52 protein-coding genes and 1 tRNA gene (1 of these 53 only partly in view) are annotated in these 56181 nt (G+C 73.8%); 36 read left to right on the top strand and 17 right to left on the bottom strand.

Going from position 1 to position 56181, the window contains the following annotated elements:
• The 5 genes from ACFYZY_RS12165 to mscL form a co-directional block, all read left to right on the top strand.
• Positions 1-489, top strand: partial view of a potassium/proton antiporter gene (locus ACFYZY_RS12165; RefSeq protein ID WP_388692575.1) — the 3' end only. It extends 1242 nt beyond the left edge of the window; the window shows 489 of its 1731 coding nt (coding positions 1243-1731); its start codon lies off the left edge, out of view; it ends in the stop codon at positions 487-489.
• 359 nt (positions 490-848) lie between these two features.
• Complete coding sequence (locus tag ACFYZY_RS12160; protein WP_388692877.1) at positions 849-2075, top strand: MFS transporter; 1227 nt, start codon at positions 849-851, stop codon at positions 2073-2075.
• 68 nt (positions 2076-2143) lie between these two features.
• A complete protein-coding gene (locus ACFYZY_RS12155; RefSeq protein WP_388692573.1) occupies positions 2144-2467 on the top strand; it encodes an FmdB family zinc ribbon protein in 324 nt (107 codons plus the stop codon).
• 679 nt (positions 2468-3146) lie between these two features.
• Complete coding sequence (locus tag ACFYZY_RS12150; RefSeq protein ID WP_388692572.1) at positions 3147-3419, top strand: hypothetical protein; 273 nt, start codon at positions 3147-3149, stop codon at positions 3417-3419.
• Positions 3420-3536: 117 nt separating this feature from the next.
• Entirely contained in the window at positions 3537-4076 is a 540-nt protein-coding gene (gene mscL, locus ACFYZY_RS12145) for a large conductance mechanosensitive channel protein MscL (RefSeq protein WP_388692875.1), read from the top strand.
• A gap of 19 nt (positions 4077-4095) precedes the next feature.
• Here mscL and ACFYZY_RS12140 read toward each other — a convergent pair whose 3' ends face one another.
• Positions 4096-4317 carry a hypothetical protein gene (locus ACFYZY_RS12140; protein WP_388692571.1) on the bottom strand — a complete coding sequence of 74 codons (222 nt, stop codon included), beginning with the start codon at positions 4315-4317 and terminating at the stop codon, positions 4096-4098.
• A 152-nt stretch (positions 4318-4469) separates the two neighbouring features.
• Positions 4470-4898 (bottom strand): hypothetical protein, encoded by a 429-nt coding sequence (locus ACFYZY_RS12135; protein WP_388692873.1) that lies wholly within the window; start codon positions 4896-4898, stop codon positions 4470-4472.
• Between the two features lie 12 nt (positions 4899-4910).
• Here ACFYZY_RS12135 and ACFYZY_RS12130 point away from each other — a divergent pair, with 12 nt between their 5' ends.
• The 3 genes from ACFYZY_RS12130 to ACFYZY_RS12120 all read left to right on the top strand — a co-directional run bounded on the left by ACFYZY_RS12130 (position 4911) and on the right by ACFYZY_RS12120 (position 8110).
• The gene (locus ACFYZY_RS12130; RefSeq protein ID WP_388692569.1) at positions 4911-6086 is read left to right on the top strand and encodes a low temperature requirement protein A; all 1176 of its coding nucleotides are present in this window, start codon (positions 4911-4913) and stop codon (positions 6084-6086) included.
• 33 nt (positions 6087-6119) lie between these two features.
• Complete coding sequence (locus ACFYZY_RS12125) at positions 6120-7196, top strand: P1 family peptidase (protein ID WP_388692568.1); 1077 nt, start codon at positions 6120-6122, stop codon at positions 7194-7196.
• 137 nt (positions 7197-7333) lie between these two features.
• A complete protein-coding gene (locus ACFYZY_RS12120; RefSeq protein WP_388692566.1) occupies positions 7334-8110 on the top strand; it encodes a DUF6227 family protein in 777 nt (258 codons plus the stop codon).
• A gap of 88 nt (positions 8111-8198) precedes the next feature.
• Here the strand turns inward: ACFYZY_RS12120 and ACFYZY_RS12115 are convergent, their stop codons facing one another.
• Positions 8199-9815, bottom strand: a complete 1617-nt coding sequence (locus ACFYZY_RS12115) for an MFS transporter (RefSeq protein WP_388692564.1) — start codon at positions 9813-9815, stop codon at positions 8199-8201.
• Positions 9816-9878: 63 nt separating this feature from the next.
• On the opposite strand from ACFYZY_RS12115, the gene ACFYZY_RS12110 reads away from it, so the two are divergent.
• Entirely contained in the window at positions 9879-10838 is a 960-nt protein-coding gene (locus tag ACFYZY_RS12110) for a helix-turn-helix transcriptional regulator (RefSeq protein WP_388692562.1), read from the top strand.
• An 83-nt stretch (positions 10839-10921) separates the two neighbouring features.
• On the opposite strand, the gene ACFYZY_RS12105 is transcribed toward ACFYZY_RS12110, so the two are convergent.
• Positions 10922-11923: an RNA polymerase sigma factor RpoD/SigA gene (locus ACFYZY_RS12105; protein ID WP_388692560.1), complete on the bottom strand. Its 1002-nt coding sequence runs from the start codon at positions 11921-11923 to the stop codon at positions 10922-10924.
• Positions 11924-12360: 437 nt separating this feature from the next.
• On the opposite strand from ACFYZY_RS12105, the gene ACFYZY_RS12100 reads away from it, so the two are divergent.
• Positions 12361-13440 carry a questin oxidase family protein gene (locus ACFYZY_RS12100; protein WP_388692558.1) on the top strand — a complete coding sequence of 360 codons (1080 nt, stop codon included), beginning with the start codon at positions 12361-12363 and terminating at the stop codon, positions 13438-13440.
• Between the two features lie 6 nt (positions 13441-13446).
• Here the strand turns inward: ACFYZY_RS12100 and ACFYZY_RS12095 are convergent, their stop codons facing one another.
• The gene (locus tag ACFYZY_RS12095; RefSeq protein ID WP_388692556.1) at positions 13447-14235 is read right to left on the bottom strand and encodes a dioxygenase; all 789 of its coding nucleotides are present in this window, start codon (positions 14233-14235) and stop codon (positions 13447-13449) included.
• Positions 14236-14442: 207 nt separating this feature from the next.
• Here ACFYZY_RS12095 and ACFYZY_RS12090 point away from each other — a divergent pair, with 207 nt between their 5' ends.
• Positions 14443-14940: a MarR family winged helix-turn-helix transcriptional regulator gene (locus ACFYZY_RS12090; protein ID WP_388692554.1), complete on the top strand. Its 498-nt coding sequence runs from the start codon at positions 14443-14445 to the stop codon at positions 14938-14940.
• A gap of 123 nt (positions 14941-15063) precedes the next feature.
• Here the strand turns inward: ACFYZY_RS12090 and ACFYZY_RS12085 are convergent, their stop codons facing one another.
• Positions 15064-16602 carry an MFS transporter gene (locus ACFYZY_RS12085; protein ID WP_388692552.1) on the bottom strand — a complete coding sequence of 513 codons (1539 nt, stop codon included), beginning with the start codon at positions 16600-16602 and terminating at the stop codon, positions 15064-15066.
• 275 nt (positions 16603-16877) lie between these two features.
• Positions 16878-17558: a TetR/AcrR family transcriptional regulator gene (locus tag ACFYZY_RS12080; RefSeq protein ID WP_388692550.1), complete on the bottom strand. Its 681-nt coding sequence runs from the start codon at positions 17556-17558 to the stop codon at positions 16878-16880.
• A 259-nt stretch (positions 17559-17817) separates the two neighbouring features.
• Between ACFYZY_RS12080 and ACFYZY_RS12075 the strand changes: the two genes are divergently transcribed.
• On the top strand, positions 17818-19089 hold the full coding sequence (locus ACFYZY_RS12075; RefSeq protein ID WP_388692548.1) for a M6 family metalloprotease domain-containing protein: 1272 nt from the start codon (positions 17818-17820) through the stop codon (positions 19087-19089).
• A 94-nt stretch (positions 19090-19183) separates the two neighbouring features.
• Here ACFYZY_RS12075 and ACFYZY_RS12070 read toward each other — a convergent pair whose 3' ends face one another.
• Positions 19184-20215 (bottom strand): zinc-binding alcohol dehydrogenase family protein, encoded by a 1032-nt coding sequence (locus ACFYZY_RS12070; protein ID WP_388692546.1) that lies wholly within the window; start codon positions 20213-20215, stop codon positions 19184-19186.
• Positions 20212-20853 carry an MBL fold metallo-hydrolase gene (locus ACFYZY_RS12065; protein WP_388692544.1) on the bottom strand — a complete coding sequence of 214 codons (642 nt, stop codon included), beginning with the start codon at positions 20851-20853 and terminating at the stop codon, positions 20212-20214. Before ACFYZY_RS12065 ends, ACFYZY_RS12070 begins: the two co-directional genes overlap by 4 nt.
• A 160-nt stretch (positions 20854-21013) precedes the next feature.
• On the opposite strand from ACFYZY_RS12065, the gene ACFYZY_RS12060 reads away from it, so the two are divergent.
• The 10 genes from ACFYZY_RS12060 to ACFYZY_RS12015 all read left to right on the top strand — a co-directional run bounded on the left by ACFYZY_RS12060 (position 21014) and on the right by ACFYZY_RS12015 (position 30908).
• Positions 21014-21943, top strand: coding sequence for an NADP-dependent oxidoreductase (locus ACFYZY_RS12060; RefSeq protein WP_388692542.1), 930 nt, complete (start codon positions 21014-21016; stop codon positions 21941-21943).
• 320 nt (positions 21944-22263) lie between these two features.
• The gene (locus ACFYZY_RS12055) at positions 22264-23292 is read left to right on the top strand and encodes a ScbA/BarX family gamma-butyrolactone biosynthesis protein (protein WP_388692540.1); all 1029 of its coding nucleotides are present in this window, start codon (positions 22264-22266) and stop codon (positions 23290-23292) included.
• A 6-nt stretch (positions 23293-23298) separates the two neighbouring features.
• Positions 23299-24354 carry a ketoacyl-ACP synthase III family protein gene (locus tag ACFYZY_RS12050; RefSeq protein ID WP_388692538.1) on the top strand — a complete coding sequence of 352 codons (1056 nt, stop codon included), beginning with the start codon at positions 23299-23301 and terminating at the stop codon, positions 24352-24354.
• A 104-nt stretch (positions 24355-24458) separates the two neighbouring features.
• On the top strand, positions 24459-24698 hold the full coding sequence (locus tag ACFYZY_RS12045; protein ID WP_388692536.1) for an acyl carrier protein: 240 nt from the start codon (positions 24459-24461) through the stop codon (positions 24696-24698).
• Positions 24698-25957, top strand: coding sequence for a beta-ketoacyl-[acyl-carrier-protein] synthase family protein (locus ACFYZY_RS12040; RefSeq protein WP_388692534.1), 1260 nt, complete (start codon positions 24698-24700; stop codon positions 25955-25957). The genes ACFYZY_RS12045 and ACFYZY_RS12040 overlap by 1 nt, the downstream gene beginning before the upstream one ends.
• The gene (locus tag ACFYZY_RS12035; protein WP_388692533.1) at positions 25954-26697 is read left to right on the top strand and encodes an SDR family oxidoreductase; all 744 of its coding nucleotides are present in this window, start codon (positions 25954-25956) and stop codon (positions 26695-26697) included. The genes ACFYZY_RS12040 and ACFYZY_RS12035 overlap by 4 nt, the downstream gene beginning before the upstream one ends.
• A gap of 54 nt (positions 26698-26751) precedes the next feature.
• Positions 26752-27738: a 3-oxoacyl-ACP synthase III family protein gene (locus ACFYZY_RS12030; protein WP_388692531.1), complete on the top strand. Its 987-nt coding sequence runs from the start codon at positions 26752-26754 to the stop codon at positions 27736-27738.
• 94 nt (positions 27739-27832) lie between these two features.
• Complete coding sequence (locus ACFYZY_RS12025) at positions 27833-28591, top strand: SDR family NAD(P)-dependent oxidoreductase (protein WP_388692529.1); 759 nt, start codon at positions 27833-27835, stop codon at positions 28589-28591.
• Positions 28579-30174 carry an FAD-dependent monooxygenase gene (locus ACFYZY_RS12020; RefSeq protein ID WP_388692527.1) on the top strand — a complete coding sequence of 532 codons (1596 nt, stop codon included), beginning with the start codon at positions 28579-28581 and terminating at the stop codon, positions 30172-30174. The genes ACFYZY_RS12025 and ACFYZY_RS12020 overlap by 13 nt, the downstream gene beginning before the upstream one ends.
• Positions 30171-30908 (top strand): HAD family hydrolase, encoded by a 738-nt coding sequence (locus tag ACFYZY_RS12015; protein WP_388692525.1) that lies wholly within the window; start codon positions 30171-30173, stop codon positions 30906-30908. Before ACFYZY_RS12020 ends, ACFYZY_RS12015 begins: the two co-directional genes overlap by 4 nt.
• A 66-nt stretch (positions 30909-30974) precedes the next feature.
• Here the strand turns inward: ACFYZY_RS12015 and ACFYZY_RS12010 are convergent, their stop codons facing one another.
• The gene (locus tag ACFYZY_RS12010) at positions 30975-31931 is read right to left on the bottom strand and encodes an aldo/keto reductase (RefSeq protein ID WP_388692523.1); all 957 of its coding nucleotides are present in this window, start codon (positions 31929-31931) and stop codon (positions 30975-30977) included.
• A 147-nt stretch (positions 31932-32078) separates the two neighbouring features.
• Between ACFYZY_RS12010 and ACFYZY_RS12005 the strand changes: the two genes are divergently transcribed.
• From ACFYZY_RS12005 to ACFYZY_RS11990, 4 genes are all read left to right on the top strand, one after another.
• Entirely contained in the window at positions 32079-33695 is a 1617-nt protein-coding gene (locus ACFYZY_RS12005; RefSeq protein WP_388692521.1) for an MFS transporter, read from the top strand.
• A gap of 10 nt (positions 33696-33705) precedes the next feature.
• Positions 33706-34137 carry a hotdog fold thioesterase gene (locus ACFYZY_RS12000; protein WP_388692519.1) on the top strand — a complete coding sequence of 144 codons (432 nt, stop codon included), beginning with the start codon at positions 33706-33708 and terminating at the stop codon, positions 34135-34137.
• 92 nt (positions 34138-34229) lie between these two features.
• Positions 34230-34679 carry a MarR family winged helix-turn-helix transcriptional regulator gene (locus ACFYZY_RS11995; RefSeq protein ID WP_388692517.1) on the top strand — a complete coding sequence of 150 codons (450 nt, stop codon included), beginning with the start codon at positions 34230-34232 and terminating at the stop codon, positions 34677-34679.
• Positions 34680-34978: 299 nt separating this feature from the next.
• Positions 34979-35836: a BTAD domain-containing putative transcriptional regulator gene (locus tag ACFYZY_RS11990; protein ID WP_388692516.1), complete on the top strand. Its 858-nt coding sequence runs from the start codon at positions 34979-34981 to the stop codon at positions 35834-35836.
• A gap of 139 nt (positions 35837-35975) precedes the next feature.
• Here ACFYZY_RS11990 and ACFYZY_RS11985 read toward each other — a convergent pair whose 3' ends face one another.
• The 3 genes from ACFYZY_RS11985 to ACFYZY_RS11975 form a co-directional block, all read right to left on the bottom strand.
• The gene (locus tag ACFYZY_RS11985) at positions 35976-37031 is read right to left on the bottom strand and encodes a 3-oxoacyl-[acyl-carrier-protein] synthase III C-terminal domain-containing protein (RefSeq protein WP_388692514.1); all 1056 of its coding nucleotides are present in this window, start codon (positions 37029-37031) and stop codon (positions 35976-35978) included.
• On the bottom strand, positions 37031-37546 hold the full coding sequence (locus ACFYZY_RS11980) for a cupin domain-containing protein (protein WP_388692512.1): 516 nt from the start codon (positions 37544-37546) through the stop codon (positions 37031-37033). Before ACFYZY_RS11980 ends, ACFYZY_RS11985 begins: the two co-directional genes overlap by 1 nt.
• Positions 37547-37673: 127 nt before the next feature.
• Positions 37674-38549 carry a helix-turn-helix transcriptional regulator gene (locus ACFYZY_RS11975; RefSeq protein WP_388692510.1) on the bottom strand — a complete coding sequence of 292 codons (876 nt, stop codon included), beginning with the start codon at positions 38547-38549 and terminating at the stop codon, positions 37674-37676.
• 57 nt (positions 38550-38606) lie between these two features.
• Here ACFYZY_RS11975 and ACFYZY_RS11970 point away from each other — a divergent pair, with 57 nt between their 5' ends.
• The 3 genes from ACFYZY_RS11970 (at position 38607) to ACFYZY_RS11960 (ending at position 41407) form a co-directional block, all read left to right on the top strand.
• Positions 38607-40073 carry an MFS transporter gene (locus ACFYZY_RS11970; protein WP_388692508.1) on the top strand — a complete coding sequence of 489 codons (1467 nt, stop codon included), beginning with the start codon at positions 38607-38609 and terminating at the stop codon, positions 40071-40073.
• A gap of 42 nt (positions 40074-40115) precedes the next feature.
• Entirely contained in the window at positions 40116-41150 is a 1035-nt protein-coding gene (locus ACFYZY_RS11965; protein ID WP_388692506.1) for an aldo/keto reductase, read from the top strand.
• 184 nt (positions 41151-41334) lie between these two features.
• Positions 41335-41407, top strand: a tRNA-Arg gene (locus ACFYZY_RS11960).
• Between the two features lie 117 nt (positions 41408-41524).
• Here ACFYZY_RS11960 and ACFYZY_RS11955 read toward each other — a convergent pair.
• Together ACFYZY_RS11955 and ACFYZY_RS11950 are read right to left on the bottom strand one after the other, a co-directional pair.
• Positions 41525-43540 carry an MFS transporter gene (locus ACFYZY_RS11955; protein WP_388692504.1) on the bottom strand — a complete coding sequence of 672 codons (2016 nt, stop codon included), beginning with the start codon at positions 43538-43540 and terminating at the stop codon, positions 41525-41527.
• Between the two features lie 122 nt (positions 43541-43662).
• A complete protein-coding gene (locus ACFYZY_RS11950) occupies positions 43663-46065 on the bottom strand; it encodes a serine hydrolase (protein WP_388692502.1) in 2403 nt (800 codons plus the stop codon).
• Positions 46066-46491: 426 nt separating this feature from the next.
• Here ACFYZY_RS11950 and ACFYZY_RS11945 point away from each other — a divergent pair, with 426 nt between their 5' ends.
• The 3 genes from ACFYZY_RS11945 (at position 46492) to ACFYZY_RS11935 (ending at position 48757) form a co-directional block, all read left to right on the top strand.
• Positions 46492-47190 (top strand): GPP34 family phosphoprotein, encoded by a 699-nt coding sequence (locus ACFYZY_RS11945; RefSeq protein ID WP_388692500.1) that lies wholly within the window; start codon positions 46492-46494, stop codon positions 47188-47190.
• A gap of 314 nt (positions 47191-47504) precedes the next feature.
• Positions 47505-48365, top strand: coding sequence for a helix-turn-helix domain-containing protein (locus ACFYZY_RS11940; protein WP_388692498.1), 861 nt, complete (start codon positions 47505-47507; stop codon positions 48363-48365).
• Positions 48366-48556: 191 nt separating this feature from the next.
• Positions 48557-48757 carry a DUF397 domain-containing protein gene (locus ACFYZY_RS11935; RefSeq protein ID WP_388692496.1) on the top strand — a complete coding sequence of 67 codons (201 nt, stop codon included), beginning with the start codon at positions 48557-48559 and terminating at the stop codon, positions 48755-48757.
• A 192-nt stretch (positions 48758-48949) separates the two neighbouring features.
• Here the strand turns inward: ACFYZY_RS11935 and ACFYZY_RS11930 are convergent, their stop codons facing one another.
• Complete coding sequence (locus ACFYZY_RS11930) at positions 48950-50104, bottom strand: ADP-ribosylglycohydrolase family protein (RefSeq protein WP_388692495.1); 1155 nt, start codon at positions 50102-50104, stop codon at positions 48950-48952.
• A 259-nt stretch (positions 50105-50363) separates the two neighbouring features.
• Here ACFYZY_RS11930 and ACFYZY_RS11925 point away from each other — a divergent pair, with 259 nt between their 5' ends.
• Entirely contained in the window at positions 50364-51389 is a 1026-nt protein-coding gene (locus tag ACFYZY_RS11925) for a helix-turn-helix domain-containing protein (protein ID WP_388692493.1), read from the top strand.
• Positions 51390-51494: 105 nt separating this feature from the next.
• Here the strand turns inward: ACFYZY_RS11925 and ACFYZY_RS11920 are convergent, their stop codons facing one another.
• Positions 51495-54080, bottom strand: coding sequence for a bifunctional FO biosynthesis protein CofGH (locus tag ACFYZY_RS11920; protein ID WP_388692492.1), 2586 nt, complete (start codon positions 54078-54080; stop codon positions 51495-51497).
• 161 nt (positions 54081-54241) lie between these two features.
• On the opposite strand from ACFYZY_RS11920, the gene ACFYZY_RS11915 reads away from it, so the two are divergent.
• From ACFYZY_RS11915 to ACFYZY_RS11905, 3 genes are all read left to right on the top strand, one after another.
• Entirely contained in the window at positions 54242-54985 is a 744-nt protein-coding gene (locus ACFYZY_RS11915; protein WP_388692490.1) for a GNAT family N-acetyltransferase, read from the top strand.
• A gap of 212 nt (positions 54986-55197) precedes the next feature.
• Positions 55198-55668: a carboxymuconolactone decarboxylase family protein gene (locus ACFYZY_RS11910; RefSeq protein ID WP_388692488.1), complete on the top strand. Its 471-nt coding sequence runs from the start codon at positions 55198-55200 to the stop codon at positions 55666-55668.
• A gap of 113 nt (positions 55669-55781) precedes the next feature.
• On the top strand, positions 55782-55994 hold the full coding sequence (locus tag ACFYZY_RS11905; protein ID WP_388692486.1) for a hypothetical protein: 213 nt from the start codon (positions 55782-55784) through the stop codon (positions 55992-55994).
• Positions 55995-56181 lie beyond the last annotated feature (187 nt).

Raw genomic sequence — 56181 nt, 5'->3', positions numbered from 1 at the left:
TCCGCCCCCCTGGAGCGGCTGCGCGGCCACCTGCTCTCCGTCGCCGTCCCGGAGGGCTCCCGGATGCACGGCGTGGAGGTCGCGGAACTGCGCCTCCCGGCCGGAGCGGCGGTCACCCTCGTCGTACGGGACGGCAAGAGCTTCGTGCCGGGACCCGCGACCGTCCTGCGGCACGGCGACGAGCTCCTGGTCGTGGCCACCGATCCGGTACGGGACGCCGCGGAGCGGCGCCTGCGGGCGGTCGGCCAGGGCGGCAAGCTCGCGGGCTGGCTGGGGACGGGCGGCTCGACGGCGCTCGGCCCGGCTCCGGCCACGGCCCTGCGGTTCCACCTGCCGGGACGGTCCGAAGGGACGGAGGAACCGGACGGAGCGGAGAAGGAACAGCGGGCCGGGCACGCCGGGCACGCCGGGCGGTCCGGTCGCGACGGGCGATCCGAGCACGCCGGGCGGTCCGGTCGCGACCGGCGGCAGAAGGGGACGGCCGGCTGATGCCAGGCGTCCGTCCGGGGACGGGGGCGCTTTCCCAGACGGGAGGGCGCTCCTCCCTGTATCATGAAGGCACACCTGATCGAACCAACTCTGCCTGACGCAGAGCTGGCGCGACCGTATGGCGGCCGTGGCGCCCCCTCCACCGTGGGGCCGGCCCGGTATCTACCGCAGTTCCGCGCATGAGGACAGCTCTCGGCGACACCCGCACCACCCGTGCACGGGACGCGCTACCAGGCGGCGGAAAGGCAAGGACCGTGGCGTCCACGGTCGACACGGACAAGGCCGGCAAGGGCCGCGTCCCCACGGACGGGGCCGACACCGGCCGGGTCCGCACGGACGGGCGGCCCGGTTACGGGCAGCTGCTGCGCACCCCCGGCGCGCTGTCCTTCCTGCTGCCCGGCTTCGCCGCCCGGCAGCCCTTCGCGATGCTGACCATCGGCATCGTGCTGCTCGTCCAGCACACCACCGGCTCCTTCGGCAGCGCCGGCGCGGTGGCCGCCGCCACCGGCGTCTCCATGGCGCTCTTCGCGCCGCAGAGCGGCAAGCTCGCCGACCGCTTCGGCCAGCGCGCCGTCCTGATCCCCGGCGTCCTCGTCCACACCGCCTCCGTCTCCGTGCTCGTGGCCCTCGCCCTGGCGGGCGCCCCGCTCTGGGCACTGTTCCTGGCCGCCGTGCCCTCCGGCGCCTCGGTGCCCCAGGTCGGCCCGATGGTCCGGGCCCGCTGGGCGGCCAAACTGGACGGCACCCCACTGATGCCGACGGCCGCGGCCTTCGAGTCCGTGACGGACGAGTTCACCTTCGTCGTCGGCCCCGTCCTCACCACCGCCCTGTGCACCGGCGTCCACCCGGCCGCCGGGCTGATCGCCGAGGCGTCCCTGACCCTGGTCGGCGGCCTGTTCTTCGCGGCGCAGCGGGCCACCCAGCCCGCGTTCGGCGCGGCGGGCGCCCACGCCTCCGAGCCCCGCCGCCCGGCGCTCTCCGTGCCCGGCGTCCGCGTCCTGATCGTCGCCTTCCTCGGCATCGGCTCCGTCTTCGGCGGCATGCAGGTCTCCCTCACCGCCTTCAGCGAGGAGATCGGCAACCCGGGCGCCAACGGCCTGCTGTACGGGGTCTTCGCCGCCGGCAACATGCTCGCGGGCATCGCCATGGGCGCCGTCGCCTGGAAGACCGGCCCCCGCCGCCGCCTGATCCTGGGCTACACCGGCCTCACCGCCGCGGCCTCCCTGCTGTGGTCCGTGCACTCGGTGCTGCTCCTCGGCGCCCTGGGCCTGGTCGTGGGCCTGTGCATCGCCCCCGCCCTGATCACCGGCTACACCATCGTCGAGACGCTGATCCCGGCCTCCGCCCGCACCGAGGCGTTCACCTGGCTCACCGGCGCCGTCGCGCTGGGGCAGGCCGCGGCCGTCACGGTCGCCGGGCGTCTCGCCGACGCCCAGGGCGCCAGTGCCGGATTCCTGGTGCCGCTGGGCGGCACGGCACTGGCCCTGATCACGCTGGTCGCGCTGCGGTCGCGGCTGAAGCCGCGCGAGCCGGGCCGGGTCACCGCACGTGGTGTCGGTCACCGCGAGCCGGTGTCGGTGGACTGAACCCACGGAATGCGTCACTATGGATCGTCGTTAGCACTCGATGAGTGTGAGTGCCAGGAGGAAGTCACGTGCCGACCTACCAGTACCAGTGCACCGAGTGCGGCGAAGGCCTCGAGGCGGTGCAGAAGTTCACCGATGACGCGCTGACCGAGTGCCCCAGCTGCCAGGGCCGCCTGAAGAAGGTGTTCTCGGCCGTCGGCATCGTCTTCAAGGGTTCCGGCTTCTACCGGAACGACAGCCGCGGCTCGTCGTCCAGCAGCTCGCCGGCCCCGTCGAAGCCGTCGACCGCCGCGTCCTCGTCCGCTTCGTCGTCGGACGCGAAGCCGGCCGCCTCGTCGTCCTCTTCCTCCTCCTCGACGTCCTCGTCGAGCACCGGAAGCTCAGCCGCCTGATCCGGCCGCGGACGCCGTCCGCACGTTCTTCACCGAGGGCCCCGTCGCATGCGACGGGGCCCTCGGTGTGTACGGGTGTGCCGGTGGGGGTGCGCCGTGCGGGGCTGCTCGCGCGGTTTTCGCTCGTGCGGGTGAGGGAGTTTTCCACAGGCGCTCGGTGATCCCCAGGCCGGAGCGGGGTGGGGTGGGGACGGGGAGAGTGGAAGCCGCTTCCGTTGCCGACCAGGACAGGCGGTGTCCCGCGATGACCACGAACGATCCGACCCTTTTCCCCGGCGCTCCTGCCGTTTCCGGCACTCTCGGCGCGCTCGGGGGTTCCAGCGCCCTCAGGGGTTCCAGCGCTTTCGGTGGTTCCGGTGCCTCCGCCGTTGCCGGCACCTCCGGCACCCCCGCCGTCCCCTCCGTCTCCGGTGCCTCCGTGCCGGCGCCGTGTGTGGTGCCGGCCTTCGAGCCGTTGCGGGTCCGGGGCGCGCGGCACCGGTTGCGCCGGGCACTCCGGAGGGGGCGGCGGGAGTCGGTGGTGCTGCTGGCGCTGATGGCGACGGCGCTGGCCGTGGCGGGGTCGGGGCTGCCGGGGCCACCGGGGACGGGTTCGCCGGAAACGGGGTCCGGACCGGGGCGGTCCTCCGGGGCGAGGACCCCGGCCGCCGCGCGCGCCCGGCCGGCGGCCGCTCCCCCGGTGTCCGCCCCGGTACGAATCGCCGACGCCGCGACCGTACGACTGCTGAGGCCCGGTGACCGGGTCGACGTGATCGCCGCGCCCCACGCGCAGTGGGGCGAGGAGGGCGAGGCACGGGTGATCGCGACGGACGCCCGGGTGGCCGAGGTGCCGCTCCCGGACGAGTCCCGCCCGGACGGAGGGGCGCTCGTGGTCCTGTCCGTGCCCCGGGCGACGGCGGCGGCCCTCGCGGGCGCCGGCGTCACGTCCCGGCTGGCGGTGACGGTGTGCTGATTCGCACGCACACCCTGGCGGGTAACCGTCTCGTGTGTACCGATTGGACGCTCCCGTGCCCCACACGGCCTAATGACTGCGCACGCAGCACACGTGACGAAAACGGAAGGCACCTCGGTGGCCGAGAAGAAGGAAAGTTTGCTGGGAGGCTTCAAGGCCTTTCTGATGCGCGGCAACGTGATCGACCTGGCGGTGGCGGTCGTCGTCGGTGCCGCCTTCACGAACATCGTGAACTCCGTGGTCAAGGGCGTCATCAACCCGGTCGTGGGTGCCTTCGGCACGAAGGACCTGGAGAGCTACTCGTCCTGCCTCAAGAGTCCCTGCAAGATGGTCGACGGCGAGATGCAGGGCATCCAGATCCAGTGGGGTCTCGTCCTCAGCGCGGTGCTGAGCTTCCTGATCACCGCGGCCGTCGTCTACTTCCTGATGGTCCTGCCGATGGCGAAGATCCTCGCGAAGCGCGCCGCGCACGACAAGGCGAAGGAAGGCGTCCAGGAGACCATGGAGATCAGCGAGCTGGAGGTCCTCAAGGAGATCCGCGACCACCTGGTCGCCCAGGGCGGTCCCCCGTCGGGTCCGGGAGCGGGGACGGGCCGCGGTCCCGGCTCCGGTGGTGGCACGGGTCCGGGGGGAACGGGGGCGCACTCCACCTTCTGACCGGCGCGGTACGCCGGGTTCAGAGGTGGTGCGGCGGCTTCTCGTCGAGGAAGCGCGCGAGGTCGGCGGCGCTGTCACCGCCGGCCGGAGGCCGCTCGCCCCACCCGCGGTCCGTGTCGTCCGCGGACTGCCGGTCCAGCGGATCGTCGAAGACGATGACCGGCTTCGGCCTGTCCTCGGAACGGGAAGGCGTACCGGATCGCTCCGTGTCTCGCGGGCCGTGGGCGGGGGCGGTGCTCATCCCTCCAGGGTACGCCCGCTCTCCGTACCCGTCCCGTCCCGGACCGTCCCGGACCGCTCCGTCCCGCCCCGTACCGTGTCGTCCTGTCCGGCCCGGGGGTCCTTCGCTCGGCGGTCCTTCGCTCAGCGGCACATCTCTCAGCGGCGCTTCCCTCAGCGGTCCTTCGGATCGAGCAGCCAGAGGCCGAGCACCACCAGGAAGGACAGGACGAGGAAGCCCGCACTCCACCAGGCGGTGCCGGTGTCGCCCGACATCCACTCGCCCGCCACGATCCTCAGGCCCCAGAGCCGACCGACGACGACCGAGGGCGCGAGCACGAGACGGGCGGTCGGTTTCGAGGAGCGCTCGGGCTCCCGCTCCCCTCCCGCGCCCGGCCCCGGCCCGGGGTGCCGGATCCGGGAATCGCCGTAGTCGCTGGTGGGCCGGATCCGCGGACAGCGCTCGCGCAGGGGGCGGTTCAGCCGGGGCCGGACACTGCCCGGGGTGTACGGGGGCCGGGGCGGCTCCCCGGACCGCCGGGGACGGCGCCCCGGAAAGCACCGGACCCGCCCTCCGGTGTGCCTCGGCCCGTCCGTTCTGATGTGCTGGGACCCATGACAGCACCCTTCCGTCCGCTCGCCGCCCGCTCCCGCGAGGAGTCGCACCGGGCTTCCACGCCCCTGGAACTCCTCTTCGACCTGTGCTTCGTCGTCGCCGTCGCCCAGGCGGGCGCCGAGCTGGTGCACGCGGTGGCCGGGGGGCACGCCGGCGAGGGCATCGCCGACTACGCCATGATCTTCTTCGCCATCTGGTGGGCCTGGATGAACTTCTCCTGGTTCGCCTCCGCCTACGACAACGACGACGTGCTCTACCGGGTCGTCACCCTCGTCCAGATCGCCGGCGTGCTCGTCCTCGCCGCCGGCGTCTCGCGCGCCTTCGAGGAACACGACTTCCTCGTCGTCTACCTCGGCTACGTCGTGATGCGCCTCGCCATGGTCTCGCAGTGGCTGCGCGCCGCCCACCACGCCACCGACCCGGCCGAGCGGACGATGTGCCACCGGTACGCGGGCGGGGTCCTCGCCGTCCAGGTCGGCTGGCTCGCGCTGGTCCTCGCGCCCGAACCCGCACGCCCGTGGGTCTTCCTGGTCATGGCGCTCGCCGAGATGGCCGTGCCCGTGTACGCGGAGAGGGCCGTCCCCAGCACCTGGCATCCCCGTCACATCGCCGAGCGGTACGGCCTGTTCACCATCATCGTGCTCGGCGAGACCATCGCCGCCGCGACCGTCGCCGTGAAGTCCGGCGTCGTCGAGAACGACGCCCTGGACGAACTGCTGCCGATCGCCGTCGGCGGCCTGCTGCTCGTCTTCGCCGCCTGGTGGATCTACTTCGTCGTACCCGCCCACGACCGGCTGACCTCCAGCCGCCAGGGCTTCCTGTGGGGCTACGGCCACTACGTGATCTTCGCGTCGGCCGCAGCGGTCGGGGCGGGCCTGGAGATCGCCGTCGAACAGGCCGTGGGCGAGGCCCCCCTTTCGACGCTCGCCGCCTCCGCCGCGGTGACGATCCCGGCGGCCCTCTTCCTGCTGTCGGTGTGGCTGTTGCACGCCCGCTACTTCAAGGTCGGCATCGCCCAGCAGTCGGTCCTGCCGGTCGCGGCGTTCGCGATCCTGATGTGTTCGTTCGCGGGCCGCTGGGCCGTCCTCGCGGCCGGTCTGGTCGCGGCGGCGGCCGTCGCGACCGGGGTCGCCCTGACCGCCCGGAACCCGGCGACCCGTTCCACGGAAGCCTGACCGCGGCGCCGGGCCCCGTGGTAGGCAAGGGGCATGACACTCCCCGGGCGGGCGGACGGCCAGGACGCGATCACCGATGTGGACGGGCTGCGCGTGGGGCACGCGCGCGTGGCCGGGCCCGGGGCGCTGAGCGGGACCACGGTGGTCCTCGCGCCGGAGGGCGGGGCGGTCGCCGCCGTGGACGTGCGGGGCGGCGGGCCGGGCACGCGGGAGACGGACGCCCTGGACCCCCGGAACGTGGTCCGGCGGATCGACGCGGTCGTCCTGACCGGCGGCAGCGCGTACGGCCTGGACTCCGCCTCCGGGGTGACGGCCTGGCTGGCGGAGCGGCACCGGGGCGTCCGGGTGGGGCCCGACCCGTCCCACGTGGTGCCGGTGGTGCCCGCCGCGTGCCTCTTCGACCTGGGCCGGGGCGGCGACTTCGCGGCCCGGCCCGGTGCGGCGACGGGCCGGGCGGCGGCGGAGGCGGCCGACGCGAGCGGCGACCGCGCGCCCGTGGCGACGGGCGCGGTCGGCGCGGGCACCGGGGCCGTCGTCGGCGGCCTGCGGGGCGGCGTCGGGACGGCGAGCACGGTCCTGGCGTCCGGCGTCACGGTCGGCGCGCTGGTCGTGGTGAACGCGGTCGGTTCGGCCGTGGACCCGTCCACGGGCGTCCCGTACGGGAGTTACTTCGAGGACGGGCGGCCCGTCTTCCCGGACCCGGAGGTGCACGAGGCGGCGCGACGGCGCCTCGCGGAGGCCCGGACGACGTCCGCCCCGCCCCCGCTGAACACCACGCTCGCCGTGGTCGCGACGGACGCCCCGCTGACCCGCGCGCAGGCGCGGAAGGTCGCGGGCACGGCGCACGACGGCATCGCGCGCGCCGTCCGGCCGGCGCACCTGATGAACGACGGGGACACGGTCTTCGCCCTCGCCACCGGAGCCCGGGAACCGGCGGGCGAGCCGGACCCGCTCGCCCTGAACGAGATCCTGGCGGCGGGCGCGGACCTGGTGACCCGGGCGATCGTCCGCGCGCTGCTCGCGGCCCCCGCCGGACCGCGCGGTCCCGGTGGGGACTTCCCCTCGTACCGGGAGCTGTACGGGCCCGGGGCGGACCCGCGTTCCCTTTAGGCCCGGGGGAGTTGGGGCCGGAGGCGGGAACTCCGGCCTTTCTCCGCCCGTTCTGCCGGAACCCGGACACGATGTCAGTCCCAGGGACTACGTTGAGCAAGCACCGAGTGACATGCGGCGACGGCCTGGAGACCCTCTTGAACGATCCGCAGGATCTTCCCGATCCGTACGAGACGACCGAGACGCACATCGAGCGGCTTCTCGGCCGGGCACTCAACTCCTTCGACCTGCCCGACTCGACCGTCGAGCGCCTCGGCACGGCGCTCGCGCACTCCAGCACGCCGCACTCCTCGCACCACAGCGCGTCGCTGCACCGCACGATCCACCGCCACACGTACCTGCTCGCCGACGGCAGCACGCTCAGTCTCTGGGAGCTCGCGCACGTCGCGGGCCGGGACGGCACCGAGCGGCACGAGCTGTACGTGCGGGAGGCGGACGCCCGGCTCGCCGCCTCCCGTCTGCCGTACGGAACGCCGCCGGGCCGCCCGGCGGAGCCCGCCGGCGGACGGATTCCCGGCGAGGACGACGGCTTCGAACCGCTGGACGTCCTGCCCGACCGCCCGGTACCCGCCCCGCCGAGGACGTACGTGCCGGACGACTCCGCCGACCACGCGCGCCGTGTCCTGCGGCGCGCGGAGAACGCGGACCGGCCGGGCGGGGCGGTGGCCCGCCGTCTCCGGCTGGCCTTCGCGCACCACATCACCCAGGCGTTCGGGCGCCGCTGCCCGGTGGAGGGCGGCCGGGAGGCCGGCTTCACCCTCTACGAGCACCAGTTCCTGCTGCTCGACGGCAGCGAGGTCAGCCTCTGGGAGGTCGAGCACACGGCGACCCCCGACGGCCGTCACATGTGCGAGGTGTACGAGGACGAGGACACGGCCCGGAGGGCGATGGAGTCCCGCGCCCGGGTGCGCTGACGCGGACGGCGCGGCGGGCCCCGGCGGGTACGGCGAAGGGCCCCGGCCCCGGGACTCCTCCCGGGGCCGGGGCCCTTCGCGCGGCGGCTCAGCGCGCGAGCGCCGGCTCCTTCTCGACGACGGCGGTGCCGCCGTCCCCGCCGACGCCGTCGTCACCCTCGCCGCCGCCCTCCAGGTGCTGCTTCGGCTTCGCGGGCAGTGCGAACATCACCAGGAAGATCACGGCGAGCACGCCCGCGACCCAGCCCATCGCGTTCCGGAAGGCGTCCGTGAAGGCCGCGCCCGTCTCCGCCGGGGCCTTGGCGAGGCGCTCGTCGTCGATCACGCCGAAGAAGACGACCGACACCAGGCCGAGACCGAGCGCGTTGCCCATCTGCGTGGTCGTGTTGATCAGGCCCGAGGCCGAACCGGCGTGCTCGCGCGGGACCTCCGAGAGGACCGCGTCCGTCAGCGGCGCCACGATCAGGCCCATGCCGAGACCCATGACGACCAGCGGCGGGATCATCTGCCAGGACGTGATCGCGGTCCCGTACCGGCCGGCCTCGAAGAGGTAGAGCAGGACGCCCGCCGCCATGGTCAGGGCACCCGTCTGGAGCACCTTCCGGCCGAAGCGCGGCACCAGCTTCTGCACCGAGAGGCCGGCGGCCGTCGAGACCGCGACCGAGAACGGCACGCCGGTGAGGCCCGCCCGCAGCGCGCTCCAGCCGAGCCCGACCTGCATGTAGAGCGTCCAGACCAGGAAGAAGATGCCCATCACGACGCCGAAGGTGAGCTGCACCGCGACGCCGGCCGCGAAGCTCTTCACCCGGAACAGCGACAGCTCGACGAGCGGCGAACCGTCCCTGCGCGTCTTGTGCCTCTCGTACGCGACGAGGAGGGCGAAGACGACGAGGCTGCCGGCCATCATCAGGTGGCCCCACAGCGGCCAGTCCAGCTCGCGGCCGCGCGTCAGCGGGTAGATCAGCATGAGCAGCGCGACCGTCACCAGGAGCACGCCGACCAGGTCGAGGCGGAGCGCCTTCGGCGCCTTCGACTCGATGATGAACTTCCGGCCCAGGAGCAGGCCCGCGATGCCGACCGGCAGGTTGATGAGGAAGATCGGGCGCCACTCCAGGCCCGCGACGTTCCCCTGGGTGAGCAGAGCGCCGAGGAGCGGTCCGGAGACCGCGCCGAGGCCCACGATCGCGCCGAAGAGGCCGAAGACCTTGCCGCGTTCGTGCGCCGGGAAGGTGACGTGGACGATCGACAGGACCTGCGGCACCATCATCGCGGCCGCCGCGCCCTGGAGGAGGCGGGAGCCGACCAGCATCTCCTGGTTGGCCGCGAAACCGCAGAGCGCCGAGGCGAGGGTGAAGCCGGCGGTGCCGAGGAGGAAGAGGCGCTTGCGGCCGTAGATGTCGCCGAGCCGTCCGCCGGTGATCAGCCCGGCGGCGAACGCGAGCGCGTACCCGGCGGTGATCCACTGGATGGCCCCGAAGGAGGCGCCGAGGTCCCGTTCGATGCTGGGGATCGCGATGTTGACGATCGTGGCGTCGACCAGGTCCATGAAGGCGGCGGTCATGACGATGGCGAGGGCGATCCAGCGCCGCCGGTCGCCCGGGTCGGCGGGGACCGGGGCGGTGGCGGCCGGGGCGGTGGGAGCCGTGCCGGCGGGGCCCGTGCCGGTGGGGGCCGCCGCGTCCGTGACGGCGTCGTGTGAACTCATACGAAGGAAGATAGGAGGTATGTAGGTCGGATCATGTCCTAGATCGGGCGCATCCTGGACGGCATGACGGACACCCCGGCACGGCTCCTGAACCTGCTCTCGCTCCTCCAGACTCCGCGCGAGTGGCCCGGGAGCGAACTCGCCGAACGGCTCTCGGTCTCCCCGCGCACCATCCGCCGGGACGTCGACCGGCTCCGCGCCCTCGGCTATCCGGTCGAGGCGACCATGGGCGCGGTGGGCGGCTACCGGCTCGTCGCCGGCACGGCCCTGCCGCCGCTGCTCCTCGACGACGAGGAGGCCGTCGCGATCGCGGTCGGGCTGCGCGCCGGGGCCGGGCACGCCATCGAGGGCGTGGAGGAGGCGTCCGTACGGGCCCTGGCGAAGCTGGAGCAGGTCCTGCCCGCGCGCCTCCGGCACCGGGTCTCCACGCTCCAGAACGCGACGATCCCGCTGACCCGGGGCGACGGCGCGACGGTCACGCCCGCCACCCTGACCGCGCTCGCGGGCGCGGTCACCGGACGGGAGAAGCTGCGCTTCGGCTACCGGGCGGGGGACGGGGCCGAGTCGAAGCGGCTGGTGGAGCCCTACCGGCTCGTCTCCACCGGGCGCCGCTGGTACCTCGTCGCGTACGACCTGGGCCGCGAGGACTGGCGCACCTTCCGGGTGGACCGGGTGAGCGACCCGCTGGCCACCGGGGCCCGGTTCGGCCCGCGCGAGCTGCCCGGGGGCGACGCGGCGCAGCTGCTGGCCGGTTCGATCTCGCGCGCGCAGCCGGAGCTGGACCTGGACGTCTCCTTCGAGGCGCCCGCCGACTTCGTGACGGCCCGCCTCCCGTCCCACCTGGTTCCCGTCGCGACGGGACCGGCCGCCTGCCGGCTGCGCGCCCGCTCCACGGACTCCGTCGAGTGGCTGGCCCTGCGCCTGGCCCTGGTCGAGTCCCCCTTCACCGTCCACGGCCCGGAGCCCCTGCGCGCGTACGTGGAGGACCTGGCGGGGCGCCTGGCGGCGGCGGCGCGCACGTGAGCACCCCGGGGGCCCGTGTCCGGGCTCCCGTCCGGGGGACGAGGCGGGGCCGGAACGCGGCCGGGTCCGGCCGCGCGGCCGTCCTAGGCCACCGCGTCGAAGCCCGTGTCGCGGGCCATCTTCTTCAGTTCCAGGAGGGCGTGCTTCTCGATCTGGCGGATGCGCTCACGGGTCAGTCCGTGCTCCTTGCCGACCTCGGTCAGGGTCCGCTCGCGCCCGTCCTCGATGCCGTACCGCATGCGGATGATCGAGGCCGTGCGGTGGTCCAGCTTGGCGATCAGGTCGTCCAGCTCCTCGCTGCGCAGCAGCGTGAGCACCGACTGCTCCGGCGAGACCGCCGACGTGTCCTCCAGGAGGTCGCCGAACTGGGTCTCGCCCTCGTCGTCCACCGCCATGTTCAGCGAGACCGGGTCCCGGGCCCAGTCCATGACGTCGACGACCCGCTCGGGCGTCGAGCCGAGTTCGGCGGCGATCTCCGCGGGCTCGGGATCGCGCCCGTTCTCCCGGTTGAACTCGCGCTGCACGCGCCGGATCCGCCCCAGCTCCTCCACCAGGTGGACGGGGAGCCGGATGGTGCGGGACTGGTCGGCGATGGAGCGGGTGATGGCCTGCCGGATCCACCAGGTCGCGTACGTGGAGAACTTGAAGCCCTTGGCGTAGTCGAACTTCTCGACCGCGCGCACCAGGCCCGCGTTCCCCTCCTGGATCAGGTCGAGCAGCGGGAGCCCGCTGCGCGGGTAGCGCCGGGCGACGGCCACCACGAGCCGCAGGTTGGACTTGATGAAGAGGTCCTTGGCCCGCTCGCCCTCGGCGACCAGCGCTTCGAGCTCCTCACGGGTCGCTCCGCCGGCCTCGCTCTCGACCTCCTTGTCCAGGATCTGCCGGGCGTACACGCCGGCCTCGATCGTCTGGGAGAGCTCGACCTCCCTGGCGGCGTCGAGCAGGGGCGTGCGCGCGATCTCGTCGAGGTACATGCCGACCAGGTCGCGATCGGCGATCTCCCCGCCCACGGCGCGAACGCTGCTTGCCCGGCCGGCCCCGCTCGCGGCGGAGGTCTTGCGGCGGGCAACGGCACGGGTTGCCATGCGTGCTCCCTTGCTTGCTGAGTAGGTCACGACACTCTTTCGGGTGCCCTGTATCCGTGGGAAACAACGACTGGAATCAGGACAGAATTCCCACCCGCCCCATGAAATCTCGCGATCATGCAGTATCCTGCGCGGCTTCCGCACCGTCCGGTGGAGTGCCCGTACCCACGGACGCGCTGGTCAGGCCGGTCCCGAGGGGTGGTGCGGCATCCTCGGCGCGAGCCCCGTCCCCACCGCCGGTGAGATCGCGATCACATCCGGTGGCACTCCTTCAGACGCGTCGCGGGGGTACGGGGTTGCCCGCCCGGACGTGTGTCCGGGTCCGGCGGGGGACACGGTCCCAGGACCGCCGGGCCCGGGACCTACTTCCGGCGGCCCCCGGAAGTAGGTCCCGGGCCCGTTCCGCCCCGCCCCTCCCCCGCCCTACCGTCGCCCCCATGACCGACCGCCCCGAGACCGGCACGACCGGCACCACCGACCGCGCGGGCGCCACCGGCGCCCCCGACGCCACCGGCACCCTCGACGAGGCCCTGGAGCGGCTCCACGCCTCCGGACCCGAGCGTGGTGGCTGGCTGAGCAACCACGCCCCGATGGCCGTCGAGGCGCTCGTCCGCCACGGGCGGGCGTCCGCCGTGCACCGCTGGCTGGACCAGTACGAGGACAGGCTGGAGGAGCTCCCGCCCCCGCACGCCCCCGTGACGGCGGACACCTGGCGCGAGGCGCTCGGCGACCCCGCCCGGATCACCGACTGGACCCTGTTCTTCGCGCGGGAGCTGGAGGAGCGCCCCTGGCGCGGGGTCCTGGCCGAGTGGTGGCCCCGCCTCCTGCCCGGGATCGCGGCCGGGGCGACGCATCCGGTGATCCGCACCGGGCACGCCGTACGGACCCTCCTGGCGTCCCCGGAAGGGGGCGGGGTAAGCGGTCCGCGCCGCACCGAGCTGGCCCACGCCCTCGGCTACTGGGCCGCCCGCCACCAGCCGCTCCCGCCGCTCACCGCGCTGCCCGCCGCGCCGACGGCGGCCGCGGCGCTGGACTCCGTGCCCCCGGTCCCGGACCAGGACGGCGGGATCAGGCACCGGCTCGCGCAGCTGACGGCGCTCCCGGCGTGGGGCGCGGCCCCGGACCCGGACACGGCGAAGGAGCTGCTCGGGGAGCTGGTGACGGCGGCGACGCACCGGTACGCGACCCACGGGTACGGCGAGCCGGTCATGCTGGTGCACGCGGCGACCGCGCCGAACGCGGTCCTGCGCGCCCTGCCCGCGCTCCCCCGGGAGCTGTGGGCGCCGAGCCTGGCGGCGGCCTGGGCGGCGTCGGCCGCGGTGACCGCCGCGTACACCCCGGTGGAGGCCGCCCCGTACGAGAAGGTCCCGCTGACCCCCGAGGAGGTCTTCGCGCGGGCGGCGGAGCACGGCGACGACCACACGATCAAGTTCACGGACACGGCGCTCGACGTGGGCGGGCCGCTCGCCCTGGCGGCCGCCCTCCGTTCGGTCGAGCTGAATCCGCCCGCCTCCTGAGGGCGGTCAGCCGAACTGCACGGACCGCTTGGCCAGCCCCATCCAGAAGCCGTCGATCACCGACCGCTCCGCGTCGAGGTCGCCGGCCGCGTCCGCCGCGCCCAGGGTCACGAAGAGCGGGGCGAAGTGTTCGGTGCGGGGGTGGGCGAGGTGCCCGGCGGGCGACTTGTCCGTGAAGTCGAGGAGGGCGTCGACGTCCCGTGCGGCCAGGGCCTCGCGCCCCCAGGAGTCGAACTCGGCGGACCAGGCGGGCACCCCGCCCCCGGGGTGCCGGAGCGCGGCGAGGTTGTGGGTGAAGAAGCCGCTGCCGACGATCAGGACGCCCTCGTCGCGCAGCGGGGCGAGCCTGCGCCCGACGTCCATGAGCCGGCGCGGGTCGAGCGTGGGCAGGGAGATCTGGAGCACGGGGACGTCGGCGTCCGGGTACATCTCGACGAGCGGGACGTACGCGCCGTGGTCGAGGCCCCGGTCGGGCATGTCCTGCACGGGCGTGCCGGGCGCGCGGAGCAGCTTGCGGACGCTCTCGGCGAGCGCCGGCGCGCCGGGGGCGCCGTACCGCACGCGGTAGTAGTGCTCGGGGAAGCCCCAGAAGTCGTACACCAGCGGCACGGTCGCGGTGGCGCCGAGCGCGAGCGGGGCCTCCTCCCAGTGGGCGGAGACGACCAGGATCGCCCTCGGGCGCGGCAGGGCGGCGGCCCAGGCGGCCAGTTCGCCGGGCCAGAGCGGGTCGTCGGCGAGCGGCGGGGCCCCGTGGGACAGGTAGAGGGCGGGCATCCGTTCCAGCGTGGCGTCCATGGCGGCCACCTCCGACTTCCGACAGGGTTCCGATGTGTTCCGGGTGTTCCGGGTGTTCCGGCGCGCCGCGGCGGGTCCGGATGCCTTCCGGCGCGTTTCCGCGCGCTCCGGTCCGCCGCGCCGTGATGCTTGAAAGTTCAAGCTCACCGCGGGAGCAGCTTAGATCGATATAGTTCAACTTTCAAGGATGAGTCGTACGATGGGGCCATGGGAGACACGACCGAACCCCGCTGGCTCACCGACGAGGAGCACCGCGTCTGGCGCGCCTACCTCCACGCCACCACGCTCCTGGAGGACCACCTCGACCGCCAGCTCCAGCGCGACGCCGGAATGCCGCACCTCTACTACGGCCTGCTCGTCCGGCTCTCCCAGGCGCCCCGCCGCAGGCTGCGGATGACCGAACTGGCCAAGGACGCCAAGATCACCCGCTCCCGGCTCTCCCACGCGGTGGCCCGGCTGGAGAAGAACGGCTGGGTGCGGCGCGAGGACTGCCCCTCCGACAAGCGCGGCCAGTTCGCCCGGCTCACGGACGAGGGCATGGAGATCCTCCGCCGGAACGCCCCCGGCCACGTGGCGGCCGTGCGCCAGGCCCTCTTCGACCGGCTCTCCCCGGAACAGGTGGGGCAGCTCGGCGCGATCATGCGGGTGATGGCCGAGGGGCTGGAACCCGCGGACCCGGACGCGGACCTGCCCTGGCTCCGCTGAGGAAGCGGAGCCGGGGCGGGGGCGCGACGGACCGGGAGCGGCGGGCCCGGGGCCGGGGACCGGTGGCCCCGGACCCGGAGCCGGAGCCGACGGGCTCCGTGGTCCGGGGCCCCGGGACCGGGGTCAGTGGGCCAGGACCGGGACCCTCACCTCGTCACCGGCGTCCGCGCCGGACCCGGCGGCCGCGCCGTTCTCCGGCTTCCCGGGGGTGAGGAACACGAAGGCGATCACGGCCGAGACGGCCAGGATGCCGACCGCCCACCAGATGGCCGCCGCGTACCCCTCGACCATGCCCTGGAGCTGGAGCAGCCTCCGGGCGGCCGGGGTGGTGGCGCCGGCCGCGTGGTCGACCAGGTAGGCGGTGGTCGCCGAGGCGGCGATCGTGTTCAGCAGGGCCGTACCGATGGCGCCGCCGACCTGCTGCGAGGTGTTGACCATCGCGGAGGCCACACCGGCGTCCTTCGGGTCCACGCCCTGCGTCGCGAGCGACATGGCCGGCATGAACGCCGTGCCCATGCCCAGGCCGAGCAGCAGCTGCGCGGGCAGGATCAGACCGGCGTACGAGGTGCCGATCTCCAGCCGCGTCAGGAGCAGCATGCCGACGGCGGCGGTCAGGAAGCCCGGGGCCATCAGCAGGCGCGGCGGGACGCGGGTCATCAGGCGCGCGCCGATCTGGGTCGAGCCCGTGATCATGCCGACGATCATCGGCAGGAACGCGAAGCCCGTCCTGACCGGCGAGTACCCCTCCACGACCTGCAGGTAGTACGTCAGGAAGAGGAACAGGCCGAACATCGCGATGACCGCGAGGCCGAGCGACAGGTAGACGCCGCCGCGGTCGCGGTCGGCCAGGACGCGCAGCGGGAGCAGCGGCGACTTCACGCGCGCCTCGGTGAGCACGAACGCCAGGAGCAGGACGGCGGAGCCGGCGAAGAGCCCGACCGTGCCGGTGTCGCCCCAGCCCTCGGACTCGGCGCGGGTGAAGCCGTACACGAGCGCGACCAGACCCAGGGTGGACAGGACGACGCCGGGGACGTCGAGCGCGGAGCGGTTGCGGCCGCCCGCGGGCTCGCGGACGACGAGGTACGCGCCGACGGCGGCGACCACGGCGAACGGGATGTTGACGAAGAAGGTCCAGCGCCAGTTCAGGTACTCGGTGAGGAAGCCGCCGAGGATCAGGCCCACGGCACCGCCGCCGCCGGCGATCGCGCCGAAGATGCCGAACGCCTTGGCGCGCTCCTTGGCGTCGGTGAAGGTCACGGCGAGCAGCGAGAGCGCGGCGGGCGCGAGGAGCGCGCCGAAGGCGCCCTGGAGCGCGCGGGCCCCGAGCATCATGACCTCGCTGTTCGCGGCCCCGCCGAGGGCGGAGGCGGCGGCGAAACCGGCGAGGCCGACGACGAAGGCGCGCTTGCGCCCCCACAGGTCGGCGACGCGCCCGCCGAAGAGGAGCAGCCCGCCGAAGGCGAGGGCGTAGGCGGTGATGACCCACTGCCGGTTGCCGTCCGAGATCCCGAGGTCCCGCTGGGCGGAGGGCAGGGCGATGTTCACGATCGTCGCGTCGAGGACGACCATGAGCTGGGCGAGGGCGATGAAGACGAGCGCTTTCCAGCGTCCGGGGTCGGTCCCGGGCGGGGCGCTCGGGGCGGTGTCGGCGATTTTCGGCATGGGTGGGGCCACCTCTTGGCGCGTACGGGTACGTGAGGGAGGAAAAGGGCGTACGGGAACTCGGGACCGCGCCCGGAGGGCTGCGGACCCGGGGGTCTGTGGGTCTGTGGGTCTGTGGGTCTGTGGGTCTGTGGGTCTGCGGACCCGCGGGTCTGTGGATCCGCGGGTCCGCAGGCTGCGGGTCTACGGATCTACGGGTTCATGGGCATGCGGTCCCGGGGGCCCGTGGGACGGGAGGTCCGGCGGGCACGGGCCCGGGGGCGGGGTCGTGACGGTCAGGAGCCGTGCCTGAGGCCCTCCAGGGTCGCGGCCGTCCCGGGCAGTTCGGAGCGCGCGGGCGCCTCCAGGCCGTCCAGGAACAGCTGCAGGTGACGGTGGACGAACGGGGCGAAGGTGCCGCACCCCGTTCCCGGCAGCGGGCGGGTGAGCTGGGAGAGGGCCACCATCAGGTCGCCGACGCCGATGTCGGGGCGGAGCCGGCCGGCCCGCTGCGCCCGCTCCACGAGCCCCCGGACGGCCTCCTCCAGCCGCTCGCCCCCGGCCTTCAGGTCGGGGTGCTCCCGGTCGAAGGCGTCGTCGAGCATCGGGCAGAGGGCTCCGACGCGCTCCTCGGCGGCGGCGTGGACGAAGCGGCGGAGGGCGGCGAAGGCGTCGCCCTCCTCGGCGGCGGCCCGCTCGGCGAGCGCGGTGACGCGGGCCATGATCGAGAGGACGACCTCGTGGACGAGGTCGGCGCGTTCGGGGAAGTTCCGGTAGAGCGTGGCGTTCCCGACGCCCGCGCGGCGCGCGACCTCGTCGTACGGCACCTGGGGGCCGGACTCGACGAACATCTCGCGGGCCGCCGTGACGATCCGCTCGCGGTTGCGCAGGGCGTCCGCCCTCGGCCGGGGCGTCCGGCGGACGGACGGGGCACGGGTGGCGCCGGTACCGGCGGTGGCGTCGGCGGTCCTGGTCACGTCATGTCCTCCTCGGCCTCACCGGGGAATTCTTCCCCACTTCGCTGAACACAGAGTGGAACGGGGAATCGCTCCCCGGTTATTTCCCCTCCCTCTTGTGACCCCAGTCACACATGCCTCGTTTCACGGAATACCCACGATCGGGTCACCCGGCGCGCGCACCCGCACCACCCGTCACAGGCTGATCGCACAGCGCGAAACCCCTCCGCGCGCGACGGGGATTCGACCGCCGACCTGCCCCCACCGGAGAGGCGACCGCATGCAGCATCCCCGACGACGGATACGCAGACCCGTCGCCCTGGCGGCGACCGCGGCGCTCTCCCTCGGCCTGCTCACCTCCGCGAGCACCACCCTGCGCAGGCCCGCCCCGGCCTCGGCGGGGCCCGTGGCCACCGCGCCGGACAACGTCCGGCTGGCGCCGTGCCGCATCGCCACGACGATGGGCGTGCAGATGTCGGAGGGGCTGCCCACGGCCCCCGGGTACGTGCGCTCCACGGGCCTCGTCAGGGCCCTCAACCTGATGATCGACTTCCCGGACGCCACCGGGGACGGCACGGCGATGGGCCGCTTCCGCGAGTTCTTCCCGCAGACCGCCGAGTGGTTCCGCACCAGCTCGTACGGCCGCCTGCACTACAAGGCCGAGGCGCCGATACCCGACTGGCTGCGGATGCCCCGGACGTTCTCCTCGTACGGGATCGGGCGCGGCTCCCCGTACGAACCCGGCTACCGCGCCCTCGTCGAGGACATCGTGAAGGCCGCCGACCCGCGCGTGGACTTCAGCGCGTACGACCTGGTGAACGTCCTGGTCACCCCGAACGCGGGCCCCTCCGCCCTCGACACCGTCCTGTCCGTGACCTTCTCCGGCAACGACGAGGCCCCGTACGCCGACGGCGTGCCGCTCGCCAACGCGTCCTTCGTCTACAGCCGCCAGGACGACGGCTCCGGCAGCTTCGCGGAGACCGGCTACCGGGTCCTGCCGCACGAGAACGGGCACGTCTTCGGCCTGCCCGACCTCTACACCCCGGACGGCGGCGGCACCGTCGGGCACTGGGACATCATGTCCGAGGACTGGGGGGCCAACAACGACTTCCTCGGCTGGCACAAGTGGAAGCTGGGCTGGCTCGACAACGGCCAGGTCGGCTGCGCCTCCGGCACCGGCACCGCCGACTACACGCTGACCCCGCTGGCGGACGCCGGCGGCCCCAAGCTCGTGTTCGTCCCGCTCTCCGGCACCTCGGGGTACGCGGTCGAGGTGCGCGCCGGGGGCGGCAACGACGAGGCGGTGTGCGAGCGGGGCGTCCTCGTCTACCGGGTCGAGTCGGACGTGGACACCGGCCACGGCCCGGTGACCGTGGCCGACAGCGAGCGGGCCAGCGGCGGCTGCACGCGCCGCGCCAACGTCCACGCGGAGCTGTCGGACGCGCCGTACGGCCCCGGCGAGACCTTCACGGACCGCGCGAACGGCATCAGGATCACGGTCCTGGACGAGGACGAGGGCGGCACGTACCGGGTCCGCGTCACCCGGAACTGAGCGCTTCCGCGCCTTCGGACCGGGAGGCCGGCCGGGGCGCCCGGGCGGCCGGCGCGTCCGCCGCCGGCCGTCCGGGCGGCGGGCCGCCCCGTGGTCAGGCCCGGACGTCGAGGACGTACTTGCCCGTGGACGCCCGGGTCTCCAGGAGTTCGTGGGCGCGGGCCACCCCGGCCAGCGGCAGGACGGTCACGTCCACGCGGACGCCGCCCTTGGCGACCTCCGACAGGGCCTGCTCCATGTGGGCGCGGAGCAGCCGCGGCGCGCGGCCGGCGACGCCGCCCAGGTTGTATCCGGCGAGGGAGCTGTTGGTGTACCAGGGGTGGTTGCCCTCGAAGGTGACGTCCTCGGCCGCCGCGTTGCCGAAGACGACGTGGCGGCCGAAGGCGGCCAGGAGGCCGGTCACGGAGGACCGGAACGCGCCGCCGACGGAGTCCAGGACCAGGTCCGCGCCCGCGCCGCCGGTGCGCTCGGCGACCTCGCCCTCCAGCTCCTCGTACAGGACGACGCCGTCGTAGCCGAAGCCGCGCGCGTACTCCGCCTTGGCGGGGGAGCTCGTCGCGCCGATGACCGTGCCCGCGCCGAGCGAGCGGGCGAGCTGCGCCGCGGCCGTGCCGACGCCGCCCGCCGCGGCGAGGACCACCACGGTCTCCCCCGCGGCGAGGTGGCCGGCGGAGGTGAGCACGCCGAGGGCGGTGGTGACGTTGCACAGGGCACCGGCCGCGAGGGCCCCGTCCAGGTCGGCGAGTTCGCCGTCGAGGCGGACGGCGTGCTCGGCGCCGACGGCGACCACCTCGGCGTTGCCGCCGCCGCCCAGGGTGAGCGCGGCCACCCGGTCACCGGGCTCGAAGCCGGTGACGCCCTCGCCCACGGCGCGGACCGTGCCGACCGCCTCCAGGCCGGGGAAGTGCGGCAGGTCGACCGGGAACTGTCCGCGGCGGAACATCACTTCGGCGAAGTTCACGCCCGCGTGACGGACGTCGACGGTGATCTGGCCGGCCCCGGGCCCGGGCGCGTCGGTCTCGGCGACGGTGAGGACGGACGGGGCGCCGAAGGCGTCGAAGCGGACGGCGCGCATGCGGCCGCCGGAGAGCGGGGCGGTCGGGGCGGTCGGGGCGGTGTTCGTCATCGGATTCCCGTCTGGCTGAGGAGGGTGGTGGGGCCGTGGCCGGTGAGCAACCGGGTCTCGTCCGGGCAGAGGCCGGCGACCGTACGGAGGGAGTCCGCCATGCTCGCGGGGCTCGCGGTCGGCGCGTCCGCGCGTCCCGGGCCGTCCGCGAGCAGGGTGTCGCCGGTGGCGAGCAGCGGGGCGTCGCCGCCCTCGAAGCGGAACATCACCGAGCCGCTGGTGTGTCCGGGCGTGTGCAGCACCGTGACGGTGCCGGTGGAGAAGGTCAGTTCCCCTCCTCCTTCGGGGAGTTCGGCGACCTCGTCGGGCTCCCGGTCGGGGTGCCCGACGAGCAGTTCGCGGGGGAACGAGTCGGGCAGACCCCTGGCGGGGGCGCCGAGCTGGTAGCGGTCGGCCGGGTGGATCCAGGCCGGGACGCCGTAGTGCCGGGCGAGCGGCACGGCGTCCCAGGTGTGGTCCATGTGGCCGTGCGTGATCAGGATCGCCTCGGGTTCGAGGCGGTGGGCGCGGACGGCCCGCAGGACCGCCTCGCGGGAGTCGTGTCCGGGGTCGACGAGGAGGCAGGGGTTCCCCGGCCCGGCGGCGACGATGTGGACGTTCGTTCCGAACTTGCCGGTGGCTGCGGACAGTACGAGCATGACGCGACTCTGACCGAGCCTTCGGTCATATGTCAATTACCGTAGCTGTCGCAGAACCCTGCCTCACATCTGATCTATAGTGACGGGGCCGAAGGGCCGCCCGCACCCGCGGACGGCGTCCGGCGTCCGCAGTTCCGCCGTCCCGTCAGGGGGTTCGCCCGTGAAGGCCATCGCCATCCAGCGCTACGGAGGTCCGGAGGTCCTGGAGCTCATGGACCTCCCCGAGCCGCGCCTCGGCCCGGACGTCGTGCTCGTCCGGGTCCGGTACGCCGGCGTCAACCCCGCCGACTGGAAGATCCGCGAGGGCTACATCGACGACTGGTTCGAGTCCCACTTCCCCCTGGTGATGGGCTGCGACCTGTCCGGCGTCGTCGAGCGGGTCGGCCTCGGCGTCACCGAGTTCGCCCCCGGGGACGAGGTCGTCGGCTACGTCCGCGCCGACCACATGCAGCGCGGCACGTACGGCGAACTCGTGGCCGCGCCCGTCCGGACCCTCGCGCACCGGCCCCCCTCCCTCGACGCGCGGGAGGCGGCCGGACTGCCGGCCGCCGGCCTCACCGCGTACCAGGCGCTCCGCCGCCACCTGGAGATCACCGCCGGCGACGTGCTGCTCGTCCACGCGGCGGCCGGCGGGGTCGGCTCGCTCGCCGTTCAGATCGGTCGCGCCCTCGGCGCCCGCGTCATCGGTACGGCCGGCGAGCGCAACCACGACTTCCTGCGGTCGCTCGGCGCGGAGCCGGTGACCTACGGCCCCGGCCTCGCCGACCGGGTGCGCGCCTCGGCCCCGGAGGGCGTCGACGCCGTCCTCGACCTCATGGGCGGGGACACCCTGGCCGGTTCGCCGGCGCTGCTGCGACCGGGCGGACGGCTCGCCTCCGTCTCCGGCGACGTGACGGAACTCGGCGGGCGCTACGTGTTCGTCCGCCCCGACCCGGTCGACCTGGCCGAGCTGGTGGCGATGGCGGACCGCGGCGAGGTGAGGGTCCACGTGAGCGCCGAGTTCCCGCTCGCCGAAGCGGCCCGCGCCCATGAACTCGTGCAAACCGGCCATGTGCGCGGCAAGGTCGTCCTCGCGGTCGAAACGGCTTGAAACCGCGCTTCCCGTCGACCGGAGAGCAAACGTCCGGGCTCCGTACGGGAAGCGTCCGGCCCCCTCCACCGACGAGGAGAACCACACCCCATCTGCCGAGAAAAGAAGGGCCGTCCCTGCCGGGGCGGCCCTTTTCCGTGCCCCCGAGGACTCCGGGGCCACTCTTCAGCGAATCTTCAGTGGCTCTCAAGCGGGCCCCGCGTGAGGCCCCGGTCCACCTTCCCGTCATTCGCAGATGAAACCCCAGAGGCGACTGCGAGGCTTGATTCATGCCCTTCCAGGGGCAGTTGAAGCAGACTCACGGACGAACGGAACCGGGCATGACCCTTGCTGAGCAGGAGCCGGCGGAAGCCGCCCCGGCCGCCGAACTCGCCTACCAGCGTCCTGTGGACCGCGTCCTGGTGCACCGCCGGGCCGTGATGGAGGTGTTCGTCACCGACGCCGTGCGGCACGGCGACGACTCCTTCGCCGTGGCCGTCCAGGCGCCCCGCGCGCACGGCTACTACAACGACCACACCCAGCGGCCCGCGCTGCTCGACCCGCTGTTCCTCCTGGAGGCGGCCCGCCAGGCCGTCACCGTCGTGGCGCACCGGTGGCTGGACGTCACGTACGACACCTCCTTCCTGATCAGCGACTGGACCACCGAGTTCACCGACCTCGCGGCGCTGCGGGCCCGCGGCGACGCCCCGGACGAACTCGTCGTCGAGGTCACCGCCCGCGACCTCAAGCGGCGCGGCGCCCGGCTCCTGGCCGCCACCCTCGACTGCGCGTTCCTGGTGGGCGGCCGGCGGGCCGGGACGAGCACCGTCGTGGCCGGGTACCTCAGCCGCGACGGCTACGGCGCCCACCGGGCGAAGACCCGCGGCTCCGTCCCGCCGCTCTCCTCCGACCTGCCGGCCACCCGCACCGGCACCCCCGTCGCCCCCGCCCTGGTGGGCCGCGAACGGACCGAGAACGTCGTCCTCACGGACGTGACGCGCGATCCCGACGGCACGACCGCGCTGCGCGCCGTGCTCGACGTCCCCGTGCGGCACGCGGCCATGTACGACCACCCCCTGGACCACGTGCCGGCGATGGCCCTGATGGAGGCGGCGCGCCAGGCCGCGGTCCTCGCCTCGGGCGGGCCCGGCGAGCTGCGGTACGCCCGCGCCTTCGACGCCACGTTCCGCCGCTTCGTGGAACTGGACAGCCCGGTCACGGTCTCCGTCGCGCCCCGCGCCGGCGAGCGCTTCACCGTCGACTTCCTCCAGGACGGGGAGTCGCTCTGCACGGCCGAGGTCCGGGTCGCGGCCCTCCCCGCGCCCGGCGCGGACGGCGCCCCCGCGGCACCCGGCACGGACGGCAGGTGACGACCCGTGCGACTGGAATCCCCCCTGGGCCTCTCGGCGACGGCCTGGTACCCGGACGGCCTCCAGACGGCCGAAGAGGCCGTGGCCGCCGGTGACGTCGACGCCCGGACCGCCCGCGAACTCGGCTACACCTCCCTCCCGGTCAGCGAGGACACCGCGCCGCCGGACATGGCCGTCGAGGCCGCGAACCGGCTCTTCGAACTCTCCGGCGCCCGGCCCGACCAGCTCTCCCTCGTCCTGCACGCGAGCGTCCACCACCAGGGCCACGACGCCTGGTCCGCCCCGCACTACATCGCCCGCAGGATCGGCGCCGACCGCGCCGTGCCGATCGGGCTGCTCCAGCAGTGCAACGGCGGCGCCATCGGCGTCGAACTGGCCGCGAGCCGGCTCCAGGGAGACCCGGCCGCCGGCCCCGCCCTGGTCACCACCGCCGACCGCTTCCTGATGCCGAGCTGGCACCGTTGGCGCAGCGACTACGGGATGGCGGCCGGCGACGCGGCCACCGCCGTCCTCGTGCACCGCACCGGTCCCGCGGCGGAACCGGGCTCGGCGCACGCCTTCCCCCCCGACCTGCTGCTGCACGCCCTCTCGACCCGGACGGCCTCCGAACTGGAGGTGATGCACCGCGGCGACGACGAACTGAACGCGACGCCGATGGGGCACGGTCCGATGATCGACGTGCGGCGCACCAAGCGCGCCTTCATCAAGGCGTACGGCGTCGAGTTCTTCGTCAAGACGGCCGCCGACCGCATCCGCGCCGTCGTCGAGGAGTGCCTGGCGGACGCCGGGCTCACCGGCGACGACCCGCGGCTGCACTACGCCGTCATCCCCCGCCTGGGCACCAAGGCGATGAACGAGGCGTACGTCCCGCCGCTGACGGAGGTCACCTCCGCGCAGGTGCTCGACCTGGGCCGGACCACCGGACACGTGGGGGCGGGCGACCTGAACGCCTCCCTCGCCGACCTGGCCCGCTCGGACCTGCTGAGGCCGGGGGCCCACGCCCTCGTGCTCAACGGTGGCGGCGGCTTCACCTTCACCGCGGCCGTGGTCAGCCGGCGCTGACCCCCGCGGCACGCCCCGCACCGAGCCACGACCCGTACCGGTCCCCACTGATCCACACCGATCCGCACCGATCCGCACCGATCCGCATTCCAAGGAGAACCGTCATGTCCGCACACCAGGACCGCCTCTTCGCCCTCGTCTCCGAGAAGCTCGGCGTGCCCGCCGAGGAGCTCGACACCGCCTCCACCTTCGACCGCCTCGACCTGGACTCGCTCGCCCTGATCGAGCTCAGCGTCATCGTCCAGAAGGAGTTCGGCGTCCAGATCGACGAGACGGCGCTGACCCCGGAGAACACCTTCGCCGACGTCCTCGCCGAGATCGACGCCAAGGCCGCGGTGGCCTGATGAGCGGCATACCGACGCAGCGCCCGGAGGGGCGCGCCAAACGCTTCGACGTGGCGGTCACCGGCGTCGGCCTGGTCACCCCGGCCGGCCTCGGCGTCGAGGCCAACTTCGCGCGGGTCTGGTCGGGCGAGTCCACCGCGGCCGTCGATCCGGACCTGGCCGGCCTGCCGGTCGACTTCGCCTGTCGCGTACCGGACTTCGACGCGGGCGCCCTGCTCGGGCGGCGCAGTGCCGTCCGCATGGACCCGATCAGCCACTTCGGCGTGGTCGCCGCCCGGCAGGCGGTCGAGGACGCCGGACTCGACCCGGCCGCCTGGGACGGCGCCCGCGTCGGCGTGGTGGTCGGCACCTCCCTCGGTGGCTGGTCCACCGTCGAGCGCGAGCACGGCAAGCACCTCGAGGACGGGCCCGGGTTCGTCTCACCGCTGCTGATGGTGATGGGCCCGGTCAACATGACCGCCGGCTACATCGCCATGGACCTCAAGGCGCTCGGCCCCAACCAGGTCGTGTCGACCGCCTGCGCCTCCGGCAACACGGCGATCGGATACGCCCGCGCGCTCCTGGAGTCCGGGGTCTGCGACGTCGTCCTGGCCGGCGGTGCCGAGGCCGCGATGTCCCCGACCGCCATGGCCAGCCTCGCCCGGGCCGGCGCGCTGTCCACCCGGCGCGACGACCCGGCGTCGGCCTCCCGCCCCTTCGACGCCGAACGCGACGGGTTCGTCGCCGGTGAGGGCGCGGCCATGCTGGTCCTGGAGCGGATGGAGGACGCGCGGGCGCGCGGCGCCCGCGTCAGGGCCCGGGTCTCCGGCTTCGGCGCCTCGGCCGACGGCCACCACGCGTCGGCGCCCGACCCGACCGGCGGCGGCGCCGAGCGGGCCGTCAGGGCCGCGCTCGCCGACGCCCTGGTCGACGTCTCCGAGGTCGACCACGTCAACGCGCACGGCACGTCGACCCCGCTCAACGACATCACCGAGGCGGGGATGCTCCGCCGGGTCTTCGGCGAGAAGCCCGCCGTCACCTCCACCAAGGGGGTCGTCGGTCACCTGCTGGGCGCCGCCGGGGCGGCCGAGGCGGTGTACACGGTGCTCGCCGTGGAGCGGCGGCTCGTCCCGCCGACGGCCAACCTGAGCAGCCTGGACCCGGGCATCGGGGTGGACGTGGTGGCCAAGGAGGCCCGGCCGATGGAGATCGGCGCGGCGGTCAACGACTCGTTCGGCTTCGGCGGCCAGAACGCGGTGATCGTGGTGACGCCGGCATGACCGCGCCTCCCGGCCCCTCCGGCGGCCCGGTCCCCTCGGGCCGCTCCGTCCTCGTCACCGGCGGCAACCGCGGCATCGGTCTGGCCGTCGCCCGCTCGCTCGCCGCGCGCGGCGACCGGGTGGCCGTCACGTACCGCACCGGCGAGCCCCCGGAGGGGCTCCTCGGGGTGCGCTGCGACGTCACCGACGCGGCGCAGGTGGAACGCGCCTTCGAGGAGGTCGCGGCCGCCCACGGCGACGTGGAGGTGCTGGTCGCCAACGCCGGCGTCACCCGGGACGGGCTGCTGCTCGCCCTCGACGACGACGCCGTCGACACCGTCCTCGACACCAACCTGCGGTCGGTGATCCGGGTCGCCAAGCACGCGGCCCGGGGCATGCTCGGCGGGCGGTGGGGCCGCATGGTGCTGATCTCCTCGGCCGTGGCGTTCACCGGCTCGCCCGGCCAGACGAACTACACCGCCGCCAAGGCCGGCCTCGTCGGTCTCGCCCGCTCCCTCGCCTGGGAGCTGGGCGGCCGCGGCATCACCGTCAACGTCGTCGCCCCCGGGCTCGTCGAGACGGACATGCTGCGCGGGGTACGGCCGGCCCGCATGGACCAGTACCTGGCGATGACGCCGCTGGGCCGGGCCGGCACCGCCGACGAGGTGGCCGCCGCCGTGCGGTTCCTCACCGGCGAGGAGGCCTCGTACATCACCGGCGCCGTGCTGCCGGTCAGCGGTGGGCTCGGCATGGGTCACTGAGGCCCCGTGCCGCCCGCGCCCACCACCATTCACCAAGCCCAGGGAAGGTAAACCATGCCCGTCGGTGTCCTGTCGATCGGCTCCCACATCCCCGACAAGGTGGTCGACAACCAGCAGATCAGCGCCTGGACGGGGATGCCCGAGTCCTGGGTGACCGAGCGGACCGGCGTCCTCACCCGGCGGTACGCCGAGCCCGGCACGACCACGTCCGACCTGGCCCTGCACGCGGCCCGGGAGGCGCTGGAGGGCGTTCCGGACGAGGTCCGCGAGGGGCTGGGCGCGCTGATCGTGGCGACCAGCACCCCGGACGTGCCGCAGCCGTCGACCGCGGCGATCCTCCAGCACAAACTGGGGCTCTCCACCCTGCCCGCCTTCGACGTCAACGCCGTCTGCAGCGGCTTCCTCTACGGCCTCTCGGTCGCCGAGGGGCTGCTGAGGGCGGGCCGCACCGGGAAGCACGTGCTCCTGGTCGGCGCCGACATGTTCTCCACGATCATGGACAGGTCCGACCGGCGCACGGTGAGCCTGTTCGGCGACGGCGCGGGCGCGGTCCTGCTCGGCGAGGTGCCCGAGGGCTACGGCCTGCAGTCGGTGCACCTGGTCACGGACGGGGAGTTCCACCACTACGTGGGGGTGGAGGGCGGCGGCACCCGGACCCCGCTCGACGCCGAGGCCCGCGCGGCCGGCAAGCACTACTTCCGGATGGACGGCCGCGCGGTGCGCGACTACGCCCTCGCGGTGCTGGCCAAGCTGACCGCCCGGACGCTCGACGAATGCGGGCTCGCCCTGGAGGACGTCGACCGGTTCGTCTTCCACCAGGCCAACACCCGGCTCCTGGAGACCTTCGTCGCGGACGCCGGCATCGATCCCGACCGGGTCGCGTACACCGCGCCGCGGCTGGGCAACACGGTCGCCGCCTCGGTGCCGCTCACCCTGCACGCCACGCACCGGGAGCGGCCGCTGAAGCGCGGCGAGCGGATCCTGATGGCGTCGGTCGGCGGCGGCATGACCGCGGGCGCGGCCCTTCTGACCTGGTACTGACGGCTCGACCCGACGCGCCGACGCGCCGGCGCGGCTTCCGCGCCGGCGCGTCGCCCCCGTACACACACCACACGCAGCACCGGATGGAGGAGCCATGAGGCTCGACGGACAGACGGCCGTCATCACTGGCGGCACACGGGGCCTGGGGCGGGCCATCGCCGAGGCGTTCCTGGAGGAGGGCGCCTCGGTCGTGGTCGCCGCGCGCAACCCGTACGACATCGAGGAGCTCGCCGACGACCACGGCGACCGGCTGCTCTTCCACCCCACCGACGTCACCGACGAGACCTCGGTGGCCGGTCTGGTCGGGGCCGCGGTCGAGAGGTTCGGCGGCGTCGACGTCCTCGTCAACAACGCGGGGGTCAGCCGCGACGGCAAGATCGCCCGCCTGTCGGTGGCCGACTGGAACACCACGCTCGCCACCAACCTGACCGGCGTCTTCCTCTGCACGCGCGCGGTGATCGCCCCGATGGCCGCCCGGCGCGAAGCGACCGGCGTCGGCGGCCGCATCATCAACGTGTCGTCCTGCGTGGCCGGCCGGGCGGCGATCGGCGCCGCCGCCTACAGCGCGAGCAAGGCCGCCGTGGAGATGTTCACCCGGACCTCCGCCGTCGAGCTCGCCCCCAAGGGCATCACCGTCAACTGCCTTTCGCCCGGCTACATCGACGAGGGCATGGGCAAGGAGCTGGCCTCCAACGAGCGTGCCTGGGAGAGCTACCGCGGCCGTCTGCTGTCGGGGCGCCTCGGCCGTCCCGCCGAGGTCGGGGCGACCGCCGTGTTCCTCGCCTCGCAGGACAGCTCGTACGTCAACGGCAGCGTGGTCGAGGTCAACGGGGGCCTGATGTGGGCGGCCTGACGGACGTACGGGCGAACCGGCCCGTCCTCGTCGTCGGCGCCGGCCCGGTCGGCCTGGTCGTCGCGTGCGAACTGCTCCAGCAGGGCGTCCCGGTGCGCGTCGTGGACGCCGGCCGCGGACACACCGCGCACTCCCGCGCGAACGTCGTCTGGCCGCGCAACCTCGAACTCCTCGACCGGATCGGGGTCACCGAGGAGCTGCTCGACACGGGCCACCGCCTCGCGGGCACCGCGTTCTACTCCCGCGGCCGCCGCCTGGCGACCGCCTGGATGAGCAGACTGCCCGACTCCCCCTACCCGTTCGCGCTCACCCTCGCGCAGAGCGACACCGAGGGGGTGCTGCGCCGGCGGCTCGCCGCCCTCGGCGGAACCGTCGAGCAGGGCGTCCGGCTCACCGCTCTCGACAACGCGGCGGACGGTCCCGCCGTCACACTGGAGCACGAGGACGGCCGGACCGAGGAGGTGGAGCCGGCCTGGCTCGTCGGCGCGGACGGGGCGCACAGCACCGTCCGCAAGGAGCTGGGCATCGGCTACGACGGCCCGCCGGTCGACGTGTCGTTCGCGATCACCGACGCCCGGCTGACCACCACCCTCTCCGAGGACCTGTCGCACTACTGCTACGCGCCGAGCGGCGCCATGGTGCTCGGCCCGATGGGCGGCGGCGTGCACCGCATCGCGCTGAACGTGCCGCACGACGCGTACGACGAGGACAACCCGCCGCCCCGCGAGATGTTCCAGCAGGTCGTCGACGACCGGGCGGCCGGCCGCAGCCGCGTCGAGGAACTGCTGTGGAGCGGGTCCTTCCGGGTGCGGGTCAGGATCGCCTCCGCCTTCCGCAGCGGCCGCTGCTTCCTCGCGGGCGACGCGGCCCATGTGATCAGCCCGGCCGGCGGCCAGGGCATGAACACCGGCATGCAGGACGCGTTCAACCTGGCGTGGAAGCTGTCCGGCGTCCTCCGGGGGGAGTTCGGCGAGGCGATCCTCGACTCGTACGACTCCGAGCGGCGCACCGTCTCGCACGAGGTGGCCCGTTCGACGGCGCTGCTGACCAAGGCGGGCCTGGTCGACACGCCCGCGAAGGTCGCGCTGCGGGACGCCGCGTTCACGGTGGCAGACCGGACCGGCCTCTTCCAGCGCAGGTTCGCCCCGCAGCTGAGCCAGACGGACGTCAGTTACGACGGCGACCGCCATCCCCGGATGCCGCTGCGGGTCTCGTCGGGCCCCGTCGCCGCTCCGGGCGGGCCGGCCGCCGGCCGCGGGCCCGCCGCCCCGCGGCTCGACGGCGGCGGCTGGCCGACGATCGACCGGGACCGGCACACCGTGCTGCTGTGGCCCGGTACGCGGACCCCGCCGGAGGACTGGCGGCGGACCAGCGACCGGGTCCGCCGGGAGCTTCCCGACGGCACCCCGGTCCTCGACCTGACCCGGGCCGTCCCCCGGGGCCTGGCGCGGGCGCTCGGTCCGCGGCCCGCCGTGGCGGTCGTGCGCCCGGACGGCCACCTGCTCGCGCGGATCGACCCCCGGGACCCCCGGGGCACCACACGACTGCTCACCCGAGCGGCACACCCCAGGAGCCGGTCTTGACCACGTCCCCCGCCCTCCCGCCCCTCACCACCGGCCACTCCCGTCCGGTCGTGGCGTTCTTCGACGCCGACGAGACGCTCGTCGCCATGAAGACGCCGTTCTCGCTGCTGCGGCACCGGATGAAACGGGAGGGCGACGTCACCGGGGCCGCGTACGAGCGGCTGGTCGAGCCGCTGCGGCGGATGGCCTCGAAGGGCGTGACGCCGGTCGAGGTGGTGTCCAGGTTCTACGAGCTGTTCGCCGGCGTCCCCTGGGACGACGTGGTCGCCGAGGCGCGGGAGTGGTACGCCCATCTGCGCGAGCGCGGGGCGCCGTTCATCGAGCCGACGGTCGCCCGGCTGCGCGCCCACCAGGAGGCGGGCCACCACACCGTGGTCATCTCCGGCTCCTGGCCGGCGACGCTCCACCCGATCACCGACGACCTGGGCGTCGACCTGGTCCTGTGCACGGAACCGGAGCTGGACGCGGACCGGCGCATGACGGGGGCGATCCGGCACGCGATGTTCGGCCCGGCGAAGGCGGACGCGGTCCGGGAGGCGCTGGCGAAGTTCGGCGCGGACCCGGCCGACTGCCACGCGTACGGCGACGACCCGGGGGACCTGACCATGCTGAGCATGGTGGGCCACCCGACGGTCGTCGGCGAGAACCCGCGGATGACGGCCCACGCGGCCGAGCGGGGCTGGCCGGTCCTCCCGGCCACCCTGACGGCCGGGACGCACCGCCAGCCGGTGTAGCCGCCGGACGGACGCGAAGGGGCGCCGCGGACGGGGCGCCCCTTCGGTACGTGCCGCGCGGAGGCGTCAGCGGGCGCCGACCGCCTCCGGCAGGTCGTCCAGCGCGGCGAGGGCGCCGGGCGGGAGGACCAGGGAGCCGGCCTCCACGTTGTCCTCCAGGTAGCGGAGGGTCTTGGTGCCGGGGATGACGCCCACGTGCTCGCCCTGGGCCAGCACCCACGCGATCGCCACCTGGGCGGTGGTCGCGCCGAGTTCGTCGGCCAGGAACCGCACCCGGTCGACGAGGGCCTGGTTGGCGCTGATGGCCTCGGGCTGGAACCGGGGGATCCGGTGCCGGCCGTCCACCTCCGGCAGGTCCCGAGGGCTGCTGATGAGGCCGGACAGGAAGCCGCGGCCGAGCGGGGCGAACGCGACGAACGCGATGCCCTCGCGTCCGCAGTGGTCCACCACGCCGTCCTTCAGGGCCTCCCGGCTCCACAGCGACAGCTCGCTCTGCACGGACGCGACCGGGTGGACCGCGTGTGCCCGGCCGATCTCCTCCACCGACGCCTCGGAGAGCCCGAGGGCGCCGAGCTTGCCCTCCGCGACCAGCTCCGCGAGCGCGCCCCAGCTCTCCTCGACCGGCACCCCGGGGTCGACGCGGTGCAGCTGGTAGAGGTCGATGTGGTCCACGCCGAGCCGCTCCAGGCTCGCGTCGACGGCGGCGCGCAGGTACTCCGGCCGGCCGTCCCGGTGGCTCCTGTAGGTGGCCGGGTCGTCCACGACGAGCCCGCCCTTGGTGGCGAGCAGCGCCCTGTCGCGGTGGCCCCGCAGCGCCTTGCCGACCAGCAGTTCGTTGGTGAACGGGCCGTACTGGTCGGCCGTGTCGATCAGGTCGACGCCGAGGTCGAGCGCGTGCCGTACGACCGCGATGGACTCGCTCTCGTCCCGGCCCAGCTCGTCGTACCCCCACGACATGCCCATGCAGCCGAGGCCGACGGCCGCGAAGCTCCGCCGTGAACCGCCCAGTTGGATCCTGCGCATGTGCGTGCGCACCGCCTCTCCCGTGTGTGCCCGCGAGGGCCGTCCACTCGATCCGTGAGACAGCCCCTCGCCTTCAGACAGAACTCTGCCATACGACATTGACATCGCATAGGTTGAGACTCCTAATCTATGCCAGGGTTCTTACACATGCCTGACAACGAACAGAACAGAACAGGGGTGATTCCCGTGTCCACCGGCAACCCGCGGGCGACTCTCGCCGCGGCGTGCGTCGTCGGCCCGCTGATGACCTTGGTGGTGACCGGCCCGTCCGTGGCCGTGCCCGACATCGGCGCCGACCTGCACAGCTCTCTCGCCGCCGCCCAGTGGGTGGTCGACGGCTACATGCTCACCGCGTCCAGCAGCCTCGCGGCGATGGGTTCGCTCGCCGACCGCGTGGGCCACCGCAGGATGTTCACCTGGGGCATGGCCTTCTTCGCGTTCTGGATGACCGTCTCCGGCCTCTCCGACAGCATCCTGCTGCTCGACGTCTCGCGCGCCGTCTCCGGCTTCGGCAGCGGCGCGGCGCTCGCCTCCATCACCGCGATCGTGGCCCAGGCGTTCGACGGCCCGGCCCGCGCGAAGGCGTTCGGCCTGTTCGGCACCTTCCTGGGAGCGGGCCTCGCGTTCGGCCCGATGTTCGGCGGCGTCCTGGTCAACCTGTGGGGCTGGCGCTCGGTGTTCCTCGTGCTCGCCGGGGTCGCCGCGCTCGTCCTGCTGAGCACCCCGCTGCTGCCCCGCACGGAGCCGAACCGCGGGCCCCGCTTCGACTGGGCCGGCACCTTCGCCTTCGGCCTCGGCATCGCCCTCTTCGTCCTCGCCCTGGTGGAGGGGCCGGGCCGCGGCTGGACCGACCCGATCGTGCTCGCCTCGGCCATCGGCTGCCTGGTCCTGCTCGCCGTCTTCGTGGCGGTGGAACGGCGCTCCGAGCACCCCATGTTCGACCTGGGCCTCTTCGCCCGCCCGCAGTTCCTCGCCGTCTGCCTGGTGCCGCTGGTGCTGGCGTTCAGCTTCGTCGCGCTCGTCATCGTGCTGCCGCCGTACCTGACCTCCACGAGCGGCCTGTCGGCCGTCCGGATCGGCCTGGTCCTGCTGCTGCTGACCGGCCCCTCGCTGGTGATGCCCGCCCTGACCGGCATGGCCGCGCAGAAGGTCTCCCAGCGCGTCCTGTTCGTCGTGCTGCTCGCCTTCTCGGCCGTCGGCGCCGCCTGGCTGACCCTGGTCGAACCGGGCGCCCCGGCCCCCGCCCTGGCCGGCCCGCTGCTCTTCCTGGGCATCGGCTACGGCATCTCGCTGGGCATCCTGGACGGCGCGGCCGTGTCGGCCGTCGAGCCGGAGCGGATGGGCATGGCCGCCGGCATGTTCAACACGGTGCGGCTCACCTCGGACGCGGTCTCCATGGCCGGTCTCGGCGCCCTGGTCACGGCGCTCACCAGGAGCGCCCTCGACGAGGACGCCGTCTCCGCCTTCCGGGGCGGCGCCGACGCGCTGACCTCGCGCGCCCTCCAGGGCGGTCTGACCGAGGCCGCCGGGACGCTGCCCGCGGGCGGGGTCCGGGACCGGGCGGTGACCGCGATGGCCGACGCCTACGCCTCCGGCCTGCACACCACGATGTGGATCGTCGCGGCGGCCTGCGTGGTCACCGCCGTGGTCGTCGGCAGCCTGCTGAAGGGCGGCGGGGCGGCGGACGGCGACAAGGCCGGCGACACGGCCGGTGCCGTCGGCGAGCCGTCCGCGGCGTCGCCCGAGCCCGCCTCCGCGCACTGAGGGGGCGGGCATGACACAGACCGCCCTCGGTCCCGTCGAGGTCCTGTCCCCCTACGCCGACGAGCAGCTGGTGGAGCGGCTCGGCATCGAGATCGAGGTCTGCGGGCCGGACCTCGTGATCGGCACCATGCCGGTGGCGGGCAACCGCCAGCCGATCGGCCTGCTGCACGGCGGGGCCAACGCCGTGCTGGCCGAGACGCTCGGTTCGCTCGCGGCCTGGACGCACGCGGGCGCCGACCGGATCATCGTCGGCCAGGAACTGTCCTGCACCCACCACGGCGGGGCGCGGTCGGGCCGGGTCACCGGCGAGTGCCGTCCGCTGCACGTGGGCACGCACACCGCCACGTACGAGATCGTCATCCGCGACGAACGGGGCCGGCGCACCTGCACCGCCCGGCTGACCTGCGCCATCCCGCCGGCCAGGCGTCGGCCGAACCGGTGACCGGACGCTCCCCGGGAAACGACGGCCGGCCGGCCCGGCGGAGACAATACGCGTCTACTGCTTCGTCCTCTGTCGTATGCAAGACTGTTGACATGGCGAAGACGACGACGGAGACGGTCGCCGCGGGACGACTCGGGCACACGATCAAGAGGGCCGAGCAGGCTCTGATCGGGCGCAAGACGGAGGCGCTGCGGGAATTCGGCCTGACGGTTCCCCAGTACTCGGTCCTGCTGCTGCTGTCGGTGTCGGACGGCATGTCCGCGGCGCAGCTGGCGCGCGAGTGCATGGTCACGCCGCAGACGATGGCGACGGTCCTGGCCAACCTGGAGAAGGCCGACCTGGTGTTCCGGGAACCCTCGGAGCTGCACCAGAAGGTCGTGGTCAACCGGGCGACCCGGGCGGGCCGCGCCATCGCGAAGAAGGCCGACAAGGCGGCCCTCCACGTCGAGGGAACGCTGGGCGCCGCGTTCACGCCCGAGGAGAGGGCCCTGTTCGAGGAGTACCTGGAGCGGGCCATCGCCGTCCTGGGTGCCATGAAATAACCTCCCGGGCATTCCGGGAACGTGGGAAAACCACGTCGAATTTCGCTCGCCGGCGAAATTCGACGTGGTTTTCTTTTTGCGCTCGGAGGCGGCAGGTAACAAAGAGGACTCCGGCTCGTAAACACTCCGCACGAAGATCAACTGGAAGCGATTTTCGGCCAGGTCCCTGCTAGGCTGACCCCGTGACTCGTGCCAGGTACACACACCCGGACGAGAGGTGGAATGTTCAATCACTTCACCGCAGAGTGTGATGGATGTACCAATAAGGGGGAATGGTGCAGATTCATGTCCTGGGGCCGATGAACGTATTCGGCGACGACCTGGAACCAGTGGCGCTGGCGCCCAAGCCGCGTCGTCTGCTCGCCTTACTCGCCGTCAACGCCGACAGCGCGGTATCGGTCGGCTCGCTCGTACGGGAGCTGTGGGGGAACAGTCCCCCTCGTACGGCCACCGCAACGATTCAGACATATATCGGGCAGGTCCGCCGCATCCTCGCGGAAGCCCTCAAGAAGAGCGTCAACGAAATAGCCGAAGAAATCCTCGTCACCGAGGGCAGCAGTTACGTGCTGTCCACGCGGAGGGTCGCACTCGACATCACGGAATACGAGATGCTGGCCGCCGCCGGGAACGCGGCGGTCCAGCGCGGCGAATTCGTCGAGGGGTCCGATCTGCTCCACCAGGCCGTGGCGCTGTGGCGCGGCCCGGCGCTCGTCAACGTGGAGGCCGGCGAACTGCTCGGTGCCCGGATCGTCCATCTGGACGAGTCCCTCCTGTGCACGCTGGAGCACCGGATCTACGCCGACCTCCAGCGCGGCGCGCACCACACCCTGGTTCCGGAACTGACCGAGCTCACCGCCCGTCACCCGCTCCACGAGAACTTCCACCGCCACCTGATGCTCGCGCTCTACCGCTGCGGCCGGCGGGCCGAGTCGCTCGCCGTGATGCGGCGGCTGCGGGCCCGGCTGGTGGAGGAACTGGGCCTGGAGCCGTCGCCGTTCCTGGTCCAGATGGAGCAGGACATCCTGCGCGGCGAGCCGTCGCTCGACACGCACCGGTTCCGGTCGGCCGACCGGACCACCGTCGTACGGCAGCAGAACCGCCGGATCGTGGGCGGTACGGTGCGCAACCTGGCGCCGGCGCTGCGCGCGACCGGCTGAACCGGGCCGGCGGCACGCGACGGAACGCCCGGCCGGGGTCTCCCGGCCGGGCGTTCCGCCCGGGCGGCCCTCCCGGGGCCGGCCCGCCTCCCCGGCGTCCGCGCCGGGGAGTGCGCGACGGGACGTGCGCGACGCCCGCTCAGACCCCGCCGACCAGCAGGCACGACCAGGTGAACCCGGCCCCGGCACTCACCACCAGCGCGTACTCGCCGGGGCCCAGCATCCGCCGGGCGTGCAGCTCCGCGAGGCTGGCCGCGGCGTCACCGGCACCCAGGTGCCCGGTGTCGGCGCCGGGCCGCAGCAGCTCGGCACCGCCGACCCCGGACAGCAGCGGCGCGTAGGCCAGGTCGACGGTCTTGCGGCCGAGCCGCGGCGCCACCACGTAGCGCAGTGGCTTGTCGCCCCCCGCGGACCGTCCCCCGGACAGCCCCGCGTCCGTCAGGCACGCCTCCACCGCCGCCCGCAGCGACGCCGTGCTCGCCTCGGTGAACGCCTCCATGCCCTCGGCCCGGAGGAACGCCTTCTTGGTCCGGCGGATGTCGATCTTCGGCCCGAGGGAGCGGGCGGCCGGGCCGAACGGGTCGTCGCCGCGGTGCATGCGCTCCAGCCGGGGCGCGGCGACCGTGGCGATCGCGTGCAGGACCAGGTCGGCCGGCCGGCCGCCCCCGCCCTCCGGCAGGTGGTGCAGGACGAGGGCGGTGGCCCCGTCGCCGTACCCGATGCCGTAGTCCCCGCTCCAGCGGTCGAAGCCGGGCTCCGGGAAGGCGTCGGCGGTGGTCACCAGGGCGTGCCCGAGGCCGGGCTCGACGAAGAGGCGGGAGGCGGCCAGCTCCACGGCCGCCGCGCCGCCGTTGCAGACCTGCTGGACGCCGAGGGGCACGGCGCCGTCGGCGCCCAGCCGGTCGGCGACGAAGTGCGCGGGGGACCACAGGTCGTGACCCTGGTAATGGATCCAGGCGTGCAGCAGGAGTCCCACGGCACCGGGGTCGACCCCGGCCGCGGAGAGGGCCTCGCGGCCGGCCTCGACCGCCATCTCGGGCGGGGCCAGGCCTGCCACCGGCAGTCCGGTGTACCCGAGTTCGTCGACGGTCTCGGCGTCGACCAGGCCGCGTGCGACCGCCTCGGCCCCGCTCTGCCGGTCCGGGGGCAGCCAGAGCGAGGGGCCCGAGATGCCCAGAGGTCTCGGCAGACGCATCACTCGGCCCCGGCGGCCGTGCTCTTCGAGGTCACCGCGTCGACGTCGCAGCCCGGGTCCGGGGCGGCCGTGGTCGGCCCGGTCGCCGTGGTGGGGACGATGTCGACGACGTACAGCTCGACCGGCTCGGTGCCCCTGTTGACGCCCATGTGCACGGTGGTCGGGCCGACGGGCTCCACGAGCGATTCACCCGGACCGTACTCCTTCACCGAGCAGTCCGAGCCGTCGATCCGGGTGAACGTACCGGAGTTGATGACGGCGATCTCCTCGCCCACGTGGTAGTGCCAGCCGGTGGAGGCGCCCGGCTGCACGACCGCCTTGCGGTAGAGGACCTTGCGGCCGTCCTGCGCCTTGATCCTGAAGGGCGCCGAGGTGACGCCCTGGCTCAGGGTGACCGAGCTGACCGGGGGGACGTCGGCCGCGACGTCGGCCCGGGCGGGCTGGGTGGCGAATCCGACGCCGAGCGCCACCGCCGCGGCGGCGCCGACGGTGATGAACCTGTTCTTCTTGACCACGGGAAGTCCTCCGCTCACGGGAACCGAACGCAGCCATGTGTATCAGAGCATTGGCATGAAAACGTGCCCTGTCTTGACTTCCCGTACGGTCCTTGAGCCGGTCTTCAGTCGTCCTCGTGCGAGCCGCTCACCCCACCTCGACCAGCGAGATCCTGCCCTTCCGCTCGTCCCGCCCCAGCAGCTCCACGACCTTCTCGCGGGTCTCCGTACCGGGCCGCGCCGTGTGCAGCATCAGCCGGATGCCCGGCCTGTCCGGGATCTCGAGCACCGAGTGGTCGAAGATCATGAACCCCGCGCGCGGATGGTCGATCGCCTTCGTGCCCTGGCTCTTCGCCGTGAGCTCGTACCGGGACCACAGCTCCGCGAACTCCTCGCTCTCCTCCGTCAGCCTCCGCGAGATCGACGCGAACCGCGCCTCCTCCGGGTAACGGGCGGCGTCCCTGCGGAACTCGGACACCAGCCCCGGGGCGACCTCCGCCCAGTACCGGTGGCGCGCCCGGAACACCGGGTTGGTGAAGAAGGAGACCAGGCAGTTGGTGTCCCGCTCGCCGAACCCGAAGACGAGGCCGGCCGCGCGGTTGAGCTCCACGATGTCCCAGCACCGGTCGATCACGTACGCCGGGCTCGGCATCCAGCCCTCCACGAGGGACGTCAGCTGCGCCGTGTCCGCGAGGTCGTCCGCCGCGCGCTGCGGCGGGTTCATCCCCACCAGCCGGTACAGGTGGTCCCGTTCCACGGCGTCCAGCAGCAGCGTCCGGCTGATCGCGTCCACGACCTGCTCCGACACCTTGATGTCCCGGCCCTGTTCGAGCCACGTGTACCAGGAGGCGCCGATGCCGGCCAGCATCGCGACCTCCTCCCGGCGCAACCCCGGCGTGCGCCGGCGCGCACCGGGCGGAATTCCCACGTCCTCGGGCTTGAGCCGTTCCCGGCGGGTGCGCAGGAAGTGCTTGAGCTCCTCGCGTCGACGAGGCTCCCGCACTGCGTTGAGGCTGGTGGTCATGGACCCAGGATATCTTCGGGCTCCCCACAGCATGCCGTCTTTTGCCAGCCTTCTGCCATGACTCAAGACTCAGCCACTCAGCGGACGGACAAGGTGCCGTTCACCACCCGTCAGTGGCTCATCATCGCCCTGCTGTGCGGCGCGCAGTTCATGCTCGCCCTCGACTTCTCCATCCTCAGCGTCGCGCTCCCCGTCCTCGGCGAGGACCTCGGCTTCGAACTGAGCGACCTGCAGTGGGTGGTCACCGCGTTCGCCCTGCCGTCCGGCGGCCTGCTGCTGCTCTTCGGCCGGGCCGCCGACCTCTACGGCCGCCGCAACTGGTTCGTCGCCGGCATGGTCCTCTTCACGATCGCCTCCCTCGCCGGCAGCCTCGCCCCCACCCCCGGCTTCCTGCTCGCGGCCCGCGCCGCCCAGGGCGTCGCGGCCGCCATGCTCACCCCGGCGGCGATGTCCCTGCTCACCACCAGCTTCGCCGAGGGCTCCCAGCGTGACCGCGCGCTCGGCATCAACGGCGCCCTGCTGTCGCTCGGCTTCCTGTCCGGCGTGGTCCTCGGCGGAGTCATCACCGACCTCACCAGCTGGCGCGTGACGCTCTTCATCAGCGTCCCGGTCGGCGTCGTCGCCGCCATCGCCGCCCCGATCCTCATCAAGGAGAGCCGCAACGAGGAGACCCCGAAGCTGGACCTCCTCGGCGCCGTCACCGTCACCGGCGGTCTCCTCTCGGTGATCTTCGGCATCACCTCGGCCGAGCGCAACGGCTGGAGCTCCACGGTCACCCTGCTCTCCCTCGCCGCCGGGCTCGTGCTCCTCGTCGCCTTCTTCGCCGTCGAGTCGCGGGTCGCCACCCCCCTCGTCGACCTGAAGGTGCTGCGCCGCCGCACCGTCAGCTGGGGCAACACCACCGGTCTGATCACCTTCGCGATGATGACCGGCATGGTGTTCCTGCTGACCCTGTACATGCAGCAGGTGCGCGGCATGAGCCCGCTCAACGCCGGCTTCACCTTCGCCTCCCTCGGTGTCGCGGCCGTCCTCGGCGGCGCCTTCGCCGCCCGGATCATCGGCGCGATCGGCGTCCACCGCGCCCTCGTCCACGGCCTGCTCCTCCAGGCCGCCAGCACGGCCGCCCTCTTCTTCCTCGACGCCGCGGGCAACATGCCGCTGCTCCTCGTCGCCACCGCCACCGGCGGGTTCGGCCACCTCCTCGCGGTCGTCGGCTACATGATCACCGCCACCTCGGGCCTGCCGGACCGCGAGCAGGGCCTGGCCACCGGCCTCGCCTACACGGGCCAGCAGCTCGGCGTCACCGTCGGCACCCCGGTCCTCGCCACCGTCGCCGCGGCCGGCATCGACTCCGCGGGCGGCAGCGGCCCCACCGCCGTCCTGAACGGCGTACAGAACGGCCTGCTGGTCGCCGCCGGCGCGCTGCTCCTCGCGGGCCTCGCCGCCCTCGCCCTCCTGCGTCCCGGCCGGGCCGGGGCGAAGGCCCCGGCGGCCGACCACCAGGTCCCCGCCGAGGCGCACTGAGCGACCGCGGAACACACGGAGAGACTGAGGGAAACGATCCACATGCGCATGCGCTACCTGGGCCGCACCGGCCTCCAGGTCTCCGAGATCTGTCTCGGCACCATGACCTTCGGCGGCCGCCACGGATTCCAGCACATGGGGCAGCTCAACACCATCGAGGCCCGGCGGCTCGTCCACGCGAGCATGGACGCGGGCGTCAACTTCTTCGACACCGCCGACATGTACTCCGCCGGACAGTCCGAGGAGGTCCTCGGCGCCGCCCTCGGCCCCCGCCGCGACGACGTGGTCATCGCGACGAAGGTCCGCTGGCAGATGCCGGACGGCAAAGGGGGCCCGAACGACCGCGGCCTGTCCCGGCACCACATCGTGCGCTCGGTGGAGGCCAGCCTGCGCCGGCTGGGCACCGACCACATCGACCTCTACCAGACGCACGGCTGGGACGGCCGCACCCCGTGGGAGGAGACCCTGCGGGCCCTGGACGACCTCGTCCGGGCGGGCAAGGTCCGCTACATCGGCGCGTCCAACCTGACGTCCTGGCAGCTCACCCGCGCCCTCGCCACCAGCGAGCGGGCCGGCCTGGAGCGTTTCGCCTCGCACCAGATCCAGTACAACCTGGCCGCCCGCGAGGTCGAGTGGGAACTGCTGCCCATGGCCGAGGCCGAAGGCGTGGGCGTCATGGTGTGGAGCCCGCTCGCCGGCGGCCTGCTCAGCGGCCACCAGGAACGGGGCGCCACACCGCCTCCGGGCACGCGGCGGGCGGTGGGCTGGTTCGAGCCCGTGAACCCCGGGCTCGCCTTCGACACCGTCGACGTGCTGCGCCGGATCGCACAGGAGCGGGAGGTGAGCCCGGCCCAGGTGGCACTGCGCTGGGCGCTGGACGGAAGGGGCGTCACCTCCGTGGTCATCGGCGCCCGCAACGAACAGCAGCTCACCGACAACCTGGCCGCGACGACCTGGTCACTGACCCCCGAGGAGCGCGCCGCCCTCGACGAGGTCAGCTCCTCGCCGCTGCCCTACCCGTACTGGCACCAGGACTACTGCGACGCGGACCGCGTCCGGGAGCCGGAGGAGAACTGACGGCGCCGGGGCCGGGCGCCGCCCGCCGGAGGACCGACGGGCGGCCACGGGCGGCCCTACGCCCGCACGCCTCACCCGCTACACTGACGGCGGTGCGCCAGACCACCGGCGCACCGCCGGGTCGGTGGCCCGTGTCCGGTATCGCGGCTTTCCTCGCGGTTCCCGCGCGTTTCCACGGATCCCCGCCTTCGTAGCTCAGGGGATAGAGCACCGCTCTCCTAAAGCGGGTGTCGCAGGTTCGAATCCTGCCGGGGGCACGGACACGAAGGGCACCCACCGATTTCGGTGGGTGCCCTTCGGCGTGGACCGGCCGTCACCGGGTGCCCGTCGTACCGGGGCCGGGGTTCCCGAGAACATTCGGCCCCGGCCCCCGCTCAGCGCAGTTCCTCCGGGCACGCCGTCCCCCGGGAGAGCTTGTACGGGGCGGCCAGGCGGTAGACGCCCGCCTTGGGGGCGACGAGTTGCGTCCATTCGTCGCCCTCCCTGTCCGCCTCCGTCCTGAACAGGCAGCCCTCCTTGTTGGCGAAGACCTTGGGCAGCTCCGTCTCCGACGTCTCGCGGGCCAGTTTCGACGCCTCCGTCTCCTGCGGCGGCTCGATCTTGGCGCCGTGTTCGTCCACGAGGGCGAGCCACGGCGAGTACGGGACGCGGATGAGGACCCGGCCGGGCCTGTCGACCCGGATCACGACCTCGTTCGCCGCCGCGCTCTCCACCCGGGCGGGCGGGTCCGCCAGCGGGGTCGGGTTCTCGACCTCGTACAGGCGCCAGTTCTCGTCCGACCACACCTGGTTCAGGTACGGCAGGCCCTTGCGGACCAGCTCCGCCTCCTGCTCGGCGCCGGAGTCGGGGGCGCCGGTCGGCAGGACCACGAAGTGGACGGCCCAGCGGTCGAGCCAGTCCTCGTAGTTCACGGCGTCGAGGGTGTCGTCGTAGAAGAGCGGGTTGCGCTCCATGTCGGCCTGCCGGTTCCAGCCCCGCGCCAGGTTGATGTACGGGCTGAGCGCGGAGGACTCGCGGTGGCTGGAGGCCGGCACGACCTCGACCCGCGCCTTGCCCGCGCCCCGTACCTGGAGCTGGTTGACGAGCGGCGCCAGCTCGCGCGCCCAGGAGGCGTCCGGGGCGGTGCGGATGACGTCGTCGACGCCCTTGAAGCCGATCCAGAAGTTCAGCCCGGCGAAGGCGAGCAGCAGCGCGTACCAGCGGCGCGAGCGCGGCGCGGTGTACGGCAGGGCGGCGAGCAGCACGACCCCGGCGAAGAGCATCGGCAGCCGCGAGATGTTCGAGCCGATCTGCGAGTCGATCGCCCAGGTGAGGAAGGTCCCCACGGTGTACACGGCGGCGGCGGTGCGGACCGTCCGCCAGTCCTTCGGCACGAGGAGGAGGACCAGGACCCCGAAGAGCATCGGCAGCGCGGCCGAGCCGAAGGCCATCGGCTGCGTGCCCGAGAAGGGGAAGAGCCAGGAGGAGAGGGCGACCACGGCCACCGGGGCGAGGCCGAGGGCGTACGCGCCGGGGCGCCGCTTGTTGAGGAAGAGCGCCGCCGCCGCCACCCCGAGGAAGAGTCCGGCGACCGGGCTGCACGCGGTCGCGAGGCCGGCGAGGGGGGCGGCGACCACGGCCTTGGCCCAGCGCTTGCGGCGCCAGCGGTGGGGCCAGCAGAAGACGGCCGCGACCGCGCCGAGCGCGAACATCATGCCGAGGCCGAAGGTCACCCGGCCCGACAGGGCGTTGCAGAGGAAGGCGAAGACGCCCGCGACCGCGCAGGCCATCGGGTTGCGGACCGCCCGCACCCGCACCAGGATCAGCGCGGTCAGCGCGGCCGACAGCGTCCCGGCGATCATCATCGTGCTGCGGACACCGAGCACCGACATCAGGTAGGGCGAGACGACGCTGTACGAGACCGGGTGCATCCCGCCGTACCAGGCCAGGTTGTACGCCGAGTCCGGGTGCCGGCCGACGAACTCGGCCCAGGCGTCCTGCGCGGCCAGGTCCCCGCCGCTGTTGGCGAAGAAGAAGAACCAGAGGACGTGGGTGAGCGCGGCGAGGCCCGTGGCCGCCATGACGGTGTGACGGCGCTTGCGCCGGGGGGCCGGGGCGGACGGCTCCGAGGAGGTCCGCTGGGCCGGTAGCGGTATTCGCGAGAGCAATTTTACTCCCGATGGGTCACCGGGGAGGGGGGCGTCCCCGGCCGGGGCGACCGCCCCCGTACGGGAGGGGGCGGTCCGGTCCGTACGGGGCGGGGCCGTCCGGTCCGTACGGGCCGGGTCCGGGAGCGCCGGGTCCGGGCCGGGCGGGGTGCCGGGGCCGGGTTCCGTGCCGGGGAGGGGGCCGGGCAGGACGCCGGAAGGAGGTTCCGCGCGGTCGGCGCGTGTCGGCTCGGCGGTGGTCACTGCGGCCCCTTCCGTACGTCCCTCTCGCACGGCGCGGGGATCACGCGTGCTTCTCGTCCCCCGGAAACGCTAACAGCCCGACGCCCCGGAGAGCCGGGGCGTCGGGCCGAGCGGGTGGCTCCTCAGCCCACGCGGGTCAGCTTCTTGTCGAAGCCGGGCTCCACCAGATCGGTCTGGAGGGCCACCGGGGAGCTGACCCGGCCCGCGCCGGTGCCGATCGACACCTGGCCGACGACGTCGCCCGCCCGGCCGCTGTGCGGGACGGCCCTGCCGCCGTCGGCGAGCTCCAGCTTCACCTTCAGGCCCGGCCAGCCGACCGCCTTGAGCTCCTTGGTGGCGACGACCGGGGTCCTGCCGCCGAGACCGTCGTCGACGTGGCCGAGGACCTGGCCCTTGCGGATCACGACGGCCGAGGTGACGTCCTTCTGCGCCTGCTTGATCAGCTCGTAGCTGTAGTCGATGGAGAGCTGGAGCTTGTCGTTGAGGAGCTCGGCGTCCTTGGCCCCCATGACGATGCCGAGGATGCGGCGGTTCTGCCCGTCCACCACGGTGTTCGCCGCCCAGAGCAGGTTGCCGCCGGCCGGGGTGGAGGAGCCGGTCTTGATGCCGCTCACCCCCGGCTTGAGGAGGATGTTGTTGTTGTTCTCTATCCGCCCGGGGATGCCCTCGACGGTCACGTTCGGCATGTTCACGATCTCGCGGAACACGTCGTACTGCATGACCGCCTTCGCCAGCTTCAGCTGGTCCTGCGGGGTCGACACGGTGCTGTCGAGCAGACCGGACGGGTCCGTGTACGCGGACTGGGTCATGCCGAGGTCCTTGGCGGCGGCGTTCATCTTCTGGACGAACGCGGCCTCGGAACCGGCGTCCCAGCGGGCGAGCAGCCGGGCCACGTTGTTCGCGGAGGGGATCATGAGGAGCTCCAGGAGCTCCTTCTCCGTGTAGGTCTGGCCCTCCTTGACCGGCGCGGTCGACTCGTGCTCGGACCTGCCCTGGTCGGCGGCCTTCTTGTCGACCTTGATCTCGGGGCCGGTCGCCTTCCCCTTCAGGGGGTGGTCGCGGAGGATCACGTACGCCGTCATCGTCTTGGTGACGGACGCGATCGGGGCCGGCTTCTGCGGCCCGTACGTGCCCATGGAGCCGACGCCCTCGACCTCGACGGCCCCCTGCCCCTCGCCGGGCCACGGCATGTTCAGCGCGCCGCCCTCGAAGGTGAAGGTGGGCGCCGCCGTGAGCGAGAGCGCGGGCGCGGGCAGCGGGCGGACCATCTGCGCGATCGCGAAGACGATCAGGAGGAGCAGGACCAGCGGGGTCCAGATCCGGAGGCGGCGCACGGTCGTCCGCAGCGGGGTCGGCGGCGGGGGCGGGGTGTTCGTCAGCTCCGCGAGCAGGTCGAGCGGGGGCAGCGGCGGCAGCGGCTGCTGCCGGGTCCGCTCCGCCTCGGCGAGCGCCGGGGGTACGGGGGCGGACGCGGGCGCCCCGGGGGCCCCGGGGGAGGCCGGGGAGCCCGGAGCGGCGGCGGAGGCCGTGGAGACGGCCTCCCGCTCCCGCTCGGCCTTCCGCTCGGCCGGGATGTCGGGCCGCAGCGGCAGGAAGGTGCTGGTGCGCTCGCTGTCGGGGTCCGCGCCCGTGCCCTTCGGGCCGCCCGGGAGCTTCAGGGCGGTCGTCGGCTGGTCCACGGGCGGGCGGACCGTCCTGAACATGGCCGTGGGCTGGTCGACCGGCTCCTCGTCGGCCTCGGTCCCGGCCCCGGTTTCGGCTTCGGTCTTGCTCTTGGTCTCGTCGGCCCCGGCCTCTGCCTTGCCGGTCCCGGTCCCGTCCTCGGGCGAGGGATCGGCCGGGGAGTCGGCCGCCGAAGGGGAGGCGGGGGCGGAACCCGGCGAGGGAACGGAGGCGCGCGGGGTGCCGGGGGCCTCGGTGGTCCCCGTCTCCCGGGCGTTCCGGCCGCTCCCGGCCTTCCCGGCGCCTCCGGCGTCCTCGACGCCTCCGGGCTTCCCGGCGTTCCCGGACTTCCCGGTGCTCTCCGTGCCTTCGGCGTCCGAGGTGTCCGACGCGTCTTCCACGGAGGCCGACTCCGCGGAAGCACCGGTGGAGGCGGCGGCCTCCCGGGCCTCCGAGGGCTCGGGTTCGGCGGCGGACGGCTTCCCGGCCGCCGGTCCCGCCTCCGCCGTCTTCCCGGCCGGCTTCTCGCCGTCCGCACCGCCGGCCGTGTCGTCGTCCGCGTCGTCGGCCGTGTCGTCGTGCGCGTCGCCCCGGGGCTCCTCCGCCGCCGTGGCGACCCACGCCGCCACAGCCGCCTTCAGGCGATCGCTCTCCGGCTCCGACGCCGCCTCGCCGGAACCGTCGGCCTCCCCGGCCTTCCCGGTCTCCCGGGGCGCCTCGGGCGCCTCGGGCTTCGAGGACGCGTCCTCGGCGCGCTCCCGGGGGGCCTTCGCGTCCTCGTCCGCCCCGGTCCCGGTCTCCGGTCCGGCGGGGTCCTTCACCGCGTCGTCCCCGGACGTGCGCGGAACCAGGTTCCTGAACACGGCGGTCGGCTGGTCGGTCCGCTCCGGCGCGTCCGGAGCCGTCCGCGCGGAAGACGCCGAGGGCGCCGCAGACTCCGCAGACGCCGAAGACACCGAAGTCTCCGCAGACCCTGAAGACACCGAGGACCCCGAGGGCTCTGCCTCGCGGAGCACGGAGAGCCGGGGATCACGGCCGCCGCCCGAGCCCGCCGTCTCCTGCGACGACCCCTGCTGCTCCGCCCTGTCGGGGGACTCGCCCGCCACCGTGCCTCCTCCATGCGTCATGCGTACGTCCGAACCGTCTACCAGTGTCCTGTGTGAACCCCTTGGCCCCCGTGCTAGACGAGAACGACATACCTACTGGTTCCCGGATGAACCACCCGGGTGCTCTCGACAGATGAATGTGAGAGGGGTCACCCTGTCATTCATCCACGCGGGGAGGCATGGATGGGCAGGAGCCGCAGAACCATTCCGGAGGAGCTTCTGCTGCTCGCTCTGGACCCGACCACGGGTACCACAGCGCAGCCGCAGTCGCTCGACCTCGGCCTGGCCGGAGCACAGCTAGTGGAGCTGGCGCTGGCAGGCCGGATAGCCCCTGACGGGGATCGTATCGCCGTGGTGATGCCACGGCCGACCGGAGATCCGACACTGGACTCCGCACTGGAACTGCTGCGCAGGCGCGGCAGTCCGGTCCGGGCCGTCCACTGGATAGGCGGGCCCCGGCTGGGGCTCCGCCAGACGTACCTCTCGCATCTGGAGCGATGCGGCATGGTCCATGCCGTGGAGGGCCAGATGTGCGGGGTGCTGCCGACGACTCGCTACCAGGCGACGGAGACGGCGATCAGCAGGGAGATCCGTGCCCGGCTGGACAGTGCGATCCGCACCGGCGTACCGCCGGACCCGCGGACCGCGGCGCTCGCCGCGCTGGCCCACGCGGTCGGACTCGGCAAGCACCTCTATCCCGGCAACGAAGGACGGTCGTCGCGGTCACGGCTGCGCGACCTGATCCGGCACGACCCGATGGGCGGCCTCGTGGCACACGCCGTGATGGACGTCCAGAACGGCGCGGGGGCGCAACCGCGCCGGGGCGCCGGGGGTGTTCCGGCGCAACCACGCGGCGGAATGGCCCGCGCGGCGGCGCACTGAGCACCGGCCGGCGGTAGCGAGCCGCCGCCACGCGCGCACACGCACCACCACGCGCACACGCACACGCACCATTCGAACGCGCACCACCACACGCACACGCACCACGCGGGCCCGGCAGCACCACGCACCACCGCGCTTCACCCACGCACCACCGAACCATCCCGGGAGCCGCACCACCGTGCGGGGCGGTCTGGACGACCGCCCCGCACGCGTGCGTTGTCCCGGTTTCCCAGCGCACACCCGGCCGTTGGTGGCAGTCTGCCAAGCAGGAGATACCCACAGCTACGCAGCAGACAGCCGGAGGTGCCGTTTCCGTGGCGTCCAACGTCAACCCCACCGTCAGGCGACGCCGATTGGGACAGGAGCTGCGCAAGCTCCGGGAGGCGAAGAACATGACGGCCGAGCAGGTCGCCGAGCGCCTCCTCGTTTCCCAGTCCAAGATCAGCCGCCTGGAGAACGGCCGCCGCTCCATCAGCCAGCGTGACGTGCGCGACCTGTGCGGCGTGTACGAGGTCGAGGACGAGCGCATGGTCGACTCCCTCATGCAGATGGCCAAGGACTCGCGCCAGCAGGGCTGGTGGCACGCCTTCGGCGACATCCCGTACAGCGTCTACATCGGGCTGGAGACGGACGCGGAGAGCCTGCGGATGTACGAACCGCAGATCATCCCCGGACTGCTCCAGACCCACGCGTACGCCGAGGCCGTGATCGCCGGCGCGCTGCCGGAGTCGACGCCCGCGGACATCGAGAAGCGGGTCCAGGTCCGCACCCGCCGTCAGGAGCGGATCCGGGACGAGGAGCGTCCGCTGCGCCTCTGGGCCGTCATCGACGAGGGCGCGCTGCACCGGATCGTGGGCAGCCGGCAGCTGATGGTGCAGCAGCTGGAGCACCTGCTCGAACAGTCGCAGCTGCCGCACGTGACCGTGCAGGTGATGCCGTTCGAGATGGGCGCGCACCCGGGGATCAGCGGGCAGTACTCGATCCTGGAGTTCCCGGACACGTCGGACTCCAGCGTCGTCTACATCGAGGGCGTCACGAGCGACCTGTACCTGGAGAAGGCCCAGGACGTCGGCAAGTACAGCGTCATGTACGAGCACCTGCGGGCACAGGCGCTGAACGTCGACCAGACCAGGGAGTTCATCGTGAAAATGGCCAAGAAGCACGCTCAGGGCTGAGGGCCGAACCGGTCGGGGCAGGCACCGTACACCGCGAAATCGCTCCCACGGAAGCCTGATTGGTATATGCCACTCGGACGTGTGAACGCCGGCCCCGTCGGCCGGGGACGGCGAGTAGCGTCGATCACGCCGTCAAGAACGTTGGCGCGGCACACCACTGGCAGAAACTGGCAGAACCGGAGCTGAGCAGCATGGCGATTATTCAGGGTGGCACGGACACCTGGACGAAGTCCTCCTACTCGGGTGGGAACGGGGCGTGCGTCGAAGTGAAGTCCCCCGTCATGACCGCGATCGCGGTGCGGGACTCCAAGGCCCCCGAGGGCCCGTCCCTCTCGTTCGGGCCGGGCTCCTGGAGCGCCTTCGTCGGCGGGGTGGGCGGCGGGGCCCGCTAGCCCCTCCCCCGCCGGCCGTACGACACCGGCCGCACGCGCCGTCAGCAGGAGACGTCGTCGACAGCAGACGACGTCAGCAGTACGAAAGAGCCCTCTCGTCCGGTCCCGCCGTCCTGGCCGAGAGGGCTCGATGCTGTTCCGGGGCCCTCCGCCCCGCTCCCGCGCTCGGCCCCCGCCCCGCCCCCGGGCCGGTCAGCTCCTCGGGTACCCCGGGTGTCCCGGGTGCGCGGGGTACCCCGGATAGCGCGCCAGCCAGCCCGGCGCGGCTCCCCCGGGGGTGTGCAGGGCGGTGCCCTGGGTCATCTCCATCGAGAAGTCGTCCGCCAGTTCCAGGACCGTCCCGCGGCCCTCCAGGTCGGCCAGCCAGGCCGGCGGGAGGGCCGTCTCGCCGTGCAGGGCGCCGAGCAGGGCCCCGGCGAGCGCGCCGGTCACCGACGAGGGCCCGTCGTGGTTCACCGCGAGCCGCAGCCCGTGCCGTACGTCCTCGGCGACCAGGGCGCAGTAGACGGCCGCCGCCAGCTGCCCCTCCGCCCGGTCCTCGCCGGCCCCGAGGGCGGTCACCCGCTCCGGGTCCGGCGCTCCTTCCCGTACGGCTCCGAGGGCGCGGCCGAGCGCCTCGGTGACCGGCTCGTGGCCGGGGTGCTCCGCGAGCCGGTCCAGGGCCCCGTCCACCGCCGCCTCCACCGGGCCGCCCCGGGCGAGGCCGTGGACGGTGACGGCGAGGGCGCCCGCGGCGAGGACGGCGGCCGGGGCGCCGTGCGACTGGGCGGCGCACTCCACGGCGAGCCGGTGGACGAGGTGGGCCTCCCAGCCGACGAGCAGTCCGAAGGGGGCCGAGCGGACGAGGGCGCCGGAGTCGCCGGCGGTGGGGTTCTTGGGCGCGGCCGGGGTGCCGGGGCGTTCGTCGCCGAAGCCGGTGAGGCAGGCGCGGGGCGGGTTGCGGCGGGCGTACAGCCACTCCTCGCGGGCGAGCCAGCCGTTGTCCTCGCGGCGCTCGTCGGGGCCCCAGTCGCGCTGGGTGGCGGCCCAGCGCAGATGGGCCCGGTGCACGTCGGTGGGCGGGTGCCAGGCGCCCGTGTCGCGGCGGACCTGGGCGCGGATCAGACCGTCGACGGTGAAGAGGGTCATCTGGGTCGCGGCGGTGACGGCGCCCCGGCGGCCGTACGCGGGGACGGGGTCGGCGAGTCCGTCAGGTCCGTGGGCCGCGCGCAGTTCCGCGAGGGTGAGGCCGTCGGCGCCCGCTCCCAGCGCGTCGCCGAGGGCCCCGCCGAGCAGACAGCCCCGTACCCGGGCCCGGAAGTCCTGCTGTTCGGCACGGCCCCACACGGCTGCGGCTGTCGTGGCCACGACGTGCCCTCCCCCGGTCGGCGGTTCGCTGACGGTTCCTCCGCCGCACTGTAATGGACCGGGAATGTGCGTCCGGGGGCCGGAACGTCATGCGTTCCGACGCTTTCCGGGCCTGTGGTGACCACGGTTCGCCCGGGGCCCGGCGACCGTGCCCGGCGGTCACAACGCCCGTCCGGAGGGGCGGATGTGATTGGATCTTGCCGTGTTCGGGGGCGTTGCAGCAGCCGGGGTGGGCGGGGGCGTCGTGGGAGAAGGACACATGCTGGAGGCGGCGGGGGTCGGGGCCGAGGAGGAGCGGGTGTACCGCTTCCTCGTCGAGGTGCGGGAGGCCCGCGCCGCGGAGGTCGCGGAGCGGCTGGGCCTCGGGGCGGACCGGGCGCGCGAGGTGCTGGCATCGCTCCACGACAAGGGCCTGGCGGGGCGGATGGACGCGGTGGCGGCGGGGGACGCGGAACGTTACGTGCCGGTGGCGCCCGACACGGCGCTGCGGCCCCTCCTGCTGCGCGGGCACGAGGCGCTGGAGTGGGCGCGGCGGGGGGTGGAGCAGCTCGCCGAGGAGTACCGGGCCGGGGGCCGCCGGCACGACGCCGAGCAGCTCGTGGAGGTGATCACGGGCGCGAACGTGATCCGGCAGCGGCTGCGTCACCTGGCGCACGGGGCCGGGGAGATGCGCTGGCTCTCCAAGGCCGATCCCGTGGCCCTGCCGGCGGAGGAGAACAACGAGGAGTGGGAACTGCTCGCCCGGGGGGTCCGCTACAAGGTGATCTACGAGCGCGAGCTGCTGGAGGGGCCCGGCATGGTTGACAACGTTGCCCGCAGCATCCGCGCGGGCGAGCAGGCGCGGGCCACCGGGACGCTGCCGGTACGGCTGGTGATCGCGGACAACTCGACCGCCATCTGCCCCCTGCTGACCCGGCGTCCGGACAGCACGGACGGTCCGGCGGGCGAGCCGACGGCCGCCGTGGTGCGCACCAGCAGTCTGCTCGACGCGCTGATCGCGCTGTTCGAGAGCCAGTGGGCGACGGCGACGCCGCTGCACCTCACGGACTCCGGCGAGCTGGCCGATTTCGGCGGCGGTCCGCGGCCCGGCGCGTACATCGCCGACGACGAGCGGTACCTGCTCTCCCTGATCGTCGCCGGGGTCGCGGACAAGGCGATCGCCTCGCAGCTCTCGGTCAGCCAGCGCACCGTCCAGCGCCGCGTCCAGGAGCTGATGCGGCGCGCCGGTGCCACGACGCGGACACAGCTGGTGTGGCAGGCGGCGCAGCGGGGCTGGCTGTCGTAGCGGGTCCGGTCGCCGCGGGTCCGGCCGCCGCGAAAACGGACGGAACGGGAACGGACGGAGCGGTCGCGGCGGCCCGGGGTCCCGGCCGCCGCGGACGGCCCGTCCTCACTCCGCGGGCAGGACGGGCAGCAGCTCCGGCAGGTGCCCGTCCGAGGCGGCGGCCGCGCGCCGGCGCTCCTCCGGGACCTCCCCGTACAGGGTCGTCCGGGGCTTCGCCGGACGGCCCGCCGCCTCCGCGATGGCCTCCAGGTCCTTGACCGAGCGGTACGAGCCGTAACCCGACCCCGCCATGCGGGAGATGGTCTCCTCCATCAGGGTGCCGCCCAGGTCGTTGGCGCCCGAGCGGAGCATCTCGGCGGCGCCCTCCGCCCCCAGCTTCACCCAGCTGGTCTGGATGTTCGGGATGTGGGGGTGGAGCAGGAGCCGGGCCATGGCGGTGACCGCGCGGTTGTCGCGGGCGGTGGGGCCGGGGCGGGCGATGCCGGCGAGGTAGACGGGCGCGTTGGTGTGGATGAAGGGGAGCGTCACGAACTCCGTGAAGCCGCCGGTCTCCCGCTGGATGCGGGCCAGGGTACGGAGGTGGCCGAGCCAGTGCCGGGGCTGGTCCACGTGTCCGTACATCATCGTGGAGGAGGAGCGCAGGCCCAGCTCGTGGGCGGTGGTGATCACCTCGGTCCAGGTGGCGGTGGGCAGTTTGCCCTTGGTGAGGACCCAGCGGACCTCGTCGTCGAGGATCTCGGCGGCCGTGCCCGGGATCGAGTCGAGTCCGGCCTCCTTCGCGGCCGTCAGCCACTCCCGGATCGAGAGGCCGGTGCGGGAGGCGCCGTTGACGACCTCCATCGGGGAGAAGGCGTGCACGTGGATGCCGGGGACGCGCTCCTTCACCGCGCGCGCGATGTCGAAGTAGGCGGTGCCGGGCAGGTCGGGGTGGATGCCGCCCTGCATGCAGACCTCCACCGCGCCGACCTCCCACGCCTGCTGGGCGCGGTCGGCGACCTGGTCGAGGGAGAGGGTGTACGCGTCGGCGTCGGTGCGCCGCTGGGCGAAGGCGCAGAAACGGCAGCCGGTGTAGCAGACGTTGGTGAAGTTGATGTTCCGCGTGACGACGTACGTGACGTCGTCGCCGACCACGTCACGGCGCAGGTCGTCCGCGACGCGGGCGAGGGCGTCCAGGGCGGGTCCGTCGGCGTGGAGGAGGGCCAGGGCCTGCGGGTCGGTGAGCCTCGTCGGGTCGTCGGCGGCGACGGCGAGCGCCTCGCGCACGTCGGTGTCGATGCGCTGCGGGACCATCCCGGGGGCGGCGGCCTCGCGCAGCGCCTCCCAGTCCCCGTACACCTCGTCGAAGTCCTCGCGCCGGTCGCCCGTGCGGCCCTCGGTGTCGACGGTGCGGTGCAGGTCGGTCCGGCCGGTGGCGGTGAAGACCTCGTCGGGCTCCTGCCAGGGCAGGCCGCGCACGGGCGCGTCGGGGTTCGCCAGGCCCGTCCCGGGGTCGGCGAGGGCGCGGACGTGCGGGAGGAGCCGGGGGTCGAGCCAGGGTTCTCCCCGGGTGACGAACTCGGGGTAGACGCAGAGGCGTTCGCGCAGCTCGAAGCCGGCGGCGGCGGACCGCTCGGCAAGTTCCCCGATCTTCGGCCAGGGCCGCTCGGGGTTGACGTGGTCGATGGTGAGCGGCGAGACCCCGCCCCAGTCGTCGACGCCGGCCGCGATGAGCCGCTCGTACTCCGCGTCGACCAGGTTCGGCGGGGCCTGGAGGCAGACGGAGGGGCCCATGATCAGGCGGGCGACGGCGACGGTGGCCACCAGGTCGTCCAGCTCGGCGTCGGGCATGCCGCGCATCGCCGTGTCCGGCTTGGCGCGGAAGTTCTGGATGATCAGCTCCTGGATGCCGTGATACGCGCGGGCGATCCGGCGCAGCGCGAACAGCGACTCGGCCCGCTCCTCCGGGGTCTCCCCGATACCGAGCAGCAGCCCCGAGGTGAAGGGGACGGAGGAGCGGCCGGCGTCCTCCAGGACCCTGAGCCGCACGGCCGGTTCCTTGTCCGGGGACCCGTAGTGGGGGCCGCCGGGCTCGGACCACAGCCGGGTCGCGGTCGTCTCCAGCATCATTCCCATGGAGGGCGCCACGGGCTTGAGGCGCTGGAAGTCGGTCCAGGACAGCACCCCGGGGTTGAGGTGCGGCAGGAGCCCGGTCTCCTCCAGGACGCGGATCGCCATGGCCCGCACGTACGCGATCGTGTCGTCGTAACCGTGCGCGTCGAGCCACTCGCGCGCCTCCGGCCAGCGGTCCTCGGGCTTGTCCCCGAGGGTGATCAGGGCTTCCTTGCAGCCGAGTTCGGCACCGCGCCGGGCGATGTCGAGGACCTCGTCGGGCGACATGAACATCCCGTGCCCGGCCCGCCGCAGCTTGCCGGGGACGGTGGCGAAGGTGCAGTAGTGGCACGTGTCGCGGCAGAGCCGCGTGAGCGGGACGAAGACGCTCTTCGAGTACGTGATGACGCCCGGCCGCCCGGCCGCCTCCAGACCGGCGTCCCGCACCCGCCCGGCGGTCGCGACCAGGTCCGCCAGGTCCGCCCCGCGCGCCCGCAGCAGCACGGCGGCCTCCGTGACGTCGAGCGCGACCCCGTCCCTGGCCCGCCTGAGGGCACGGCGCATGGCGTTCTCGGTGGGGCGTCCTGCCTGGTGATCCGTCATGGACCGAGCATACGAGCGGGTACGGGGAGAGCCGGGAGCGCCGTCCGCCGGTTCGCGTTCCCGGGCCGCGTTCCCGGACCGCGACTCCGGGCCGCGTCCGCCGGTTCGCGTTCCCGGAAATGCCCCTGCGCCCCGCCCGCCCCTGCCCCTACCGTGGCCCGGTGCTGAAGCGAATCGAGACGTACTACGACGCCGTTCCCCGTTCCTCCGCCCGCGCCGAGGACTTCGGGCCGCTGACCCTGTTCGTACGGGAGGGGGAGGGCTGGCCCTTCTACGCGCGGCCCTCGCTCGGGTACGAGGGGGAGATCACGGCCGGGGCCGTGGAGCGGGTGCGGGCCCGGCAGCGGGAGCTGGGGGCGCCCGAGGCGTTCGAGTGGGTCGCGGAGACGACGCCGGGGCTGCGGGCGGCCGTGGAGGCGAGCGGGCTGACCGTGCACGCGCACCCGCTGATGGTCCTGGAGGGCGACGGGCTCGCCGTGCCGGAGCCGGCGGGAGCGGCCGTACGGATGGTGGACGCGGACGACCCCGGCCTGGGGAGCGCCGTCGCCGCCCCGTACGGCGCCTTCGGCTTCCCGCCCGCGCCCGGGACCGCCGAGCGGACCGCCGAGCGGATCGCGGCGGGTCTGACCCGGCTCGCGGCGGCCTTCGACGAGGCGGACGGCACCGCCCTCTCGGCCGGGCAGCACCAGCCCGTGGGGGACGTCTCCGAGATCGTCGGCGTCGGCACCGTCCCGGCGGCCCGGCGCCGGGGGTGCGGGCTCGCGGTCACGGCCGCCCTGGCCGCGGACGCCCGTGCCCGGGGCGCCGGGACGGTGTTCCTGTCGGCCTCGGACGCGAACGTGGCCCGGCTCTACGGGCGGCTCGGCTTCCGCACGGTCGCGACCGCCCTCATCGCGGAGGCGTAGGCGCGGACCCGCCCGGCGGGTCACGGGGGCGGGTCGCGGGCGGGCGGCCCCGGGGCGGCGGACGCGGCGGAGAGCCCGGTAGCGGGCATCGCCGGGGACGCCGGCGCGGGCTTCCCGGAAGAATTTTCCGCGCCCGTGTCACATACGCGGCCCGCGTTCCGTCCATGAGGTGAAAGCGACGCACGCACACGCGACACCGAGGAGCGATCACCATGGCGACGCACACCCCCGAGGCCCGGATGACCAACCCCGCCCACGTCCTGCCCGACGCGGGCCCCGCGATCCAGGGGCTCCTGAAGGCCACCCGCCAGGGCGGGGTCCCGGAGGCGCTCCTGGAGCTGGTGCACCTGCGGGCCAGCCAGATCAACGGCTGCGGCTTCTGCGTGGACTACGGCGCGAAGGGCGCCAGGAAGGCGGGCGTGAGCGACGAGAAGCTGTTCGCGGTCGCCGCGTGGCGCGAGGCGCCGTACTTCTCCGACGAGGAGCGGGCCGCCCTCGCGCTCGCCGAGTACGCGACCCGCATCGCCGACACCCCGGACGCGGTGCCGGACGCGGTGTGGGACGCGGCGGCCGACCACTTCGACGAGAAGCAGCTCGCCTCGCTGGTGCTGATGATCGGCCTGACGAACCTCTTCAACCGGATCAACGTCACCGTCCGGCAGCCGGCCGGCACGGGCCTCTGACCGTACGGTTCTCCCGGCGGGGCGGGGCGGGCTCCCGCGGACCCGGGCGCTCCCGTGGACGGAGGGGCCGGGAAGGTCGTAACCGGACCCGCCCCCTCCGCGTTGGAGCGGGCATGAAGAAAATGCTCACCGCAGTCGTCCTGACCGCCTTCGCCTCCGCCGGTGCCGCGGGCGCCGCCGGAACCGCCGCCGCCGACACCGGCGGGGTGAACCTGCCCTCGGTCGTCCCGCTCGGCGGCGTCCTGTCCCCCGGGGCGAAGCCGGCCGGCGCGCCGGGCCTGCCGGACGCCGGCGCGGCGGTGGGGCGCCTGCTGCCCGGACGTTGAGCCCCCGGGGGCCCTCCGGAGCCTTTCCGGGGCCTTTCCGGGCGGACATACGGAGGTGGGGGGGGGCCCGGGGCCCGCCCCCCCCCCCCCCCCGGGCCCCCCGGGGGGGGGGGGCCACCCCCCCCCCCCCCGGGGGGGCCCCGGGGGGGGCCCCCCCCCCGGCGCACCCGGGGCGGCGGCGCGGCCT

The sequence above is a fragment of the Streptomyces sp. NPDC001744 genome (genome assembly GCF_042892575.1).
Classification (GTDB): domain Bacteria; phylum Actinomycetota; class Actinomycetes; order Streptomycetales; family Streptomycetaceae; genus Streptomyces.
The sequence above is the reverse complement of the archived record's forward strand: the minus strand, read 5'-3'. Positions and strand labels throughout refer to the sequence as shown.

Coding starts and splice junctions, on each gene's coding strand:
- ACFYZY_RS12140 (WP_388692571.1), bottom strand. CDS start 4,317: ATGAGCACCGCCCCCGCCCACGGCCCGCGAGACACGGAGCGATCCGGT.
- ACFYZY_RS12130 (WP_388692569.1), top strand. CDS start 4,911: ATGACAGCACCCTTCCGTCCGCTCGCCGCCCGCTCCCGCGAGGAGTCG.
- ACFYZY_RS12125 (WP_388692568.1), top strand. CDS start 6,120: ATGACACTCCCCGGGCGGGCGGACGGCCAGGACGCGATCACCGATGTG.
- ACFYZY_RS12115 (WP_388692564.1), bottom strand. CDS start 9,815: ATGAGTTCACACGACGCCGTCACGGACGCGGCGGCCCCCACCGGCACG.
- ACFYZY_RS12110 (WP_388692562.1), top strand. CDS start 9,879: ATGACGGACACCCCGGCACGGCTCCTGAACCTGCTCTCGCTCCTCCAG.
- ACFYZY_RS12105 (WP_388692560.1), bottom strand. CDS start 11,923: ATGGCAACCCGTGCCGTTGCCCGCCGCAAGACCTCCGCCGCGAGCGGG.
- ACFYZY_RS12100 (WP_388692558.1), top strand. CDS start 12,361: ATGACCGACCGCCCCGAGACCGGCACGACCGGCACCACCGACCGCGCG.
- ACFYZY_RS12095 (WP_388692556.1), bottom strand. CDS start 14,235: ATGGACGCCACGCTGGAACGGATGCCCGCCCTCTACCTGTCCCACGGG.
- ACFYZY_RS12090 (WP_388692554.1), top strand. CDS start 14,443: ATGGGAGACACGACCGAACCCCGCTGGCTCACCGACGAGGAGCACCGC.
- ACFYZY_RS12085 (WP_388692552.1), bottom strand. CDS start 16,602: ATGCCGAAAATCGCCGACACCGCCCCGAGCGCCCCGCCCGGGACCGAC.
- ACFYZY_RS12075 (WP_388692548.1), top strand. CDS start 17,818: ATGCAGCATCCCCGACGACGGATACGCAGACCCGTCGCCCTGGCGGCG.
- ACFYZY_RS12070 (WP_388692546.1), bottom strand. CDS start 20,215: ATGACGAACACCGCCCCGACCGCCCCGACCGCCCCGCTCTCCGGCGGC.
- ACFYZY_RS12065 (WP_388692544.1), bottom strand. CDS start 20,853: ATGCTCGTACTGTCCGCAGCCACCGGCAAGTTCGGAACGAACGTCCAC.
- ACFYZY_RS12055 (WP_388692540.1), top strand. CDS start 22,264: ATGACCCTTGCTGAGCAGGAGCCGGCGGAAGCCGCCCCGGCCGCCGAA.
- ACFYZY_RS12045 (WP_388692536.1), top strand. CDS start 24,459: ATGTCCGCACACCAGGACCGCCTCTTCGCCCTCGTCTCCGAGAAGCTC.
- ACFYZY_RS12040 (WP_388692534.1), top strand. CDS start 24,698: ATGAGCGGCATACCGACGCAGCGCCCGGAGGGGCGCGCCAAACGCTTC.
- ACFYZY_RS12035 (WP_388692533.1), top strand. CDS start 25,954: ATGACCGCGCCTCCCGGCCCCTCCGGCGGCCCGGTCCCCTCGGGCCGC.
- ACFYZY_RS12030 (WP_388692531.1), top strand. CDS start 26,752: ATGCCCGTCGGTGTCCTGTCGATCGGCTCCCACATCCCCGACAAGGTG.
- ACFYZY_RS12025 (WP_388692529.1), top strand. CDS start 27,833: ATGAGGCTCGACGGACAGACGGCCGTCATCACTGGCGGCACACGGGGC.
- ACFYZY_RS12010 (WP_388692523.1), bottom strand. CDS start 31,931: ATGCGCAGGATCCAACTGGGCGGTTCACGGCGGAGCTTCGCGGCCGTC.
- ACFYZY_RS12005 (WP_388692521.1), top strand. CDS start 32,079: ATGCCTGACAACGAACAGAACAGAACAGGGGTGATTCCCGTGTCCACC.
- ACFYZY_RS12000 (WP_388692519.1), top strand. CDS start 33,706: ATGACACAGACCGCCCTCGGTCCCGTCGAGGTCCTGTCCCCCTACGCC.
- ACFYZY_RS11995 (WP_388692517.1), top strand. CDS start 34,230: ATGGCGAAGACGACGACGGAGACGGTCGCCGCGGGACGACTCGGGCAC.
- ACFYZY_RS11990 (WP_388692516.1), top strand. CDS start 34,979: ATGAACGTATTCGGCGACGACCTGGAACCAGTGGCGCTGGCGCCCAAG.
- ACFYZY_RS11985 (WP_388692514.1), bottom strand. CDS start 37,031: ATGCGTCTGCCGAGACCTCTGGGCATCTCGGGCCCCTCGCTCTGGCTG.
- ACFYZY_RS11975 (WP_388692510.1), bottom strand. CDS start 38,549: ATGACCACCAGCCTCAACGCAGTGCGGGAGCCTCGTCGACGCGAGGAG.
- ACFYZY_RS11970 (WP_388692508.1), top strand. CDS start 38,607: ATGACTCAAGACTCAGCCACTCAGCGGACGGACAAGGTGCCGTTCACC.
- ACFYZY_RS11965 (WP_388692506.1), top strand. CDS start 40,116: ATGCGCATGCGCTACCTGGGCCGCACCGGCCTCCAGGTCTCCGAGATC.
- ACFYZY_RS11945 (WP_388692500.1), top strand. CDS start 46,492: ATGGGCAGGAGCCGCAGAACCATTCCGGAGGAGCTTCTGCTGCTCGCT.
- ACFYZY_RS11935 (WP_388692496.1), top strand. CDS start 48,557: ATGGCGATTATTCAGGGTGGCACGGACACCTGGACGAAGTCCTCCTAC.
- ACFYZY_RS11925 (WP_388692493.1), top strand. CDS start 50,364: ATGCTGGAGGCGGCGGGGGTCGGGGCCGAGGAGGAGCGGGTGTACCGC.
- ACFYZY_RS11920 (WP_388692492.1), bottom strand. CDS start 54,080: ATGACGGATCACCAGGCAGGACGCCCCACCGAGAACGCCATGCGCCGT.
- ACFYZY_RS11910 (WP_388692488.1), top strand. CDS start 55,198: ATGGCGACGCACACCCCCGAGGCCCGGATGACCAACCCCGCCCACGTC.
- ACFYZY_RS11905 (WP_388692486.1), top strand. CDS start 55,782: ATGAAGAAAATGCTCACCGCAGTCGTCCTGACCGCCTTCGCCTCCGCC.